The organism is Bradyrhizobium sp. Unk1 (assembly GCF_059512345.1).
In genome coordinates this window covers 1-56,014 of record NZ_JCAMOP010000043.1, presented here as the reverse complement: position 1 = coordinate 56,014, position 56,014 = coordinate 1, and the positions used below count along the sequence as shown (strand labels likewise).

At 64.5% G+C, this 56,014-nt stretch carries 52 protein-coding genes and 3 pseudogenes (1 of these 55 cut by a window edge); 39 read left to right on the top strand and 16 right to left on the bottom strand.

Annotated elements, in window-relative coordinates; all coding sequences use genetic code 11:
* Window positions 1-640: the beginning of an acyl-CoA synthetase gene (locus AC5ZFO_RS38170; RefSeq protein ID WP_282525337.1), read on the bottom strand. The gene continues 905 nt to the left of window position 1, outside the view; the window shows 640 of its 1,545 coding nt (coding positions 1-640); it begins with the start codon at window positions 638-640; its stop codon lies beyond the left edge, outside the window.
* 117 nt (window positions 641-757) lie between these two features.
* A complete protein-coding gene (locus tag AC5ZFO_RS38165) occupies window positions 758-1,930 on the bottom strand; it encodes an acetyl-CoA C-acetyltransferase (protein WP_282525336.1) in 1,173 nt (390 codons plus the stop codon).
* A gap of 237 nt (window positions 1,931-2,167) precedes the next feature.
* Here AC5ZFO_RS38165 and AC5ZFO_RS38160 point away from each other — a divergent pair, with 237 nt between their 5' ends.
* The 8 genes from AC5ZFO_RS38160 to AC5ZFO_RS38125 all read left to right on the top strand — a co-directional run bounded on the left by AC5ZFO_RS38160 (window position 2,168) and on the right by AC5ZFO_RS38125 (window position 11,143).
* On the top strand, window positions 2,168-2,746 hold the full coding sequence (locus AC5ZFO_RS38160; protein WP_282525335.1) for a TetR family transcriptional regulator: 579 nt from the start codon (window positions 2,168-2,170) through the stop codon (window positions 2,744-2,746).
* A gap of 67 nt (window positions 2,747-2,813) precedes the next feature.
* A complete protein-coding gene (locus AC5ZFO_RS38155; protein ID WP_282525334.1) occupies window positions 2,814-3,572 on the top strand; it encodes an SDR family NAD(P)-dependent oxidoreductase in 759 nt (252 codons plus the stop codon).
* A gap of 191 nt (window positions 3,573-3,763) precedes the next feature.
* The gene (locus AC5ZFO_RS38150) at window positions 3,764-4,570 is read left to right on the top strand and encodes an enoyl-CoA hydratase/isomerase family protein (protein WP_282525333.1); all 807 of its coding nucleotides are present in this window, start codon (window positions 3,764-3,766) and stop codon (window positions 4,568-4,570) included.
* 43 nt (window positions 4,571-4,613) lie between these two features.
* A complete protein-coding gene (locus AC5ZFO_RS38145; RefSeq protein WP_282525332.1) occupies window positions 4,614-6,485 on the top strand; it encodes an AMP-binding protein in 1,872 nt (623 codons plus the stop codon).
* Window positions 6,486-6,659: 174 nt separating this feature from the next.
* Window positions 6,660-7,787 carry an acyl-CoA dehydrogenase family protein gene (locus AC5ZFO_RS38140; RefSeq protein WP_282525331.1) on the top strand — a complete coding sequence of 376 codons (1,128 nt, stop codon included), beginning with the start codon at window positions 6,660-6,662 and terminating at the stop codon, window positions 7,785-7,787.
* Between the two features lie 15 nt (window positions 7,788-7,802).
* Window positions 7,803-9,050 carry an acyl-CoA dehydrogenase gene (locus AC5ZFO_RS38135; RefSeq protein WP_496123469.1) on the top strand — a complete coding sequence of 416 codons (1,248 nt, stop codon included), beginning with the start codon at window positions 7,803-7,805 and terminating at the stop codon, window positions 9,048-9,050.
* A 9-nt stretch (window positions 9,051-9,059) separates the two neighbouring features.
* Complete coding sequence (locus tag AC5ZFO_RS38130) at window positions 9,060-10,304, top strand: acyl-CoA dehydrogenase (protein ID WP_282525329.1); 1,245 nt, start codon at window positions 9,060-9,062, stop codon at window positions 10,302-10,304.
* Window positions 10,305-10,441: 137 nt separating this feature from the next.
* The gene (locus AC5ZFO_RS38125; RefSeq protein ID WP_282525328.1) at window positions 10,442-11,143 is read left to right on the top strand and encodes a nitroreductase; all 702 of its coding nucleotides are present in this window, start codon (window positions 10,442-10,444) and stop codon (window positions 11,141-11,143) included.
* A gap of 68 nt (window positions 11,144-11,211) precedes the next feature.
* Here the strand turns inward: AC5ZFO_RS38125 and AC5ZFO_RS38120 are convergent, their stop codons facing one another.
* Together AC5ZFO_RS38120 and AC5ZFO_RS38115 are read right to left on the bottom strand one after the other, a co-directional pair.
* Window positions 11,212-11,760 (bottom strand): sigma-70 family RNA polymerase sigma factor, encoded by a 549-nt coding sequence (locus tag AC5ZFO_RS38120; RefSeq protein WP_014491704.1) that lies wholly within the window; start codon window positions 11,758-11,760, stop codon window positions 11,212-11,214.
* On the bottom strand, window positions 11,760-11,993 hold the full coding sequence (locus tag AC5ZFO_RS38115) for a NepR family anti-sigma factor (protein WP_028148140.1): 234 nt from the start codon (window positions 11,991-11,993) through the stop codon (window positions 11,760-11,762). The genes AC5ZFO_RS38120 and AC5ZFO_RS38115 overlap by 1 nt, the downstream gene beginning before the upstream one ends.
* A 219-nt stretch (window positions 11,994-12,212) precedes the next feature.
* Here AC5ZFO_RS38115 and AC5ZFO_RS38110 point away from each other — a divergent pair, with 219 nt between their 5' ends.
* Window positions 12,213-13,019: a response regulator gene (locus AC5ZFO_RS38110; protein WP_282525327.1), complete on the top strand. Its 807-nt coding sequence runs from the start codon at window positions 12,213-12,215 to the stop codon at window positions 13,017-13,019.
* 68 nt (window positions 13,020-13,087) lie between these two features.
* On the opposite strand, the gene AC5ZFO_RS38105 is transcribed toward AC5ZFO_RS38110, so the two are convergent.
* Complete coding sequence (locus AC5ZFO_RS38105; RefSeq protein WP_282525326.1) at window positions 13,088-13,879, bottom strand: energy transducer TonB family protein; 792 nt, start codon at window positions 13,877-13,879, stop codon at window positions 13,088-13,090.
* Window positions 13,880-14,058: 179 nt separating this feature from the next.
* Between AC5ZFO_RS38105 and AC5ZFO_RS38100 the strand changes: the two genes are divergently transcribed.
* A complete protein-coding gene (locus AC5ZFO_RS38100) occupies window positions 14,059-14,673 on the top strand; it encodes a nuclear transport factor 2 family protein (RefSeq protein ID WP_282525325.1) in 615 nt (204 codons plus the stop codon).
* A gap of 169 nt (window positions 14,674-14,842) precedes the next feature.
* On the opposite strand, the gene AC5ZFO_RS38095 is transcribed toward AC5ZFO_RS38100, so the two are convergent.
* Window positions 14,843-16,573, bottom strand: a complete 1,731-nt coding sequence (locus AC5ZFO_RS38095; protein ID WP_496123468.1) for an adenylate/guanylate cyclase domain-containing protein — start codon at window positions 16,571-16,573, stop codon at window positions 14,843-14,845.
* Window positions 16,574-17,323: 750 nt separating this feature from the next.
* On the opposite strand from AC5ZFO_RS38095, the gene AC5ZFO_RS38090 reads away from it, so the two are divergent.
* From AC5ZFO_RS38090 to AC5ZFO_RS38075, 4 genes are all read left to right on the top strand, one after another.
* A complete protein-coding gene (locus AC5ZFO_RS38090; protein WP_496123467.1) occupies window positions 17,324-17,749 on the top strand; it encodes a hypothetical protein in 426 nt (141 codons plus the stop codon).
* Between the two features lie 136 nt (window positions 17,750-17,885).
* A complete protein-coding gene (gene htpG, locus AC5ZFO_RS38085) occupies window positions 17,886-19,763 on the top strand; it encodes a molecular chaperone HtpG (RefSeq protein WP_496123466.1) in 1,878 nt (625 codons plus the stop codon).
* A gap of 127 nt (window positions 19,764-19,890) precedes the next feature.
* Complete coding sequence (locus tag AC5ZFO_RS38080) at window positions 19,891-20,169, top strand: DUF3551 domain-containing protein (protein ID WP_282525321.1); 279 nt, start codon at window positions 19,891-19,893, stop codon at window positions 20,167-20,169.
* A gap of 33 nt (window positions 20,170-20,202) precedes the next feature.
* On the top strand, window positions 20,203-20,472 hold the full coding sequence (locus AC5ZFO_RS38075) for a DUF3551 domain-containing protein (protein WP_282525320.1): 270 nt from the start codon (window positions 20,203-20,205) through the stop codon (window positions 20,470-20,472).
* Between the two features lie 44 nt (window positions 20,473-20,516).
* On the opposite strand, the gene AC5ZFO_RS38070 is transcribed toward AC5ZFO_RS38075, so the two are convergent.
* The gene (locus tag AC5ZFO_RS38070; protein ID WP_496123465.1) at window positions 20,517-21,221 is read right to left on the bottom strand and encodes an SGNH/GDSL hydrolase family protein; all 705 of its coding nucleotides are present in this window, start codon (window positions 21,219-21,221) and stop codon (window positions 20,517-20,519) included.
* A 285-nt stretch (window positions 21,222-21,506) separates the two neighbouring features.
* Here AC5ZFO_RS38070 and AC5ZFO_RS38065 point away from each other — a divergent pair, with 285 nt between their 5' ends.
* The 5 genes from AC5ZFO_RS38065 to AC5ZFO_RS38045 all read left to right on the top strand — a co-directional run bounded on the left by AC5ZFO_RS38065 (window position 21,507) and on the right by AC5ZFO_RS38045 (window position 26,135).
* A complete protein-coding gene (locus AC5ZFO_RS38065; protein ID WP_282525318.1) occupies window positions 21,507-23,321 on the top strand; it encodes a long-chain-acyl-CoA synthetase in 1,815 nt (604 codons plus the stop codon).
* A 148-nt stretch (window positions 23,322-23,469) separates the two neighbouring features.
* Window positions 23,470-23,715: an acyl carrier protein gene (locus AC5ZFO_RS38060; protein WP_015688794.1), complete on the top strand. Its 246-nt coding sequence runs from the start codon at window positions 23,470-23,472 to the stop codon at window positions 23,713-23,715.
* The gene (locus AC5ZFO_RS38055; RefSeq protein WP_282525316.1) at window positions 23,702-25,084 is read left to right on the top strand and encodes a class I adenylate-forming enzyme family protein; all 1,383 of its coding nucleotides are present in this window, start codon (window positions 23,702-23,704) and stop codon (window positions 25,082-25,084) included. The genes AC5ZFO_RS38060 and AC5ZFO_RS38055 overlap by 14 nt, the downstream gene beginning before the upstream one ends.
* Window positions 25,077-25,799 (top strand): SDR family NAD(P)-dependent oxidoreductase, encoded by a 723-nt coding sequence (locus AC5ZFO_RS38050; RefSeq protein ID WP_282525315.1) that lies wholly within the window; start codon window positions 25,077-25,079, stop codon window positions 25,797-25,799. Before AC5ZFO_RS38055 ends, AC5ZFO_RS38050 begins: the two co-directional genes overlap by 8 nt.
* A gap of 126 nt (window positions 25,800-25,925) precedes the next feature.
* A complete protein-coding gene (locus tag AC5ZFO_RS38045; RefSeq protein ID WP_282525314.1) occupies window positions 25,926-26,135 on the top strand; it encodes a hypothetical protein in 210 nt (69 codons plus the stop codon).
* Between the two features lie 4 nt (window positions 26,136-26,139).
* On the opposite strand, the gene AC5ZFO_RS38040 is transcribed toward AC5ZFO_RS38045, so the two are convergent.
* A complete protein-coding gene (locus AC5ZFO_RS38040) occupies window positions 26,140-26,526 on the bottom strand; it encodes a hypothetical protein (protein ID WP_282525313.1) in 387 nt (128 codons plus the stop codon).
* 225 nt (window positions 26,527-26,751) lie between these two features.
* Between AC5ZFO_RS38040 and AC5ZFO_RS38035 the strand changes: the two genes are divergently transcribed.
* Window positions 26,752-27,897 (top strand): DUF3095 domain-containing protein, encoded by a 1,146-nt coding sequence (locus tag AC5ZFO_RS38035; protein WP_282525312.1) that lies wholly within the window; start codon window positions 26,752-26,754, stop codon window positions 27,895-27,897.
* A gap of 54 nt (window positions 27,898-27,951) precedes the next feature.
* On the opposite strand, the gene AC5ZFO_RS38030 is transcribed toward AC5ZFO_RS38035, so the two are convergent.
* The 3 genes from AC5ZFO_RS38030 to AC5ZFO_RS38020 form a co-directional block, all read right to left on the bottom strand.
* A complete protein-coding gene (locus AC5ZFO_RS38030; RefSeq protein ID WP_282525311.1) occupies window positions 27,952-28,386 on the bottom strand; it encodes a DUF2147 domain-containing protein in 435 nt (144 codons plus the stop codon).
* Window positions 28,387-28,497: 111 nt separating this feature from the next.
* Window positions 28,498-29,889: an MATE family efflux transporter gene (locus AC5ZFO_RS38025; protein ID WP_496123463.1), complete on the bottom strand. Its 1,392-nt coding sequence runs from the start codon at window positions 29,887-29,889 to the stop codon at window positions 28,498-28,500.
* Between the two features lie 82 nt (window positions 29,890-29,971).
* A complete protein-coding gene (locus AC5ZFO_RS38020) occupies window positions 29,972-30,499 on the bottom strand; it encodes a GNAT family N-acetyltransferase (RefSeq protein WP_282525309.1) in 528 nt (175 codons plus the stop codon).
* 232 nt (window positions 30,500-30,731) lie between these two features.
* On the opposite strand from AC5ZFO_RS38020, the gene AC5ZFO_RS38015 reads away from it, so the two are divergent.
* From AC5ZFO_RS38015 to AC5ZFO_RS37940, 16 genes and pseudogenes are all read left to right on the top strand, one after another.
* Entirely contained in the window at window positions 30,732-31,328 is a 597-nt protein-coding gene (locus tag AC5ZFO_RS38015; RefSeq protein ID WP_028148125.1) for a superoxide dismutase, read from the top strand.
* Window positions 31,329-31,596: 268 nt separating this feature from the next.
* Complete coding sequence (locus AC5ZFO_RS38010) at window positions 31,597-32,208, top strand: permease (protein ID WP_247315803.1); 612 nt, start codon at window positions 31,597-31,599, stop codon at window positions 32,206-32,208.
* Window positions 32,205-32,705 (top strand): hypothetical protein, encoded by a 501-nt coding sequence (locus AC5ZFO_RS38005; RefSeq protein ID WP_496123462.1) that lies wholly within the window; start codon window positions 32,205-32,207, stop codon window positions 32,703-32,705. Before AC5ZFO_RS38010 ends, AC5ZFO_RS38005 begins: the two co-directional genes overlap by 4 nt.
* 44 nt (window positions 32,706-32,749) lie before the next feature.
* Complete coding sequence (locus AC5ZFO_RS38000; protein ID WP_496123461.1) at window positions 32,750-32,986, top strand: hypothetical protein; 237 nt, start codon at window positions 32,750-32,752, stop codon at window positions 32,984-32,986.
* 2 nt (window positions 32,987-32,988) lie between these two features.
* Complete coding sequence (locus AC5ZFO_RS37995) at window positions 32,989-33,744, top strand: metal ABC transporter ATP-binding protein (RefSeq protein WP_282525306.1); 756 nt, start codon at window positions 32,989-32,991, stop codon at window positions 33,742-33,744.
* A gap of 6 nt (window positions 33,745-33,750) precedes the next feature.
* Window positions 33,751-34,620, top strand: coding sequence for a metal ABC transporter permease (locus AC5ZFO_RS37990; RefSeq protein ID WP_282525305.1), 870 nt, complete (start codon window positions 33,751-33,753; stop codon window positions 34,618-34,620).
* Between the two features lie 2 nt (window positions 34,621-34,622).
* Window positions 34,623-35,486 carry a metal ABC transporter solute-binding protein, Zn/Mn family gene (locus AC5ZFO_RS37985; protein ID WP_282525304.1) on the top strand — a complete coding sequence of 288 codons (864 nt, stop codon included), beginning with the start codon at window positions 34,623-34,625 and terminating at the stop codon, window positions 35,484-35,486.
* Between the two features lie 54 nt (window positions 35,487-35,540).
* The gene (locus AC5ZFO_RS37980; RefSeq protein WP_014491771.1) at window positions 35,541-36,584 is read left to right on the top strand and encodes a CobW family GTP-binding protein; all 1,044 of its coding nucleotides are present in this window, start codon (window positions 35,541-35,543) and stop codon (window positions 36,582-36,584) included.
* Entirely contained in the window at window positions 36,584-37,603 is a 1,020-nt protein-coding gene (locus AC5ZFO_RS37975) for a WD40 repeat domain-containing protein (protein ID WP_496123460.1), read from the top strand. Before AC5ZFO_RS37980 ends, AC5ZFO_RS37975 begins: the two co-directional genes overlap by 1 nt.
* 211 nt (window positions 37,604-37,814) lie before the next feature.
* The gene (locus AC5ZFO_RS37970; RefSeq protein WP_496123459.1) at window positions 37,815-41,357 is read left to right on the top strand and encodes a beta strand repeat-containing protein; all 3,543 of its coding nucleotides are present in this window, start codon (window positions 37,815-37,817) and stop codon (window positions 41,355-41,357) included.
* A gap of 368 nt (window positions 41,358-41,725) precedes the next feature.
* A pseudogene (locus AC5ZFO_RS37965) lies at window positions 41,726-43,387 on the top strand (FG-GAP repeat domain-containing protein); the annotation flags it as partial.
* Window positions 43,388-43,806: 419 nt separating this feature from the next.
* Window positions 43,807-43,890, top strand: a pseudogene (locus AC5ZFO_RS37960) (hypothetical protein); the annotation flags it as partial.
* 30 nt (window positions 43,891-43,920) lie between these two features.
* Window positions 43,921-44,856, top strand: a complete 936-nt coding sequence (locus tag AC5ZFO_RS37955; protein WP_496123471.1) for an AIDA repeat-containing protein — start codon at window positions 43,921-43,923, stop codon at window positions 44,854-44,856.
* 108 nt (window positions 44,857-44,964) lie between these two features.
* The gene (locus AC5ZFO_RS37950; RefSeq protein ID WP_496123458.1) at window positions 44,965-45,681 is read left to right on the top strand and encodes an MgtC/SapB family protein; all 717 of its coding nucleotides are present in this window, start codon (window positions 44,965-44,967) and stop codon (window positions 45,679-45,681) included.
* A 101-nt stretch (window positions 45,682-45,782) separates the two neighbouring features.
* Window positions 45,783-46,115, top strand: coding sequence for a hypothetical protein (locus tag AC5ZFO_RS37945; protein ID WP_282525298.1), 333 nt, complete (start codon window positions 45,783-45,785; stop codon window positions 46,113-46,115).
* Window positions 46,116-46,209: 94 nt separating this feature from the next.
* Entirely contained in the window at window positions 46,210-46,950 is a 741-nt protein-coding gene (locus tag AC5ZFO_RS37940; RefSeq protein ID WP_028148116.1) for an acetoacetate decarboxylase, read from the top strand.
* Between the two features lie 63 nt (window positions 46,951-47,013).
* Here AC5ZFO_RS37940 and AC5ZFO_RS37935 read toward each other — a convergent pair whose 3' ends face one another.
* The 5 genes and pseudogenes from AC5ZFO_RS37935 to AC5ZFO_RS37915 form a co-directional block, all read right to left on the bottom strand.
* Complete coding sequence (locus tag AC5ZFO_RS37935) at window positions 47,014-48,456, bottom strand: homospermidine synthase (protein ID WP_496123457.1); 1,443 nt, start codon at window positions 48,454-48,456, stop codon at window positions 47,014-47,016.
* Between the two features lie 68 nt (window positions 48,457-48,524).
* On the bottom strand, window positions 48,525-48,914 hold the full coding sequence (locus AC5ZFO_RS37930) for a RidA family protein (protein WP_282525296.1): 390 nt from the start codon (window positions 48,912-48,914) through the stop codon (window positions 48,525-48,527).
* Between the two features lie 135 nt (window positions 48,915-49,049).
* Window positions 49,050-49,588: pseudogene (locus AC5ZFO_RS37925) on the bottom strand (GNAT family N-acetyltransferase).
* A gap of 145 nt (window positions 49,589-49,733) precedes the next feature.
* Window positions 49,734-50,876, bottom strand: coding sequence for a type III PLP-dependent enzyme (locus AC5ZFO_RS37920; protein WP_282525295.1), 1,143 nt, complete (start codon window positions 50,874-50,876; stop codon window positions 49,734-49,736).
* Window positions 50,877-51,552: 676 nt separating this feature from the next.
* Window positions 51,553-51,807, bottom strand: coding sequence for a hypothetical protein (locus AC5ZFO_RS37915; RefSeq protein WP_028157810.1), 255 nt, complete (start codon window positions 51,805-51,807; stop codon window positions 51,553-51,555).
* A gap of 137 nt (window positions 51,808-51,944) precedes the next feature.
* Here AC5ZFO_RS37915 and AC5ZFO_RS37910 point away from each other — a divergent pair, with 137 nt between their 5' ends.
* Genes AC5ZFO_RS37910 through AC5ZFO_RS37900 form a run of 3 tightly spaced genes read left to right on the top strand, consistent with a single transcriptional unit; the run spans window position 51,945 to window position 55,800 of the window.
* A complete protein-coding gene (locus tag AC5ZFO_RS37910; RefSeq protein ID WP_282525294.1) occupies window positions 51,945-54,026 on the top strand; it encodes a M3 family metallopeptidase in 2,082 nt (693 codons plus the stop codon).
* Window positions 54,026-54,664: a DUF1007 family protein gene (locus AC5ZFO_RS37905; RefSeq protein ID WP_282525293.1), complete on the top strand. Its 639-nt coding sequence runs from the start codon at window positions 54,026-54,028 to the stop codon at window positions 54,662-54,664. Before AC5ZFO_RS37910 ends, AC5ZFO_RS37905 begins: the two co-directional genes overlap by 1 nt.
* Complete coding sequence (locus AC5ZFO_RS37900) at window positions 54,655-55,800, top strand: nickel/cobalt transporter (RefSeq protein WP_496123456.1); 1,146 nt, start codon at window positions 54,655-54,657, stop codon at window positions 55,798-55,800. The genes AC5ZFO_RS37905 and AC5ZFO_RS37900 overlap by 10 nt, the downstream gene beginning before the upstream one ends.
* Window positions 55,801-56,014 lie beyond the last annotated feature (214 nt).

The window sequence follows — 56,014 nt, the reverse complement described above, 5'->3', positions numbered from 1 at the left end:
GGGCCGCGTGATAGAGCGGCGCCGGCGAGAGGTAGGTGCTCTCCGCATTCATGCCGCACATGTCGGCGCAAAGCACGCGCAGGAAGGCGTTCGGCAAGTCGATCTTGTTGCCCTCGAACGCCTTCTTGATGCCCTTGGGCCGGCCGGTGGTGCCCGACGAATACAGCATGTCGTAGCCGGCGACCTCGTCCGGGACAGGCGTCGCCGGCTGTGCGGACGCTTCCTTGTCGTAAGAGCGGAAGCCGGCTTGCGGCTCGTCGACCATGTAGAAGATCGGCTCGCCGGGCGCGCCCTTGATCAGGGCCTTGATCTGGTCGGCGCATTTCGGCGTGGTGATCACGACCTTGGCGCCGCAATCGCCGATGATGTAGTCGATCTCGTCCTGCTTCAGATAACGGCTGATCGCGGTGTAATAGAGCCCGCTGCGTTGCGCCGCCCAGCAGATCTCCATGAACGCGAGACGGTTTTCCATCAAGAGCGCGATGTGGTCGCCGGCCTTCAGGCCGAGCGAGCGGAACAGGTTTGCGCCCTGGTTCGAGAGCTCGTCGAGCTCGCGATAGGTGATCGCCTTGCCGGTCCCGGCCATCTGGTAGGCGATCTTGTCGGGCGTGGTCTTCGCGTAGACGGACGGATGGGTCATGGCGTTTCCTCAAAACGCGAATGGCGAGTGGCGAATGGCAAATAGGGAAGAAGGCAAACCGCTCTTCGCCTACTCACCATTCGCTACTCGCCACCCACTATTCGTTTTTGTCTTTTCTTACAGCCGTTCGACGATCGTCACGTTGGCCATGCCGCCGCCTTCGCACATGGTCTGCAGGCCGTAGCGCTTGCCGCGCTGGTGCAGGGCGTGGACCAGCGTGGTCATCAGCTTGGTGCCGGAGCCGCCGAGCGGATGGCCGAGTGCGATGGCGCCGCCATTGACGTTCAGGCGGGACGGATCGGCGCCGGTGGTCTTGAGCCAGCCGGTCGGCACCGAGGCGAAGGCCTCGTTGACCTCGAACAGGTCGATGTCGTCGACCTTCATGCCGGCCTTCTCCAGTGCGCGCTTGGTGGCGTGCAACGGTGCGTCCAGCATGATGACGGGATCGCCGCCGGTCATGGTCATGTGGTGGATGCGCGCCAGCGGCGTGAGGCCGAGCTGCTTCAGGCCGCGCTCGTTCACGACCATCACGCCGGAAGCGCCGTCGCAGATCTGGCTGGCGCTGGCCGCCGTGAGCTTGCCGTTCTCGGCGATCAGCTTGACGCCCTTGATGCCGTCGAGCGTGGCATCGAAGCGGATGCCCTCGTCGATGTGGTGGGTGTCCTTGCTGCCGTCGGAGCGGGTGATCTCGAGCGGCACGATCTCCTTCTTGAAGTGGCCGGCTTGCGTCGCCGCGATCGCGCGCTGATGGCTGTTGTAGGAATATTCGTCGAGATCGTCCTTCGACAGGCCGTACTTCTCGGCCATCATCTCGGCGCCGGTGAACTGGCTGAACACGATGTTCGGATATTTGTGCTCGATGCCCGGGCTCTTGTAATTGCCAAAGCCGTTCTTGGCCGGAAGCTGCGAGGACAGGCCCATCGGTACGCGCGTCATCGATTCCACGCCGGCGGCGATCACCACGTCCATCGTGCCGGACATCGCAGCCTGCGCGGCGAAGTGCAGCGCCTGCTGCGACGAGCCGCACTGGCGGTCGATCGAAGTGCCCGGAACGCTCTCCGGCAGCTTCGAGGCCATGATCGCGTTGCGGGCGACGTTGTTGGACTGCTCACCGACCTGCATGACGCAGCCCATGATCACGTCCTCGACCAGGGCGGGATCGACCTTGGTGCGATCGACCAGCTCGTCCAGCACCTTGGCGGCGAGATCGGCCGGATGCCAGCCGGCGAGGCGGCCCCCCTTGCGCCCGCCCGCGGTACGCGCAGCGGCGACGATATAAGCCTCGGCCATGTCGGTCTCTCCCTGGATTGTTTTTTATCGAGTTGGATTGTCGGCGCGGATTTAATGGGCGCGACATCGTTTAGTCAATCGATCAATTAACTCTTGTGATGAGGCGCTGGTTCGGCTTATCTCCGGCCGCTTCAAGCGGCGAGAACAGGGAACTCCGTGACTACCAGCGTACCGAACAGGCTCCCGAGCGGAAAGAATTCCACGGCAGAGAAATTGCTCGTGGCCGCGAGCGAGCTGATGATCGAACGCTCGTCGATCGAGATCTCGCTCTCCGACATCGCCCAGAAGTCGGGCGCCAATGCCGCGCTGGTCAAATATCATTTCGGCAACAAGGATGGCCTCTTGCTGGCGCTGCTCGCGCGCGATGCCGCGACCGAGATGTCAAATCTCGAATATCTGCTGGCGCAACCGATCACATCGACGGCGAAGCTGAAGCTGCACATCGCCGGCATTATCCGGGCCTATTACCGGTTCCCCTACATGAACCGGCTGATCCACTATCTGCTGCATGAGAGCGTTGCCGGCTCTGCCGACGAAGTCTCAAAGTTCTTCGTGGCGCCGCTGCTGGACTTCCACCGGCGCCTGCTCACTGAGGGCGTCAGCCGCGGCGAGTTCCGCGCGACCGATCCGGTGCTGTTCTACACCAGCCTGATCGGCGCCTGCGATCACCTGTTCTTTGGCCGGCACGCGATGTCTCGCGCGACCGGCGTCGGCCCGGTCACCGACGACGTCTGCCGGCAATACATCAAGCACATGGAAACGCTGATCTGCGGCGGCATCCTCACGCAAGCCGGGGAAGCTGTCGCGGCCGGATAATCTCGCCATCACGCTCAAGTCTAGAGAAGAAACGCCCAAGGAAAAGGCAGAGGAAAGGTAGCTTACGATGGAGTTGAAAGACGTAGCCGTTCTCATCACCGGCGGTGGTTCGGGCCTCGGTGAGGCCACCGCCCGCGCCATGGCGGCCAAGGGCGCCAGGATCGGTGTGATCGACCAGAACAAGGACAACGCCGAGAAGGTCGCCGCCGAGGTGAAAGGCGTCGCGCTCCATGCCGACGTCACCAGCGAAGAGCAGATCAAGGCTGCGATCGCGAAGGCGGAAGCCGCGCACGGCGTCGCGCGCGTGCTGATGAACTGCGCCGGCATCGGCGGCTCGCAGCGCATCGTCGGCCGCGACGGCGTCTATCCGCTGGAAAAATTCGCGCGCATCATCAACGTCAATCTGATCGGCACCTTCAACTGCCTGCGTCTGTTCGCCGAGCGCCTCGTCACGATCGAGCCGGTCGGCGAAGAGCGCGGCGTCATCATCAACACGGCTTCGGTCGCTGCTTACGAAGGCCAGATCGGCCAGATCGCGTACTCGGCCTCGAAGGGCGGCGTTGTCGGCCTGACGCTGCCGGCTGCGCGCGACCTCGCCAGCCAGAAGATCCGCGTCAACACCATCGCGCCCGGCCTGTTCTTCACGCCGTTGCTGATGGGTCTGAACGAAGAGGCACGCAAGAGCTTAGGGGCCCAGGTGCCGCATCCCTCGCGCCTCGGCGATGCCAAGGAATACGGCTCGCTCGCGGTGCACATCGTCGAGAACGCGATGCTCAACGGCGAGACCATCCGTCTCGACGGCGCTATCCGCATGGCGCCGCGGTAGGCGCTGCGTACTTACCCTCCCCTGGAGGGGGAGGGTCGGCGCGAAGCGCCGGGGTGGGGTGATCTCTCCACACGGGCAGCGTTCAGGGCGGAAAGACCGTCACCCCACCCCGCTCGCGCTGCGCGCGATCGACCCTCCCCCTCCAGGGGAGGGTGAAAGACCGGCGCCTGACTCGCATGGAGGACGCTCCCATGTCCCAACCGCTGCTGATCGAGCACAACGACGGCGTCGACACGGTGACGCTCAATCGGCCTGAAAACCTCAACGCGCTCGATCCCGCGCTGATCGATGCGCTCAACGTTTACTTCCAAGGCCTTCAGCGCAACCGCGACACGCGCGTCGTCGTGCTGCGCGGCGCCGGCAAGAACTTTTGCGCCGGCCTCGACCTCAAGGCGGCGATGGCCCGCCGCGCCGGGCAGCAGGAGCCGCCCGGCGTCACCGAATCGCTCGACTCGCAGCGCCGCATCGCCGACATCGTGATGTTGATGCGACGTTGTCCGCAGCCGATCATCGCTCTGGTGCAGGGCGCGGCGGCCGGCGGCGGGTTTGCGCTGGCGCTTGCCTCCGACATCCGCATCGCGACGAAGTCGGCGCGCATGAACTGTGCTTTCATCAAGCTCGGCCTTGGCGGCTGCGATATCGGCACCAGCTACTTTCTGCCGCGGCTCGTCGGCGTCTCCGTCGCATCCGAGCTGATCCTGACCGGGCGTTTCATCGGCGCCGAGCGTGCGCTCGCGGTTGGGCTAGTGTCCGAGGTCGTCGATGAAGACAATCTCGATGCTGCTGCTGCGCCCTATGTCGATGCGATGATGACGGCCTCGCCGGTGGGACTGCGCCTGTCAAAAGAATGTCTCAACATGAGCGTTGATGCGGGATCGCTGGAAACCGTGATCGCGATAGAGGACCGCAACCAGGTCCTGTGCAGCCGCTCCGAGGAATTTTCGGAAGGCATCAGGGCCTTCCTTGAGAAGCGAAAGCCTGTCTATATCAGGCGCTGAACGAGAACGATCCGCAAAGGACGATAATTCCGGGAGACGCAAAATGAGTGGAAGTGCGGCGGCAGTGATGACGAAGCCCGCCTTTCGCAAGGTCGAGTGGCTCGCGCGCGACATCGACGTCGAGCGCCGTGGCGACGGCACGGTGGTGCTGAAGTCGCGCATTCCGCTGCAAGCCTACGAGACGCATCTGCCGGCCTCGCTGGCGAAATGGGCGCGGCAAGCGCCCGAGCGCGTCTGGCTCGCGCAGCGCGGCGGAGCGAACCGCGAATGGCGCAAGGTCTCCTATGGCGAAGCCAAGCGTACCGTGGATGCGCTGACGCAGGCGCTGCTCAATCTCAATCTCGACGGGCGTCCGGTGACCATTCTCTCCGGCAACTCGATCGAGCACGCGCTGATGACGCAGGCCGCGATGCAGGCGCGCTCGCCGGCGGCTCCGGTGTCGCCGGCCTACTCCTTGATGAGCCATGATCACGTCAAGCTGAAATATCTGTTCGACCTGATCAAGCCGGCCGCGGTGATGGTGCAGGACGGCCCGACCTTCGAGAAGGCGCTGAACGCTCTCGACCTCACCGGCGTCACCGTCGTTCACGTCGCGCGTCCCTGCGACGGCATCACGAGCGTCAGTTTTGCCGAGCTCGCGGCAACGTCCGTGACCGCCGACGTCGACGCTTCGATCGCGAAGATCACGCCGCAGACCGTCGGCAAGCTGTTGTTCACCTCCGGCTCGACCGGCATGCCCAAGGCGGTCATCAACACGCAAGAGATGATGTGCGCCAATGCGGCGATGATGATGCAGGTGCGGCCGCGCGATCCCGGCGGTCCGATCTCGACCATGCTGGACTGGATGCCATGGAACCACACCATGGGCGGTAATGCGGCGTTTCACCCCGTGCTGGTCGACGGCGGCACGCTCTATATCGATGACGGCCGGCCGATGCCGGGCCAGTTCGAGGAGACGCTGCGGAATCTGCGCGAGATCTCGCCGACCTATTACGCCAACGTGCCGGCCGGCTATGCCGCGCTCGCCGCCGCCATGGAGAAGGACGACGCGCTGTGCCGCTCGTTCTTCAAGAACCTGTCGATCATGGCCTATGGCGGCGCGCGGCTGCCTGACGATCTCTACGAGCGCATGCAGGCCCTCGCCGTGAAGACGACCGGCGAGCGCATCGTGTTCTACACCGGCTGGGGCTCGACCGAGACGGCGCCGACCTCGACCGGCACCTATTGGGACACCGAGCGCGTCGGCCTGATCGGCCTGCCGTTCCCCGGCGTCGAATTGAAGATGGTGCCGTGCGGCGCGAAATACGAGCTGCGCCTGCGCGGCGTCAACGTCACGCCCGGCTATTTCGGCCAGCCGGACCTGACCAAGAAGATGTTCGACGAGGAAGGTTTTTACTGCATCGGCGATGCCGGCATCTTCGTCGACGATGCCGATCCGGTGAAGGGCATCATCTTTGCCGGGCGAGTCGTCGAGGATTTCAAGCTCACCACCGGGACCTTCGTGCATGTCGGCTCGCTGCGTACCGATGCGATCGCGGCGGCGACGCCGGTGGTGCATGACGCGCTGGTTGCGGGACAGGATCAATGCTCGATCGGTCTGCTGGCGTGGCCCAATCTGCATGCGTGTCGCCAGCTGGTCGGCAATCCCGAGCTGAGCTTCGAGGATGCCGTGAAGCATCCTGAGGTGATCGCCTGCTTCAAACGCGGACTGGAAACACACAACACGGAATGTGGCGGCGCCAGCAGCCGCGCCATCGCGCGCGCGATGCTGATGGCCGAGCCGCCCTCCATTGATGGCAATGAGCTCACCGACAAGGGCTACATCAACCAGCGCGCCGGCTTAGAGCGCCGTGCGGCGCTGGTCGAGCGGCTCTACGCGGATAAGCCGGATCAGGATGTGATCGTGCTGCGATGAATGCGCAACTCTCTCGTCATTCCGGGATGGCCCGAAGGGCCAGGCCCGGAATCCATAACCCCGGCTGGTGGATATGGATTCTCAGATGCGCAATTGCGCATCGTAGCTCGCGCTCCGCGCGTCCCGGAATGACGGCTCAAATAAATGACAACGAATAAACAAAGGTAGCCCGCCATGAACTTCGATTTCTCCGACGACCAGAAACAGCTCCGCGACCAGGCGCGCAAATTCCTCACCGAAAAATGCTCGCCCAAGGCAGTGCGCGTCGTGCTCGACGGCAAGGCGCCCTACGACAAGGAGCTCTGGAAAGGCCTCGCCGAGATGGGCTTCCTGGGCGTTGCAATCCCCGAGGATTTCGGTGGTGCGGGCGCGGGACATCTCGAGCTTTGCGTGATCGCGGAGGAGATGGGCCGGGCCAACGCGCCGGTGCCGTTCTCCTCGACCGTGTATCTTGCCGCTGAAGCGCTGTTGATCGCGGGCAGCGATGCCCAGAAGAAGAAATGGCTGCCGGCGATTGCCTCGGGCGAGGCGATCGGCACGCTGGCGCTGTTCGAGGGCAAGGGCAATCCGTCGCCGAAGAACGTCAAGCTGACCGCCGCGAATGGCGTGCTCAACGGCGTCAAGAAGCCGGTCGCCGATGGTGCGATCGCCGATTTCGCTGTCGTCGCCGCGCGCACGGGATCGAGCGGCCGCGACGGTGACGTCTCGCTGTTCCTGGTCGACCTCAAGGCCGGCGGCGCCGAGGTGAAGAGCTTGACCAATCTCGATCCGACCCGCGGGCAGGCCGAAATCACGTTCAGGGATTGCAAGGCGGAGCCGCTCGGCGCCACCGGCGAAGGCTGGAGCATTTTGACCCAGGTGCTCGACCGCGCCGCGGTGCTGTGCGCGTTCGAGCAGGTCGGTGGCTCCGACCGCGCGCTGGAGATGGGCCGCGACTACGCGCTCGACCGCATCGCCTTCGGCCGCCAGATCGGCTCGTTCCAGGCGGTCAAGCACATGCTCGCGGACATGTATGTGTCGGCGACGCTGGCGCGCTCCAACAGCTATTACGGCGCCTGGGCGCTTTCGACCAACGCGGGCGAGCTGCCGGAAGCCGCAGCCGCCGCGCGCATCAGCGCGACGCAGGCGTTCCAGCACTGCGCCAAGAACAACATCCAGGTTCACGGCGGCATGGGATTCACCTGGGAGTTCGACTGTCACATGTACTACCGCCGTGCCAACGCCATGGCGCTCGGGCTCGGCAGTCTCACTTATTGGGAAGACCAGTTGATCGACCGCATGCGCAAGAAGAACGCGGCATAAGCGAAGGATCACGTCATGAACTTCGACGACACCCCGCAGGAAGCCGAATTCCGCGCCACCGCCCGCGCCTGGATCGGCGCGAATGCGCCCAAACAATACGAGGAAGAGCTGCGCAAGTCCTCGCTGGGCCGCACCCAGCTCAAGAACGCCAACATCCTCGAAGTGGCAAAAGCCTGGCAGAAGAAGAAGGCCGATGCCGGTTGGGCCTGCCTGCACTGGCCGAAGGAGTATGGCGGCCGCGGCTCGTCGCCGATCGAGCGCGTGATCTGGCAGCAGGAAGAAGGGCCGTTCGGCCAGCTGTCCCGCATGTTCATCATCGGCCACGGCATGTGCGGGCCGACCATGATGGCGTTCGCGCGCGAGGAGCATAAACGCACGTACCTCCCGCCGCTCGCCTCCGGCGAAAAGGTCTGGTGCCAGCTGTTCTCCGAGCCGGCCGGCGGCTCCGACGTCGCGGGCCTGCGCACGCGCGCAGAGAAGGAAGGCGACGACTGGGTGATCAACGGCCAGAAGATCTGGACCTCGGGCGCGCACTATTCCGACTATGGCATCCTGCTGACCCGCACCGATCCGACCGTGCCCAAGCACAAGGGCCTCACCATGTTCTTCCTGGACATGAAGAGCCCGGGCGTCGAGGTGCGGCCGATCAAGCAGGCGAGCGGCGCCTCCGACTTCAACGAAGTCTATTTCACCAATGTCCGCATTCCCGACCATCAGCGCCTCGGCGAGGTCGGTGACGGCTGGAACGTCTCGCTGACCACGCTGATGAACGAGCGCAGCGCGATCGGCGCGGCCGTCTCGACCGGTTTCCCGGAGCTGTTCGAATATTGCTCCAGCCTGATGCTTGATGACGGCCCGGCGATCGAGGATCGTGCGGTGCGCTCGAAGCTCGCGAACTGGGCGGTGAAGGCGAGCGGGCTGAAATACACCAGCATGCGCGCGATCTCGGCGCTGTCGAGGGGTGAGCGACCGGGGCCGGAGAATTCGATCGGCAAGCTGGTCGCGGGCTCGATGATCCAGGACGTCGCGACCTACGCGCTGGATCTGCAGGGCGCGAGCGGCGTGGTCAGCGGTTCGGAGGATGCCGAACTCGCCGGCCGTTTCCAGGCGATGCTGCTGCGCGCGCCGGGTACCCGCGTCGAAGGCGGCACCGACGAGATCATGCGCAACATCATCGCCGAGCGGGTGCTGGGCCTGCCCGGCGATATCCGTGTCGACAAGGACGTGCCGTTCAACAAGATCCCGACGAAGGGAAGAGGGTAGAGGTCCGCCATGAATTTCGACGACACCCCGCAGGAAGCCGCATTCCGCGAGACCGCGCGCAAATGGGTCGCCGCCAACGCGCCGAAAGAGTTCGAGCAGGAGCTGTCAAAATCCTCGCTCGGCCGCATCCGGCTTGCCCATCATGACATCGTCGATGTCGGCAAGGCCTGGCAGAAGAAGAAGTTCGAGGGCAATTGGGCCTGCCTGCACTGGCCGAAGGAATATGGCGGGCGCGGCGCCACGCCGATCGAGCGCGTGATCTGGCAGCAGGAAGAGGGCGTCTACGGCAAGCTGACGCAGCCGTTCCAGATCGGCGAGGGCATGTGCGGCCCGACCGTGATGGCTTTTGGCAGCGAGGACGCCAAGCGCCGCCATCTGCCGAAGCTCGCCTCCGGCGAGGAGATCTGGTGCCAGCTGTTCTCCGAACCGTCCGCCGGCTCCGACGTCGCGGGGCTGCGGACGCGCGCGGAGAAGAAGGGCGACAATTGGGTCGTCAACGGCCAGAAGATCTGGACCTCGGGTGCGCATTATTCCGACTATGGTTTGTTGATCGCGCGCACCGATCCGAATGTGCCCAAGCACAAGGGCCTCACCATGTTCTTCCTGGACATGAAGAGCCCCGGCGTCGAGGTTCGGCCGATCAAGCAGGCCAACGGCATGCAGGAGTTCAACGAGGTCTATTTCACCGATGTGGTGATATCAGACAGCCAGCGGCTCGGCGCCGTCGGCGAGGGCTGGAGCGTGTCGCTGACGACGCTGATGAACGAGCGGATGTCGATCGGCTCGCGGCTTGCGACCGGCGTCCCCGAAATGTTCGAGTTCTGCTCCAATCTGATGCTGGAGGACGGGCTCGCCATCGACGATCCCGCCGTGCGCTCGAAGCTCGCGAGCTGGGCAGTGAAGTCGAGCGGGCTGAAATACACCAGCTACCGCGCGATCTCGGCGCTGTCGAAGGGCGATCGGCCGGGGCCGGAGAATTCGATCGGCAAGCTCGTCTCGGGCATGATGCTGCAGGACATCGCGACCTACGCCATGGACCTCCAGGGCGCGGCCGGTGTTCTCACCGGCGCGGACGAGGAGACGGTGCAGGGCCAGTTCCAGCAGATGCTGCTGTCTTCGCCCTCGATGCGCATCGCCGGCGGCACCGACGAGATCTTGCGCAACATCATCGCCGAGCGCGTGCTGGGATTGCCGGGCGACATTCGCGTCGACAAGGACGTGCCGTATAACAAGATCCCGACCAAGGGGCGGTGATCCAACCTCTCGCTGTATCTCGTAGGGTGGGCCAAACGAAGCGTGCCCACCATATGCAGATGCGCCGGGGTAAGTTGTCGGTGGGCACGGCGCTATCGCGCCTTTGCCCACCCTAGGAGAAGAGCGCGAGCCAATTCATGGATGCAAAAGTGAGCCAGACCCAGGACCGTATCGGCGTGCTCGAGGAGCTCCTCAACGAGCGCTACTCCGTCCGCGCCTTCTTGGCCAAGGAGGTCGACCGCGCGACCATCGAGCATGTGCTGGCCACCGCGCAGCGCACCGCGTCCTGGTGCAACAGCCAGCCCTGGCAGGTCATCATCGCCAGCGGTGCGGCCAAGGAGCGCTTCCGCCAGGCGATCTACCGGGAAGCATCGGGCGGATTGGGTGACGATTACGACTTCACCCCGCCGCGCGAATATGTCGGCGTCTATCTCGAGCGCCGCCGCGAGAGCGGTTTTCAGCTCTACAACACGCTCGGCATCGTGCGCGGCGACAGAGGCGCCTACGCAAAACAGGCGCTGGAGAACTACAATTTCTTCGGCGCGCCGCATGTCGCGATCATTCACACCAACGAGCCGCTCGGCATCTACGGTGCGATCGATTGCGGCGCCTATGTCTCGAATTTCATGCTGGCCGCGCAGGCGCTCGGGCTCGGCACCATCCCGCAGGCGGCGCTCGCGCGCCATTCCGGGCTGATCCGCCGCCACTTCAATCTGCCCGACGACCGCCGTGTGGTCTGCGGCATCTCGTTCGGCTATGCCGACGACGCCCACAAGGTCAACAGCTACCGGACCTCGCGCGCGAGTGTTGCCGACACGGTGACGTTCGTCGAAGAGTAATTAGACGCGCAAAGGCGGCCGCAGAAACGGCCGCCTTCACATTCGTCTCGGTCCGGTTGACGGGGCCGTTATCCGCCGCTGCCGCCGATCACGGCGCGCACGGTCTCGTCGGGCCCGAAGTCCTCGGCGCCATCGACATAAAGTAGCGCAGCAAGCTTCGAGCGCGCGCGATTGACGCGGCTCTTGATCGTGCCGACGGCACAGCCGCAGATCGAAGCTGCGTCCTCATATGAGAAGCCGGAGGCGCCGACCAGGATCAGCGCCTCGCGCTGGTCCTGCGGAAGCTTCTCGAGCGCGCCGCGGAACTCCTCGAACTCGAGATGCGCGTTCTGCGACGGCTGCGTCTTCAGCGTCTTGGCATAGTTGCCCTCGGCATCCTCCACCTCCCGCCGCCGCTTGCGATAGTCGGAGCGGAACAGGTTGCGCAGGATCGTGAACAGCCACGCCGGCAGGTTCGAGCCGGGCTGGAACGAGTCGATGTTGGCGAGCGCACGCAGAAGCGTTTCCTGCACCAGATCGTCGGCGCGATCCGCATTGCCGCTCAGCGAGATCGCGAACGCGCGCAGACTGGGCACGGCCGCGAGGATGTCGTCACGTAGGGAGTCCGTGAGAGGCATTAATCCCTCCCATTGTTGTTGTCGTTGGAGCCCCTGTCAGGTTCCACTTGGGGTGCGCCTCCCGGCGCATCAAGCTTCTTGATCAGTTCCGCGAACCGGTCCGGAACCCCCTGCCGCACCACGTCGTCGTACATGGCGCGCAGCTGGTGGCCGATCCGGGACTGGATTTCCGGAGTGAGGCCTCCCTTGCCGGGGGTCGTGCTTTTGCTGGCTTGAGACTTGAGATCTTTCATGACCTGTTCCACGTTTCCCCGAGTTAAGTAACTGTAAAATCGAGAAGTTCTCTCAACCGGGAGCCGTTCCCTGGATAGGCACAATTCGAGGTTCGACAAAAAGTTCCCAGATAAGCGGAACTTTTGTTGGCGTGAGGCGTAGTCAGCCCAGCAGGGAACCCGGGCCTCCCCGCTTGTTGCGTGGTTCGTCAAGGTCGCCCGAAGATGAATGGAGTGGGGATGTCCCGTTCGCAGCTTGTTGCTGAACACTTGCCGTTGTTGCGCCGGTACGCGCGCGCCCTGACGGGCAGCCAGGCCTCCGGTGACGCCTATGTCGCAGCCATGTTGGAAGCGATGCTCGGAGATCCGTCCGTGCTCGACGAGAGCCATGGTCCGCGCGCCGGCCTGTTCCGGCTGTTCACCCAGATCTGGAATTCGGTCTCCGTCAACGACGATGCCGAGGTGACGACCTTGCCGATGCCGCCGGAGCGGCGGCTGTCGAACATCACGCCGCTGCCGCGGCAGGCGTTCCTGCTGCTCTCGCTCGAAGGATTCTCGGAAGAGGAAGTCGGCTACATCCTCGGCACCGACGTCGCCGAGACGCGGCGGCTTGCCGATGCCGCGGGACGCGAGATGGCGGCCGAGATCGCGACCGACGTGCTGATCATCGAGGACGAGACCTTCATCGCCATGGACCTCGAGAGCCTGGTGAAGAATCTCGGTCACAATGTCGTCGGCGTCGCGCGCACCCATGCCGATGCGGTGGCGCTGGCCAAGAACAAGCGGCCGGGCCTGATCCTCGCCGACATCCAGCTCGCCGACGGCTCGTCGGGTCTGGACGCCGTCAATGAGCTGCTCCGCACCTTCGAGGTGCCGGTGGTGTTCATCACCGCCTATCCGGAGCGCTTCCTGACCGGCGAGCGCCCCGAGCCGGCTTTCCTGATCTCAAAGCCGTTCCAGCCCGCGATGGTGTCGGCGGTGGCGAGCCAGGCGCTGTTCTTCCAGCGCAACTCGCGCAACCGCACGCCGAAGGCGCCGGCGGCGTAACGAGACTTCCTCGAACCAGAAGACGGCGCGTCGCAAGGCGCGCCGTTTTTGATTGCCGGCGTCCGGCGTTAGCAACCGCGGCAGATACTGTTGAGCTTGGCCTTTACCTTGGTCTCGTCCTCCCATGGCCCGAGCCCGCCGTTGCGTGGCGTTCCGTCGAGCGTCATGAACACGGTAACCCTTTGGAGGTCCTCCTTCGCGTCGGAAGGCGGATTCGGAAATGGCTCGCTTCGCTCCACCATCTTGAGAGCTGCTGCATCGAGAAGCGGAGATCCTGTACTTTCCACCAGAGCGCTCGAGATCAATTTGCCCGAGCGGTTCACTACAAATGTGACTCCGGCATCGCCGCGCTGGCCGATTGCCCCCGGAGGAAACGTCCCGTTGCGCCATACACGCTCGGTAACCTCCTTGCGCCAGACGGCCATGGCATCGGGTGGGCCCGAGGCGGGATCCGGCTTGCTCAGCTCTAAACCAGGAGATGGCACCTCGAATTGACGGCCATTGAAGGCAATCGGCACGGTCAAGGTGAGCGAGGTCTCCTTCAACTCCGGAGGCGGCACCGGAAACGGCTGGACGCGGGCGATGATATCCAGCGCAGCAACATCGAGCGGCCGGGAGCCGGCGCTCATAGCCAGTGCCCGCCAGATCAACTTGCCAAACCGGTCAATGCCGAATGCGACCTTGGCCTCACCGGTTTGTCCCCGCCCTTCAGGCGGCAAGTCCCTGTTGCGGACAATGTGGGCCGTCAGTTTCGCCTTCCAGGCTTTGACGGTCTCGCTCTGCGGTTCAGTCTGCGCATGTGCGGGGAACGCCGCCAACCATCCGAGAAGTGCGGCCACCAAGGGGAATTTCATCTGCATCGGTGCGGATACTAATCGCGGTCAGGTTGATTGCAAGGCTCGCTACCCGTATCGCGTTCACGCGGCTGTGGGCAATTCGAAGGGCCGGGAAGCCCGCTTGACGGCGGCCAAATTGCCTCGTTCATACGTCGGGTCGATGACATCAGTCGCAACCTCGAGCCGCCAGGGGATTTTTCATCATGGACCAGCAACTCCTCGATCGCCTCGCCATCCGCGACCTCGTCGAGAATTGGGCGGTGTGGCGCGACGCCGGCGACTGGGAGCGCTTTGCCACGGTCTGGCATGAAGAGGGATGGATGTCCGCCACCTGGTTTCAGGGGCCGGCGCGGGATTTCATGCGGGTCAGCCAGGAGGGGTTTGCCAAGGGGGTGCGCATTCTGCATTTCCTCGGCGGCACCAGCATCGATCTCGCAGGCGCGCGCGCCATTGCGCAGACCAAGATGACGATCTCGCAGCGTGCCCCGGTACATGACGTGCTCTGCGACGTCGTCTGCACCGGGCGCTTCTACGATTTCCTGGAGAAGCGGCATGACCAATCAGGTATTGGCAAATGGGGCATCGTCCGCCGCCAGCCGATCTACGAGAAGGACCGGATCGACCCGGTCGATCCCGCCGCAACGCTTCAACTCGACCAAAAAGCGCTCGCCGCACTGCCCGAAGGCTACCGTCACCTCGCCTACATGCAGGAGCTGATCGGCTACAAGGTCAAGCGCGACATGCCGGGCCTGACCGGGCCTGAGGTCGAGAAGCTCTATGGCGAGGGGCGGGACTGGCTCGCGGGGAAAGCGAAGTGAGGCTCAGACAAAAGTAAGGCGCGACTGGCGTCACCACAGTCGCGGGATAACCCCGCTGCTGTTCGTTGAAGACCGTTAGCAGGCGCAGAGAGATTGGCCTTGGTCCAGCCAAGGCACGGGCAAGGACGGCTTGTCGGCTATGGAGGCCCGCCTCAAGGCCGCCGATGCGCTACCCCTCCGGTACGCCAGCGATCCGCATCCCCTCACAAATGCGCTCGCGCCCCGCAAGATAAGTCGGATTGTCGCTGAATTTGGCGGAGCGTAGGCGGCGGATAGTGAAGTCAGGAACAAAGGCCAGTGCCGCTCTCGCGTCATCAACCGCGCCAAGCAAGCCCAGTGCGCCCCCAAGTACGAAGTAGGTATTTGGAGAATTCCGGTTCACCTCGATGCTTCGCCTAAGCCAATCGACTGCTTCGACATCCGCGCCAAGTTGTAACTTGGCAAGGCCAGCAAAATGCATCCAGCGATAGCTCTGGGCGTCCCGCGGGGATAAACGAAAAGCCTCGCGTATGTGATTTTCACTCTCGGCGGCGCGGCCCATGTAGTATTTCGCCAAGCTGATGGCAGCGTGTGCATTGGCAAAATTCCGATCAAGGTTCAATGCCATTTCACATTCGGAAATTCCTTTATCTGCGCGGTTTGTGCAAATGTAGACAGAGCCCAAGACAAAGCGGGCTACCGCGTAATCCGGGGATAATGAAACGGCCTTGATCGCATTCGCTTCGGCTGTCGAAAGGAGAGGGGTTCGATCCTCCATAAAATGATCGGCACCTATTGTCAGATCAACGCCTGCCAGGCCCGCCAGCGCACGCACATCGCGAGGATCGAGTACCAAAGCACGTTCGAAAAAGTTGCGCGCTGTAATTAATCCCTCGGGAGAAGCCGCTTCGTTCGCCCGAGAGCGGCCTTGAAAGTAGAGGTCCGTCGCATCTGGATGAGGCAAATTCTCCGCCCGCCGGGCCTCGGCCGCAACAAGTTGAGTGTCCAGTGTACGAGCGACCCGCGACACGATTTCGTCTTGCATTTCGAATAGATCAGCGATGGGCTTATCGAAGCGATCAGCCCAGAGGTGATTGCCGCTCTCAGCATCAACAAGTTGGACGTTGACCCGAAGGCGATTGTCGCCGCGCTGTACAGAGCCTTCCAGCGCATAGCGCACGTTTAGCTCGCGGCCAATCCGCCTGAGATCGACCGCTTTGCCTCTGTAAGTGAATGCGGTGTGGCGGCCGATCACGAACGAGCCTCTGATGCGGGATAAGTCCGTGGTCAGGCTCTCAGTCACGCCGTCCACGAAGTAATCCTGCGCGGGATCGCCGCTGAGGTTGGCGAAAGGCAGCACCACGATAGAAAGGCGAGGTGGCGAAGGTAGGCTTTCCTTCGCGCGCTCACCGGGTGCAATCAGGCTATGCTCTTCCCAAGCCGCGGCATAGGTTCGGATCGGGCGATCAATATTCTTGAGGTTTTGCTCTCCGAGATCGACAAACTCAATGCCGACCTTGCCTCGGACATGGTCGTAAGCTGAATAAGAAATGCAGATGCCCCCGGGCTCAGCGATGCTCTCCAGCCGTGCTGCAATATTTACACCGTCGCCGAAGACGTCATGCGGCTCGACAATCACATCGCCGACGTTGATGCCGACACGAAAGACGGCTCGTCGGTCTTCGGCGATGGTGGTCGAGAACTCTCGAATATGAGTTTGAAACTGAACGGCGGCGCGAACCGCTTCGACGGCACTTGGAAACTCCGCCAAGAACCCGTCGCCGGTGTTCTTGACAACCCGGCCACCATGTTCTGCGATGGCACGCGTGATACCCTCCGCAAAGAGGGTTGTCATTAGGGCATGGGTTGCTTCTTCGTCATGGTGCATCAGCCGCGAATATCCCGCCACGTCAGCGGCCATTATCGCTGCTAGTCTACGTTCAAGCCGAACCGGCCGCTCCATGGCAATATTCCAATCCACGGTTACTGGTGGGCGGATCAGAGAAGTGCCGAACGCGCTGTTCGCGTTGTCATCATGCTCACGCGAAGGTCGGCGGTCAAAAGATAGGGGGTCCAAGTCGTATTTTTCAGTCGCTACGGCTAATCCAGCGGGCGTTTCCGCAACAGAGCATTCTTTCTACCCGATCTTTCCTTCCCCCCTTAGGACCAAGTCTTGCGCGCACTTGCGGTCGCAATCCCTTCGAGTTGCCGCTCGCGGCGAGGTTCTCGAATTTAGCAAACACGCCGAGCATATTGAGGAGGTACCGTCGGAAATCGCAGTGATCTCAGGACGATGACTGTGGTGGAAGAATTCGGCCGCCCGCAGTGGAATTCAGGGGCAGGCAAATTCGGCTTGGGGGACCGGGCTTAAGCCGCAGGCCATCGGTGGGGCGGGGATGGAAAGGTGCCATCAAACAAAAGTAAGGCGCGACTGGCATCACCACAGTCGCGCCCTACGTCGCCGGCTTATGGGGCAGGGGGGAATAGCCGGCTGTTGAGACGACTCTCGGGCCTGAGAGTCGTTCCAAGCGGGTGAAAATTTTTTTGTGCGGCCTTTTTATGCGGCCTGCGGTGAATTTCGCACACGGTTAAGTGATCTTAACGGCTGAGAACTGCCGGTCCTCCCATCGCGTTGTTCCCCTGATCGCCATGGGGCGTGGGATTGTCAGCCATGTTACAGATTCAAAAGGTATTTTTGGGTGCTGTCGCGATTGCCGCGACGCTTGGTGCCGTCCAGGTTGGTGCCGTGCAGCTGGCCTCTGGCCATGATTTGGCCGCCCGCTGGCAGGCGGTCGCCGACAGACCCACGCAAGATGTGGGTCACAACGTCAACCGTTACGGCAAGGCCGACCGGTTCGCCGACCTCAAGCAGGCTCCGGTTCCCACCCGCACCGTGTCGATGCGGCTGAACGATCTGGCCGAGACCTCGGTGCTGCTGCGGGTCCCCGCGGTGATCGAGACCGGCAGCGCCAAGCCGCCGGTGCTGCTCCAGAACCGGAAGCAGGGCCCCAAGCGGCCGACGATTGCCTGCGAGCCGATGGTCAGCTCCCTGACCGAGGTCGCAAAACTGCTCCAGCCCGGCCGCTGTGTGACCTGATCCTTCTTCGCCGCCCCTGGCCACCACGGGCAAATCGCCTTCCCGCCGGGAGGGCGATATTTCACGTCCACTTGATCCCCTATCCCATCGCGTTATATGCCGGGTTTCTTCCCCCTTTGATTGACCGGGTAAACGCATGACGACGTCAGATACGGCCGCGCATACGCAGCCTTTCCAGGCCGAGGTTTCCGAGCTTCTGCACCTGATGGTGCACTCCGTCTATTCCGAGACCGACATCTTCCTGCGCGAGCTCGTCTCCAACGCATCGGACGCCTGCGACAAGCTGCGCTATGAAGCCATCGCCAGCCCGGCGCTGCTGGGCGAGGGCGACGCGCTCAAGATCCGGATCATGCCGAACAAGACGGCCGGAACGCTCACGATCGCCGACAACGGCATCGGCATGGAGCGCCAGGAGCTGATCGACCATCTCGGCACCATCGCCCGCTCCGGCACCAAGGCGTTCGTCTCGAAGCTGAAGGAGGCCAAGGACGGCCTCGGCCTGATCGGCCAGTTCGGCGTCGGCTTCTATTCCGCCTTCATGGTCGCCGAGAAGATCGTCGTCGTCAGCCGGCGTGCCGGCGAGAGCGACGTGTGGAGCTGGACGTCCTCCGGCGGCTCCGGCTTCGAGATCGCGCGCGCCAGGGATGAGGAAGCGGCGCGCGTCGCACGCGGCACCGAGATCGTCCTGCACCTGAAGGACGACGCCAAGAAGTATCTCGAGACCTACGAGATCGAGCGCGTCGTCAGTGCCTATTCCGACAACATCCTGTTCCCTATCGAGCTGGTGCCGGAAGAGGGCGAGCCGCGCCAGATCAACTCGGCGAGCGCGCTGTGGCAGCGCTCCAAGTCCGAGCTGACGGCCGAGGACTACAAGAAGGCCTATCAGCAGATTGCATCGGCCTTCGACGATCCCGCGATGACGCTGCACTACCGCGCCGAGGGCCGCTATTCCTACGCCGTGCTGCTGTTCGCGCCGTCGACGAAGCCGTTCGACCTGTTCGAGCCGAACCGCAAGGGCCGGGTGAAGCTTTACGTCCGCCGCGTCTTCATCACCGACGATGCCGATCTGTTGCCGGGCTATCTCCGCTTCATCCGGGGCGTGGTCGACAGCGAAGATCTCCCGCTCAACATCTCGCGCGAGATGCTCCAGAACAATCCGCAGCTCGCGCAGATCCGCAAGGCCGTGGCGACCAGGGTCGTGTCCGAGCTCGAAAGCCTTGCCGACAAGGACCCGGAGAATTTTGCCATGATCTGGGACGCCTTCGGCGCAGTGCTGAAGGAAGGCATCTACGAGGATTTCGAGCGGCGCGAAAAGCTGCTGTCCCTGTCCCGATTCACCACCACCTCGGGCGAGAAGCGGTCGCTGAAGGACGTCATCGCCGGTTTCAAGCCGAACCAGACCGAGATCTATTATCTCGTCGGCGACAGCATCGAGCGGCTGAAGTCCAATCCGCGGCTGGAAGCCGCGACCGCGCGCGGCATCGAGGTGCTGCTGCTGTCGGATCCGGTCGATGCCTTCTGGACCTCGATGCCATCGGAGTTTGACGGCAAGCCGCTGAAATCGCTGAGCCAGGGCGATCTCAATCTCGACCTGATCCCGCGCACCGACGAGGCCGACGAGGCGAAGAAGGACGAGCCGCAAGCCGACGAGGCCGCCACCATCGCGGTGATCAAGGCCGCGCTCGGCGAGCGCGTCAGCGACGTCAAGGTCTCGACGCGCCTCACCAGTTCTGCCTCCTGTCTCGTCGCCGACAGCCAGGGCCCGAGCCGCGAGCTCGAGCGCATTCTGTCGCAGCAGAACCGCGGCATGCGCACCAAGCCGATCCTCGAGATCAATCTGCGCCATCCGCTGGTGACGGCGATCACCAGGGCGCAGGCCGGCTCCAGGGCGGTCGACGATCTCAGCCTGCTCCTGTTCGAACAGGCGCAGATCCTGGACGGCGAATTGCCCGAAGACCCCGCCGCGTTTGCGGCAAGGCTGAACCGGCTGGTGTTGCAAGGGCTGGGCGGGTAGCGCGCGCAGCGCACCCCGCTCACCTTGCCGTCATCCGCCGGAGGAACAGTCGCCTCCGGCGTGGTGTTATGCCATAGGAGGACGTCGGCACGAGATTCGACGCCGCCATCGATTCGAGGACGTCTCCATGCGCCTGCCTCTCCTGACCCTCACCGCGATTGCCGCGCTGTTCGTGGCGGCAGATGCCGGCGCCCAGACCTATGACCCGCGCTATCCGGTGTGCATGCACGTCTATACTGCGGGCGGCCGGGGCGGTGGCGGCGACTATTACGACTGCTCCTTCACCTCGATCCCGCAGTGCCGGGCCACGGCGTCGGGCCGCGCGGCGAGCTGTGACGTCAATCCCTATTACGCCTACAACGAGCCGCCGCCGCCCCCGCGCAAGCGTCACAAGAAGGTGCAGTAGTTGTTGGCTATGCGGCGCGCAGCAACATCCCTCATGCGTTTCTCTTCCGCGCTGATCATCACCGTCGGCGCGCTGACCGCGGCTGCGCCGTCGCATGCGCAGACCTTTGATCCCAGCTATCCCGTCTGCATGCACGTCTATTCCGGCGCGAACGGTGGCGGCGGAGAGTGGTACGATTGCTCCTTCACGTCGCTGCCGCAGTGCCGCGCCACGGCGTCGGGCCGCGCCGCGACCTGCGATCTCAATCCGTATTATCCGGTGAACGTTGCGCCGCTGCGCCCACGCTACAGGCGAGGCGGCTAGCGCCCACCACCCGTTCAGCTGCGAATCCGGCGGAGCATGCAGAACTAGGTGCCGTGAGGCGCCTTGTTGGCAGCCGCGAAGATCGCGTCGGTCAATTGCCAGGTCATCTTGTCCGTGGTCCAGTCGCTGGCGTGCAGCCTGGTGTCATCGCCCGGGTCGACCAAACGGTCGAACGAAATCCTTGCGACCTCGTGCCAGCTCTTCATCAGCGCGAAGCGGCGGAAGACGTTGATCCGTTTCTTGTGCGCGATCCGGCTGATCGCCTCCACCATGGCGTTCGCCTTTTTGCGCTTGGCCGGTGTCAGCACCGCAGGCACATATTGAAGGTCCATCAGGATCACGTCGATCCGCTTCGCGCCGAGCAGTTGGTCGACACCTTTACGGATGGCCTTCGTGGTGTCCGCGAACGAGGGACCTCCGGCTTGCCACACTGAATTGGTGCCGACCTGCCAGATGACGAGATCGGGATTCAGATCGAAGACGTCATGGGCGAACCGCTTCAGCTCCAAGGGAGCGTCTTCGCCGCCGACGCCCCGGTTGATCACCTCGATTCCGACATTTGGAAACTTGATCCGAAGATCCGCCAGCAGCCGTTGCGGATAGGGAGCGATGCCTCCTTCGCCCGCCGTGGTCGACGAGCCGATCGCAACCACTCTGGCCTGCCCACCCTTCGCGCGGCCGGCGAAATTCTTCAGGGGCTGCTCGAACGGGGCGGCCTGGACCGGAAACTCTGACGGATCGAGAGCCACGGGACGCCTCCCTTTCGTAGCCATGACAACGCAGGGTAGAAAAGCATAGCCCGTTTACCAGGAAGCGCCTAGCCTCGGCGAGGCCGGATCGCTACCCCGTGCTGATCCCCGACAAACTCGACCACCTTGCGCCAGCGCTCAGTCTCCGTCGTCTGCATGCCGCCGAACTCGCCCGCGTCGGATGGCTAGAGTTAATCACGTACTAACCTGACTTTACCTTGTCTCTTAACACCTGGGCAGGGCGGGCGAGCTAAGCTCGGGAAGCAGCAGATACGTTCCGAAAGAATGGACGGCATGACCACCGGCGTCATCGAGCAACCGAAAGTCGCGCGCGCACCTTCGGCTTCAAAGATCTGGCTGAAGGCGATCGAGCTCACCGCGCGCATCGAGACGCTGCCGGGCCGACTGTTCGCCGACGTCGTCGACGATTGGGCGCAGCGTCAGCCCGCTCGCACCGCGCTGGTCGCAGATGAGACGACGATCGACTACGCAGGCCTCGCGAAGCGCATCAACCGCTATGCGCGCTGGGCGCGCTCGATCGGCGTGGCCAAGGGGGATACCGTCGCGCTGATCATGCCGAACGGCATCGACTATGTTGCCGCATGGCTCGGCATCAGCCGGGTCGGCGGTGTGGTCGCGCTGATCAACACCAAACTCGTCGGCCCGTCGCTGGCGCATTGCGTCGATGTCGCCAGGCCGTCGCACGTCATCGTCGCGCACGAGCTCATGGGAGCCTTGGACGGCGCGTCGCCGCACCTGAAGACAGAAGCAAAAGTCTGGACCCATGGCGATGCCCGCAGCGAGCGCGCGATCGACGTCGCACTTGCCGCGCTTGAGGACGGGCCGCTCTCGCCGGACGAGCATGGCGACGTGACGATCAACGACCGGGCCCTGCTGATCTACACCTCCGGGACCACCGGCCTGCCGAAGGCAGCGAGCATCAGCCACCGCCGCATCCTCAACTGGGGCTTCTGGTTCGCCGGCCTCACCGGCGCCACGCCGCAGGACCGGCTCTATGACTGCCTGCCACTGTTCCACTCGGTCGGCGGCATTGTCGCCCCGTGCAGCATGCTCGCCGCCGGCGGCTCGGTGGTGATCGCGGAAAAATTCTCGGCCTCGAATTTCTGGCCCGACATCGTGCGGCACGATTGCACGCTGTTCCAGTACATCGGCGAGCTCTGCCGCTACCTTCTGAAGGCGGCGCCGTCCGAATACGAGAACCGTCACCGCCTGCGGCTCGTCTGCGGCAACGGCCTGCGCGGCGACATCTGGGAGGATTTCCAGAACCGCTTCGGCATTCCGCGCATCCTCGAATTCTATGCGGCGACGGAAGGCAATTTCTCACTGTTCAACGTCGAGGGCCAGCCGGGCGCGATCGGCCGCGTTCCGCCGCTGCTCGCGCATCGCTTTCCGGCGGGGCTCGTCAAGCTCGACCCTGATAGCGGTGCGCCGCTGCGCAACGAAGAGGGATTTTGCATTGCCTGCGCCAGGGGCGAGGCCGGCGAAGCCATCGGCCGCATCGGCACCGCCGATGAAGGCGGCGGCCGCTTCGAGGGCTATACCGACGCCGGCGAGACCGAGAAGAAGATTCTGCGCGACGTCTTCGCCAAGGGCGATGCCTGGTTCCGCACCGGCGATCTGATGCGGCTCGACGACAAGGGCTTCTTCCATTTCGTCGACCGCATCGGCGACACCTTTCGCTGGAAGGGCGAGAACGTCGCGACATCGGAGGTCAACGACGCCGTGCGCGATTTCACCGGCGTGATCGATGCCACCACCTGCGGCGTCAGCATCCCCGGCGCCGATGGCCGCGCCGGCATGAGTGCCATCGTCGTGAACGAGGGGTTTTATATCGAAGCGCTGCCTGCGCATCTGGCGCAGCGCTTGCCGGTTTACGCCCGCCCAGTCTTCGTCCGTATCTCGCGCGAGCTCGATGCGACCGAGACGTTCAAGCAGAAGAAGGGCGAGCTGGCCCGGGAGGGCTTTGATCCGGGGCTGATAAGCGATCCGCTGTTCATGCTCGACCCGAAATCCGGCGCCTATGTTGCGTTGGACACGGACGTGTACGCAGGGATCATCGATGGCGCGATCAGGCTCTAGCCGCAGCAAAATCCGCCAGATAGGTCCAATTTTATCTGAATTGTCCAAGAAGCCATTTACTTCTGTCGGGTAAACAACACGGGCCATGGGGAGGCGGTCATCAAGAGCCGCCGTAACACGAACCATCAATAACAAGAGCGAGCCAGCCATGTCGGTAAGGTCTAAGGTCATCGAAGCGATCCAGCAGATCGCCAAGGAGCAGCACGTCACGCTTCCCGCACTCTCGGACGATCTTTCGCTGCACGAGACGGGTTTCGATTCCCTCGCCTTCGCAATTCTGGTGGCGCGCCTCGAGGACGAGACCGGCGTCGATCCCTTCACCATTTCCGAGGACGCTGCGTTCCCCGCCACCGTGGGCGATTTCGTGCGGGCCTACGAAAATGTCCCCGCGTGAGATTTTTGCGCTCCGCGACTATCTGAGCCCGGAGCTCGAGGGCCGCACGATCTCCGACGCCCATCATGTGGTGTCGCTGACGGACGTGCTGGGGCATACGGTTCTGGGCGGCCGCCTGCGTGAGCTGGCGGGCCGCTCGGTCCTGCTGAAGTTGTCGGACCAGCTCAAATCGGGCCTCGCCATGATCGAGCTCGACGGTGTTGTGCGGCGCATGCTGCTGTGCCCGCCCGATCTCAATCCCGACCATCTCGACGCGCTGATCGCGGATGCCGAGATCGATGCCGTCGTCAGCGACGAGCCCGCTCAATGGGCCGCAAAGGCGGTCGCGCTCGTCGTCGCCGCGCAATTGCCGCTTCAGGCCACAGCGTCGGCCAAGACCGAACGCGCCACGGAATGGCTGATGCTGACGTCCGGCACGTCGGGCGTACCAAAAATCGCCGGCCATACGCTGGAAGCACTGACGGGCGCCATCGTCGCCGAAGGTCCCGCGCGCGGACCCGCGCCGGTCTGGGCGACATTCTACGACATTCGCCGCTATGGCGGCCTGCAGATCTTCCTGCGCGCGGTTCTCTCCGGCGGCTCGATGGTGCTGTCCGATCCGCATGAAGCGCTCGGCGACCACGTCGCGCGGCTGAACGCGCGCGGCGTCACCCATATCTCCGGCACGCCATCGCATTGGCGCAAGCTCTTGATGAGCGGCTCGGCTGCACAGTTCGCGCCGGGATACGTCCGTCTGTCCGGCGAGATCGCCGACCAGGCGGTGCTCGACGGCCTGAAAGTCGCGTTCCCCAATTCCTCCGTCGGTCACGCCTACGCCTCGACCGAGGCCGGTGTCGGCTTTGCCGTCAATGACGGGCTGGAGGGCTTTCCGGCAAATTATCTTGGTAACCGCAACGGCGTCGAGATGAAGGTCGTGGACGGCTCGCTGCGCATCCGTTCGACGCGCACGGCGCGTGCTTACATCGGCCGCAATGCGGCCGCGCTCACCGATGACGACGGGTTCGTCGACAGCGGCGACATCGTCGAGTTGCGCGGTGACCGCTATTATTTCGTCGGCCGCCGCGGCGGCATCATCAATATCGGCGGGCTGAAGGTTCACCCCGAGGAGATCGAGGCGGTCATCAACCGCCATGCCAACGTGCGGATGTCGCGGGCGAAATCGCGCCGCAGCCCGATCACCGGCGGCATCGTCGTCGCCGACGTGATCCTCGCCGACGGCACCGATCAGGCGCGGGCAAAGGAGATCCGCGACCAGATCCTGGATCAGTGCCGCGCGCAGCTTGCTTCTCACAAAGTGCCGGCGGTGATCCGCTTCGTCGAGGCGCTCGACGTCACCCCGGCCGGAAAACTGGCGCGCACCGATGCATAATGTCCTCGTCACCGGCGGCAGCCGCGGCATCGGCCTTGCGATCGGCAGGCGGCTGGCTGATGCCGGCTATAACGTGATTGCGGCGGCACGGCGCGAGAGCGACGAGCTCAGGGCGGCGATCGGCCTCTCCGAAGGGCGCCTGCATTTCCGCGCCTGCGACCTCGCCGTGATCGACGCGATCCCGGCGTTCGCGAAGCTTATCCGCGACGAGTTCGGCCCGATCTACGGCCTCGTCAACAATGCCGGCCTCGGCACCGAAGGCCTGCTCGCCACCATGCACAATTCCGAGATCGAGGCGCTGGTGCAGCTCAACGTGCTGTCGCCGATCATCCTCACGAAGTATGTCGCGCGCCAGATGATGGCGGACGGCGCCGGCCGCATCATCAATATCTCCTCGATCATTGCGACCACGGGCTACAACGGCCTGTCCGTCTACGGCGCGACCAAGGCCGCCGCCACCGGCTTCACCCGCTCGCTCGCGCGCGAGGTCGGCAAGCTCGGCATCACCGTGAACGCGATCGCGCCCGGTTTCATCGACACCGAGTTGACGAACAATCTCTCCGACGAAGGGCGCAAGCGCATCGCCGGCCGCAGCGCGCTGCGTCGCCTGCCGGAGACCGACGATGTCGCGCGCATGGTCGAATATCTGCTGGGCGAGGGCGGCCGCAACGTCACCGGCACCGTGTTCACGATCGACGCGGGGAATACGGCGTAAGCGGAACTCCGCCGCCACAATTGAGTTGATCCGGCACAATGACATCGAGCCGGATTTGGTCGTAAGATGCCCCGCAATCGATTGGGTTACGTCAATCGATCTGCCCTAATCGAAGGGGAGCAGTCGATGGCCGCGCAAAGCATGACCGCTTCAAATCAGAGTCGGACCGAGCAGCCTCTTGCGAAGCCGGACGACATCCATTGCACGCCGATGACAAATCAGAATTCGGGCAGTCACGGCTATCAGATGTATCCGCAGCAATTCGTGCGCCTCGTCGGCTGCCACGACGCCTCGCTCGAGGCCTTGCGCAAGCGCGAGGACGAAAAGCTGCACTAGGCGTTCACGTCGCTTGCTTCGGCAGATCAATCCGGTCGTGTGAAAATTCCGGCGGCCCTTCGGTCAGGCGGCGGATGCGGCGTTCGCGTTCGTCCGTGGGCAATGCGGGGTCGAGCAGCCGCTCGATCTCGTGCACGGCCAGCGCCTCGATCCTGGTGGCGTCGGATACGACTGGCGGATCCGACGTGAATGCCGGGGGCGCAACCTTCAGGCCCAGCTCGACCAGCTTGCAGATCGCAGCCGAACGCGACAGGTGATGAGCTTCAGCCCAGGCATCGACGGTCGCGGTCAGTCGCTCCGGCATCTTCACCGCGCTGACCGGATCGAGCCCCGTGCGCCGGCGCACCGGAACGTTCGAGTCCTTGTTGCCGAAGTCGGGCACTTCGATCATCCCATGTAATCTCTGGAGATGCCCCGACCATAGCCGCTCTTCCGGCCGGCTGTTTGACGCCGATCAATGACGGACTGCGGCATTTGCGGCGCGCCGCGATCTTGTTGTCCGGGTGCATTTCGGCCAATGATCGGGAATCGAAAGAGGGCGCCGGCCGGCGAACCCGGATCGATCCTGCCTCGTATCTTTCCTCGGACGCGCTTCCCAACCATCCGGCATCACCCGATGACATCAGGCGAATCCTTCTACGGCGGCATTCCCGTCTTCCGCGGCTTCACCAGCCTGATGGACCCCGCGCTCTATGCGCCGCTTCCGGATGATTGGAGCATCGGCGTCGCCGACATCGTCGATTCCACCAAAGCGATTGCGGCGCAGCGCTACAAGGCGGTCAACATGGCCGGTGCCGCCGTGATCGCAGCGGTGACCAACGCGCTCGAGGGGCGCGAATTCCCCTTCGTGTTCGGCGGCGACGGCGCGAGCTTTGCGGTTGCGCCTTCCGATGTCGAACACGCCCGCGACGCGCTGGCCGCGACCGCGACCTGGGTGCGGGAAGATCTCGATCTGAAGATGCGCGTCGCGCTGGTGCCGGTGAGTGCGATCCGCGCGCAAGGGCTCGACGTCCGCGTCGCTCGCTTCGGTCCGTCGGCCAATCTGTCCTATGCGATGTTTTCCGGCGGCGGGCTCGCCTGGGCCGACGCCGCCATGAAGCGCGGCGAGTTCGCGGTCGCCGAAGCGCCGGCGGGCACGCAGCCCGATCTTTCCGGCCTGTCGTGCCGCTTCGAGGTGATGCCGGCCGCGCGCGGCCTGATCCTGTCGGTGCTGGTGATGCCGGCGCGCGGTGCCGATCCGGACGCCTTCCGCAAGGTGATCGAGGACATCATCCATCTCGTGGAGCGCAGCCCGGATGGCGGCCGCCCGGTGCCGCCGCAGGGGCCGCCGCTGAAATGGCCGCCGCAGGGGCTGGAATTCGAAGCCCGCACCAGGCGTGGCGGCCCGCTGATTGCGCGTCGCGCCAGCGTCCTGGCCTACACGCTGTTCGTCTATCTGATCATGCGTTTCGACCTCAACGTCGGCGGCTTCGTGCCAAACATCTACAAGCGCCAGGTGGTCGAGAATTCAGACTTCCGCAAATACGACGATGGCCTGCGCATGATCCTCGACTGCACCCCGCAGCTCGAACGCGCGTTGAGCGACTGTCTCGCGGCTGCGGCGCGCGACGGCATCGTGCGCTACGGCCTCTACCAGCAGGACGCCGCGATGATGACCTGTTTCACGCCGTCGGCCCTGCGCAGCGACCACGTCCATTTCATCGACGGCGCGCGCGGCGGCTACGCGTCGGCGGCAACGGCGTTGAAGGCGATGGTGGGGTAAGGGGATTCTCGTGTCCCGGACGCGCTGCGTCCGGGGCACGAGAGTTCGTAGATCTCAGCGTCCCGCGCGCGTCCAGGTCTCGCCGCCGCAGAGCGCGCCGACGCAGCCTTCGACCCGCAGCGAATCCGCACCAGTCACGGAGACGTTGCTCGCATAGGTGCTGCCGTCATCGGCATTGTAGATCTGGCCCGACCATTTGTTCGGCCCTGAGGGCTCCATGCCGCTGAACAGCGGCAGGCCGATCATCGCGCGTTTGGCGAGCGCAGGATTGGGATTCTTGCTGTCGGTCGCAGGCTGGCCGGTCGCGGTGTCATAGGGCTCGCGCAGCCAGACGATATGGCCGCAGATGCCGCCGCCGCATTTGCTGATCTTGACGCGCGCATCGCCGGCCTGCGTCAGCCAGGTCCCATCGGCGCTCTGCGCGTGGGCGGCAGGCGCGCCAAACATTGCAGCCAGGATGACGGAAAGGATGGCGAATCTGCCGAACATGGAAAGGGCCCCCAAAAATTGAGGCGCCTCCATAGCAGTCCGGCAGGATAGTGCAACGCTGGATGGAATCACATTCCCGCGTTTATCCCGCCCACGTTCATTTGCCTGCGCTCATTTGCCCCAGCGGGCGAAGGCGACCGAGGCCGCGGTCGAAAGCCCGAACACGACCATGGCGCCGCCGACCAGCGCGAACAAGGTCCAGGCCGGCGCCTGCGCCTGCGCCGTCATGAGACCGACGCCGCCGATCGCGACGATCAGCAGCCGCGCCGTGGAGGCGAGCACCGGACCGCCGACGCGCGCCGCACCTTGCGAGGAAAAATACAGCGACACGCCCATGCCGAAGAACATGAAGGCCGGCCCCGCCCAGTGGAAATAGCTGTGCGCCGCCGCGGTGACGCCGGGATCCGCAGTGAAGAGCGATACCCACAACGCCGGATCAAGCGCGACGACGAGGCCAATCACGCCGACGGTCAATCCCGAAGCCGCGGCCGCGGTCCAGGCGACACGTCGGGCGCGTTTCACATGTCCGGCGCCCATGGCCATGCCGACCATCGGCACCGAGGCGATGCCGAAGGCGAAGGTGATCGGGATCAGCAGGAATTCCAGCCGCGAGCCGATGCCGTAGCCGGCCAGCATCTCGGTGCCGAAGGTCGCGAGGATCTTTGTGAAGATCAGAATCGTGAGCACGGTCTGGAGCGGCGACAGGCAGGCGACCGCGCCGACCTTGAGGATGTCCAGGAACATCGCGCGTTCGAAATGGAAGGCGCGGACCTTCAGCGGCAGCCGGCTGCGGCCCGACAGGAGATACCAGACGAAGAAGATCGCCGCGCAGGTGAAGGCGATCAACTGGCCGGCGGCGACACCGGGCATGCCGAATTGCTTCGCGCCGAACAGGCCGAGCCCCAGCGCGCCGCCGAGCGCGATCTGGAGCGCGCTCGCCCCGATCAGAATCATCGAAGGCAGGCGCATGTCGCCGGTGCCGCGGATCACCGAGGCCAGCGTGTTGACGAGCCAGATCGCGACCGCGCCGGAGAACAGCATTTGCGAATAGCCGCTGGCTTCCTCGAGCACGCGCTCGCGTCCGCCGAGCAGCGTGAAGAAGCTGCGGCCGAAAGCGAGCATCATCGCCGTGAAGAACAGCCCGCCGCAGAGGCCGATGATGGCGGCGTGCAGCGCCAGCGCCGCGGCGCGGTCACGATCGCCTGCGCCGAGCGCGCGGCTGATCGCGGACGAAACGCCGCCGCCCATCGCGCCCGCGCTCATCATCTGCGTCAGCATCGCAAACGGAAACACCAGCGCGATCGCCGCCAGCGGAATGGTGCCGAGCCGGCCGATATAGGAGGTCTCGGCAATCGCAACCAGCGTGCTTCCGACCATCGCGATCATGTTGGGGATCGCGAGCCGCAGCAGCGTCGGCAGGATCGGCGCCGTCAGCAGGCCCGCAATGGGGGAAGCGACCGGTGCACGTGGCGGCGCGGCGTCTGCGGAGGCGTCGATCGTCATGTCCACCGGGCGGAATATTGGATGACGATCGACATTTTATAGGGCGCAGCGCCTTCGCGCCAGTCCTCCCCTCACGCAGGGCTCACCAGGGCAGGCCGCATAGGTCGATGGTGCCCAGCGTCGGCGCGCGGACGATGTTGAAGACGTAGGGCGCCATGTAGTCGAAGCGGATCCGACCCTCCGGCTGCTCGCAATAGACCTCGCCCTTGAAGGGCAGCCAGCTGCGGGCTTGGTAGAACGCAAAATTGTCCGGTTCGGAGAACAGCAGCCCGAAACGGACCGCCTCGTTGGCGCGCATGGTGTGGATGGCTGCGTCGATCGCCATGGTCGCGTAGCCGCGACCGCGCCGGTCCTCGCGCGTGCAGACCCCGCCGATGCCGCCGATGTGAACCTTCTGTCCATTCCAGGTGACGGTACGGAAGTAGATGCCGACGTGGCAGACGAGGCCGTCCTCGGGCGTCTCGATCAGCACGCGCAGATCGGCATTGGCCCATTTGACGTGGGCCCAGGGCTTATCCGCGACCATGTGCGGACCCCAGACCGCCTGATGCAGCGGCTCCGCGATCCGCCACGAGGCGTCGCCGTTCAAAATGTCGATCTCGATGCTCATCGCTTTCTCTTTCGCATCCTCGCGCCGTGGTGCGTTCGTTCTGCCATAAGCGCCTCAAAGGCAATGATATTTTACGGCCTGTCGAAGCGCGCCCCACGATGCGTCGATTTTATGCAATCCGGCCAATCGGCCGCATCACCCATTTTCGCAAATTGGCGGTATTTAACGGCGGTGGAACCTTCTATAAGACTCCCCGTTAAGCCAGTTCCCCATCAGTCGCGGACAACAACCCATGACCTTTACGCTGCCCCCACTCCCTTACGCCTATGACGCCCTCGGCCAGTTCATGTCGAAGGAGACGCTGGAATTCCACCACGACAAGCATCATCAGGCCTACGTCACCAACGGCAACAACGCGCTTAAGGGCACCGAATGGGAAGGCAAGTCCCTTGAGGAGATCGTCAAGGGCTCGTTCGGCAAGAACCCGGCCGTGTTCAACAATGCCGGCCAGCACTACAACCACATCCACTTCTGGAGCTGGATGAAGCCCAATGGCGGCGGCACCAAGCTGCCGGGCAAGCTCGAGAAGAAGATCAACGAGGACCTCGGCGGCTTCGAGAAGTTCAAGACGGACTTCCAGGCGGCCGGCGTCGGCCAGTTCGGCTCCGGGTGGGCCTGGCTGCAGGTCAAGAACGGCAAGCTCGAAATCTCCAAGACCCCGAACGGCGAGAATCCGCTGGTGCACGGCGCCACCCCGATCCTCGGCGTGGACGTCTGGGAGCACTCCTACTACATCGACTATCGCAATCGCCGTCCGGACTATCTGAAGGCGTTCGTCGAGAACCTCGTGAACTGGGAATACGTCGAGTCCCTGTACGACAAGGCGTAAGGCTTCTTGGTCATTCCGGGGCGGCGCGTCAGCGCCGATCCCGGACTCCATCGGGCGTCAGTCCGCGTGGACAAATGGATTCCGGGCTCGCGCCCCGCGCGCCCCGGAATGACGAAAAGGCGGTCGCATGCGCGGCCGCCTTTTTGCTGTGCGGAATTCGCCGAACTAGTCCTGCGCAGTGCGCGCATCGGCCTGTGATCGTATCGTTTGCATCGCGTGGACGCCGCCCTTAATCAGAATGGGCATCACCCTCGATCCGACCGAGCCGTTGTCAGAACCTTCCCCGAACAATCCGGCGCCTGCCGAGGACGCGGAGTCCGAGCCGCGGCCGGGGCGTGTGCGCAAGCCGATCGGCTGGTCGACCATCATCATCGCGGTGCTGGTGGCGGTGAGCGCGGGCCTGGTCTGGCGGCGTGATGGCACAGACGGTGTCCTGGAGATTCTCACGCACGACCTCTCGCTGTTCGGCGGCATCCTGCCGCGCGTGCTGGCGGGCTGCCTGCTCGGGGCCTTCATCTCCGAAATCCTGCCGCACGAAAAAGTCTCGCGCTCGCTCGGGCCGAAATCCGGGCTGATGGGCCTTTTGATCGGCACCGCCTTCGGCGCGATCCTGCCGGGCGGACCCTTCACCGCCTATCCCGTGGCGAGCGCGCTGCTCGCCGTCGGCGCCGATTTCGGCGCCACCATCGCCATGGTCGTGAGCTGGACCCTGATCGGCTACGGCCGCGCGGTGGCCTGGGAAATCCCGATCATGGGCACCGACTTCACGCTGTGGCGGATCCTGATCTCGCTGCCGCTGCCGGTGCTCGCCGGCGCGCTGGGCCGCTTCGTCTATGTCCGGATCTATCCGCAGCCGGCCGCGAAGGACGACGAGAATTGAGCGCGGCGCTTCTGATCGACATCCTGCTGTGGGGCTCGGTTTTCGGCGTCGGCCTGATCGCCTTCCGCCGCGGCCCACCGGTGTTCAAGGCCTCGCTCCGCGAAGGCTCCATGGACTTCATCAACATCGTGCCGCGCATCGCCCTCGGGGTGATCGGCTCCGGCTACATCGCCGCCATCATCCCGCAGGAGGTGATCACCGGCTGGCTCGGGCCGGACAGCGGCTGGCTCGGGGTTGCGACCGCCGTGGTCGCCGGCGCCGCCACCCCCGGCGGACCCGGGATCGGCTTTTCCATCGGCACGGTGGCGCTGAAGTCGGGCGGCGGGGTGCCGCAGGTGGTCGCCTATGTCGTCGCCTGGGCCCTGTTCGCCTTCCAGCGGGTGATTCTGTGGGAAATCCCGTTCATGCCGGCCCGGTTCGTCTGGTTCCGCTGCGTCGTCTCGGTGCCGTTCCCGTTCGCCGCCGCCGCCATCGCGATGGTGATCGGCAAGCCCTGAGCCGGCCGTGGACAGGGGTAATGTTATAATATAACGTCTTAGACATGGTTCCCGCCGCGTCCCACGCCCATCAGCACGACCACGTTCATGACCATTCTCATGACCACGGGCATTCGCATGGCCACGACCATACCCACGCCCATGTCCATGATGCGGCCTCGCCCCATCCGGCCCAGGACGCGCCCTGGTCGATCCTGCGCATGACCTTGGCCGGCCGGCTCGCGGCCGCGCTTGTCGTCTGTGCCGTGCTCTGGGGCGTGGTCTTCCTGGCGATGAGGTGACCATGGCGGCGGCACTGCACTTTCACAACGTCACGCTCGGCTATGACCGTCACCCGGCCGTGCATCATCTCAACGGCGAGGTCGCAGCTGGCGCGCTGGTCGCCGTGATCGGCCCGAACGGCGCCGGCAAGTCGACGCTGTTGCGCGGCATCGTCGGCATCCTCCGGCCGCTCGACGGCAGCATCCATCTCGGCGGACTCGATTCCCGTGATATCGCCTATCTGCCGCAGAGCGCGGAGATCGACCGCAGCTTCCCGATCTCGGTGTTCGACTTCGTCGGCACCGGGCTGTGGCGCGACGCGGGCCTGTTCGGTGGCATCGGCAAGGCTGCGCGCGAGAAGATCCTGCGCGCGATCGCCTCCGTCGGCCTCAACGGCTTCGAGAACCGCCCCATCGGCACGCTCTCGGGCGGGCAGATGCAGCGCATCTTGTTCGCGCGCGTGCTGCTCCAGGACGCGCGCCTGATCGTGCTCGACGAGCCCTTCAACGCCATCGACAGCAAGACCACGGCCGATCTGCTTGCGCTGGTGAAGCACTGGCACGGCGAAGGCCGCACCGTGCTCGCCGCGTTGCACGACATGGAAATGGTGCGCAACCATTTCACCGAAACGCTGGTGCTGGCGCGCGGGCCCGTGGCCTGGGGACCGACGGCGGAGGTGCTGACGCCGGAAAACCTGCTGGTCGCGATGCGGATGTGCGAGGCTTTTGACGACAGTGCCACGGCTTGCGCCGAGGACGGACGTTCGCGGGCGGCGTGATCACAGATGATCTATGACGCGCTGATCGGCCCGTTCACCGAATTCGAGTTCATGCGGCGCGCGCTTGCCGCCGTGATCGCGCTGTCGCTGGCGGGCGCGCCGATCGGCGTGTTCCTGATGCTGCGGCGGATGAGCCTCGTCGGCGACGCCATGGCGCATGCGATCCTGCCCGGTGCGGCCGTCGGCTTCCTGCTCTCCGGCCTCAATCTGTTCGCGATGACCGCCGGCGGCCTGGTCGCAGGCTTTGCGGTTGCGATCCTCGCCGGCGTGGTCGCGCGTTCGACCGGGCTGAAGGAGGACGCCTCGCTTGCGACCTTCTATCTGGCCTCGCTGGCGCTGGGCGTCACCATCGTCTCGATCAAGGGCACCAATATCGACCTCTTGCACGTGCTGTTCGGCAACATCCTCGCGATGGACGACCAGACCCTGCTGGTGGTCGCCTTCAACGCCACGGTGACGCTGCTGGTGCTCGCGGTGATCTATCGCCCGCTGGTGATCGAGAGTGTCGATCCCCTGTTCCTGCGCACCGTCAGCCGCGCCGGCGGCCCCGCGCATCTCGCCTTCCTCGCGCTCGTCGTGATCAACCTCGTCAACGGCTTTCAGGCGCTCGGCACGCTGCTCGCGGTGGGCCTGATGATCCTGCCGGCCGGCATTGCCCGGTTCTGGTCGCGCGATCTCACCGTCATGATCTGCATCGCCGTCGTCGCTGCCGCGGTCTCGGGCTATGCGGGCCTTGTGCTGTCGTTTCAGACCCGCGTGCCGTCGGGCCCTGCGATCATTCTGGTGGCGACGGTGCTCTACATCGTCTCCGTCCTGTTCGGCCGCGTCGGCGGTATCGTCCGGCAGCTGTTTCCCGGCCGGCATCTGGAAGCGTGACGATGCGGCGTCTCCTGCTTTATGTGCTCCTGCTGATCGCCTCGCCGCTGCATGCGGCCGAGCGGCTCAATGTCGTCGCGAGCTTCTCGATCCTCGGCGATTTCGTCCGGAACGTTGGCGGCGATCGAGTCAACGTCACGACGCTGGTCGGCCCCGACAGCGACGTCCACGTCTACACGCCCGCGCCAAGCGATGCGAAGCGGATTGCGGACGCAAAGCTCGTGATCGTCAACGGGCTCGGCCTCGAAGGCTGGCTGCCGCGTCTGGTGCAGTCCGCCGGAAGCAAGGCGCAGGTGGTCACCGCGAGCGCCGGCATCGCACCGCTGAAGCTCGGCTCGGCCGCGGATCCGCATGCCTGGCAGTCCGTCCCGAACGCCAAGATCTACGTGAGCGACATCGCCAATGCGCTGGCCGCGGCCGACCCTGACGACGCCGAGTTCTTTCGCGCCCGGGCAAAGGCCTATCTGGATACGCTCGAAGCGCTCGACCGCGAGGTGCGGGAGGCCGTGGCGAAAATCCCACTGGGCCGGCGCAGGGTGATCTCCACCCATGACGCCTTCGGCTATTTCGCCGCCGAATATGGTGTCCAGTTCGTGGCCCCCTTGGGGGTCTCCACGGAGACCGAGCCCAGCGCGCGGGACATCGCCGCCATCATCGGCCAGATCAAGGCCCAAAAAATCCCGGCCGTGTTCCTGGAAAACATCAGTGATGACCGCCTGATCCGGCGGATCGCGGCCGAGACCGGGGCCAAGGTCGGCGGGACCCTGATTTCGGACGGTTTGACCGGCGAAAAGGGGCTCGCACCCACTTACATTGATATGGTCAGGCACAATATAAAGGCCCTGACCAGCGCGCTTGACCACTAGGGCAGGGGGCCACCCCGCCGTGCGTCGCGCGGAAAAGCCCGACCCGGAGTTGTTATGTCTGAAGCGTCCCAGAAAATTCCCGTGACCGTGCTGACCGGCTATCTCGGCGCCGGCAAGACCACGCTGTTGAACCGCATCCTGTCGGAAAACCACGGCAAGAAATACGCCGTCATCGTCAACGAATTCGGCGAGATCGGCATCGACAACGACCTCATCATCGGCGCCGATGAGGAAGTGTTCGAGATGAACAACGGGTGCATCTGCTGCACCGTGCGCGGCGACCTCGTGCGCATCATGGACGGCCTGATGAAGCGCAAGGGCAAGTTCGACGCCATTATCGTCGAGACCACCGGCCTTGCCGATCCGGCGCCGGTCGCCCAGACCTTCTTCGTCGACGAGGACGTGCAGAAGAACGCGCGGCTCGATGCCGTCGTCACGGTCGCCGACGCCAAATGGCTGTCCGACCGGCTCAAGGACGCGCCCGAGGCCAAGAACCAGATCGCGTTCGCCGACGTCATCGTGCTGAACAAGACCGATCTCGTCACCAAGCCGGAGCTTGCCGAGGTCGAGGCCCGCATCCGCGCCATCAACCCCTATGCCAAGCTGCATCGCACCGAGCGCTGCTCGGTGGCCCTGGCGGACGTGCTCGACCGCGGCGCCTTCGACCTCGACCGCATCCTCGACATCGAGCCGGATTTCCTGGAGGCCGACGATCATGACCACGACCATGATCATCACCATCACGGCCACGACCATCACCACCATGATCACGGCCACGGCCTGAAGCACTATCACGACGAGGACATGCAATCGCTGTCGCTCAAGACCGACAAGCCGCTCGATCCGAACGTGTTCATGCCCTGGCTCCAGAACCTGGTGCAGGTGGAGGGCGGCAAGATCCTGCGCTCCAAGGGCATCCTCGCCTTCCACGACGATGATGACCGCTATGTCTTCCAGGGCGTCCACATGATGCTGGAGGGCAACCACCAGCGGAAGTGGAAGGACGGCGAGCCGCGCGAGAGCCGCCTCGTCTTCATCGGCCGCGAATTGCCGGAAAAGGCCATTCGCGAGGGTTTTGAGAGCTGCATCGTCTCGTGATGAAAGAGTTTACGCCGGCCCCCGATTCCGCCTCGATCGTCTCCGTCACCGACCGCGTCAAGCCGGTTACGCTCGGCATGGGCGTGACCTCTGTGTATTTCCTTGGGCCCCGCGCCGCCTTCGTCGGCGGCGAGGAGAATGTCGCGCTCGTCGACGCCAAGGGCGAGATCACGACGGTCGCTGTCCATAGCGGCGGCATTCTGTCGACCGCCTCCGACGGCAAGCGCCTCATCATGGGCGGCGACGACGGTAAGGTTGTGTCGCTCGACGCCAAGGGTGAGGTGACGCTGCTCGCCACCGACCCCAAGCGGCGCTGGATCGACGCGGTGGCGCTCCATCCCGACGGTGCCTATGCCTGGTCGGCCGGCAAGAAGGCGACCGTCAAGAGCGGCAAGGCCGAGGAGAAGTCGCTTGAGGTGCCCTCGACCGTCGGCGGTCTCGCCTTCGCGCCGAAGGGCCTGCGGCTCGCGATCGCCCATTACAACGGCGCCACGCTGTGGTTTCCGAACATGGAAGGCTCAGCCGAATTCCTGCCCTGGGCCGGCTCGCATCTCGGCGTCACCTTCAGCCCCGACAACAAGTTCCTGGTCACCACGATGCACGAGGCGGCGCTGCACGGCTGGCGGCTTGCCGACAACAGGCACATGCGCATGACCGGCTATCCCGGCCGCGTCCGCTCGATGTCCTGGAGCGCGGGCGGCAAAGGGTTGGCGACTTCGGGTGCCGACACAGTCATCATCTGGCCGTTCGGCAGCAAGGACGGCCCGATGGGCAAGGAGCCCGCGATGCTCGCGCCGCTGCAGGCGCGCGTGTCGGTGGTCGCGTGTCATCCCAAGAACGACATACTCGCCGCCGGTTACAGCGACGGCACCGTGCTGATGGTGCGGCTCGAGGACGGCGCCGAGATCCTGGTCCGGCGCAACGGCACGCCTCCGGTCGCGGCGATTGCCTGGAACGCCAAGGGCACGCTGCTGGCCTTCGCCGACGAGAACGGCGACGGCGGATTGCTGGAGCTGTGAGACCGACTATCCACAGCCTCTCCCCGCTATGTTAATTTTGTTATCGTGTAACATAACCGACAAGCAGCCCCTGTAGGGTCGCGGATGCAGAGCGTGCGACGTGCAATTTCGAATTGCCGTCGTGCGGTCAATTGCGCACAGCGCCGGTCTCTCCGGAGTTTGCGTGCAATTCGATTTCTCGCATCAACACGCGCCACCGCAGGGAATTCAGATGCCCGTCATCCCCGATCTTCCGACTATCACCAGCATCACAGCGACCGATCCGACCCAGACCGACGCCGGAACGGTGCACTACACCGTCACCTTCTCGAAGCCTGTTCTTGGCGTCACGATCGATCAGTTCAGCCTTGCAACGAGTGGCAGCATCGGCGGCGCGGGCATCACCGACGTGACGCCGGTCGCCGGCAGCAACCTTTCGAGCTATACGGTCACGGTGAATACCGGATTCGGCTCCGGCTCGGTGGCGCTCCAGTTCACGGGAAGCAACGTCCACGATACCAATGGTTACTATGTCGGACCGTACCAATCCGAATCGAAGCTGACCGTAAACAGCCCGACGTCCTTCGCGATCGGCGACGTCAACGGAGACGGGAAGCTGGACGTCGTGATGGGGACAAACTTTTTCGTCAACCCGAGCTACGTCAGCGTGGCGCTGAACGACGGCACCGGTCACTTCTCCTCAGCCTCGAACACCTCGAGCCCAGGCCTATTGCCCTTGCTGGCGCTTGCCGATCTGAATGGCGACGGCAAGCTGGACATCGAACAGGTCACCCTCGACGGTACCGTGACTGTTCGTCTCGGCAACGGTAACGGCACGTTCGGGGCCAACACGAGCTATTCCGTCGGCAGCGGCGTCTATCAAACACCTAAAGTGATCGACGTGACCGGCGATGGCGTGCTCGACATCGTCGTCGGCAGCACGGTCCTGCCAGGAAATGGCAACGGTACGTTTGGGACTGCCATCACCACGAATCTCGGCGTCGGCTCCATCGCCTATGGCGACTTCAATGGAGACGGCAAGCTCGACCTCGTGACGAGGAATTCGACCAATCTGGCAATAGCGCTGAGCTTCGGCAATGGTGACGGCACGTTCCAGGCTCCGTCGTCCCCGGTCGGGACGGCGACATCTGTCCTCACCGGCGATTTCAACGGTGACGGCAAGCTCGACATGGCGGCCGTCAGCAGCGCCACAATCTCGATCCTGCTCGGCAACGGCGACGGTACTTTCACCTCGTCCGGGACGACTCTTCAGGCGGCGGGTACGATCGGATCCGGCGCGGTCGCCGACATCAACGGCGATGGCGTGGCTGATCTCGTGGTCGTCGGAACCAACAACACGCTCTCGACCTTCTTCGGTCACGGCGACGGCACGTTCGGGCAAGTGAGGATCTCGCCGCTCGACAAGACCGCCGGGCAGATCGGCGTCGGTGACCTGAACGGCGACGGCAAGGCCGACGTTCTGGTCGGATATCAATTCGGCACCAATCCTTTCACTCAAAGTTCGGGCACCGATATCCTGCTGACCGGTTCATCCAGCGAGACGGGACCGGCGTACACGATCGTGCGGACGTCGCCGGCGCTGACCATCACCGACGGGGACGTCACCCTCGGCGCCGACGGCAACAATTACATCAACGCGGCGCATTTCCATGGTGGGGCGACGACGTTGGCCGGCACCGGCAATGCCGGCGACACCATCTCGGTCACCGACGCCATGACTCACGCAGTCGTCGGCACGGCCACGGTCGGCCAGAACGGCACGTGGAGCCTCGGCGTGTCCGGCCTGCAGGACGGCACCACTTACAGCTATGTCGCGGCTGCGACCGACTCCCACGGCAACAGCAGCGTCGGCCCGGCGTTCACCTTCACGGTCGATGCGACCGCATCGCTCGGGATCACGGGCATCAATTTGTCGGCCGACTCGTCGGTGTCAAACCCGAAGGTCACCCTGCAGGGGACGACCGACGTGGCGGCGCAGGTGACCGTCACGGTCGGAGGGACCGACGTGATCGTCTCCAGCGCAACCGGATCGTGGCAGTTCAACAGCCAGGTGGTGCCGTTCGGATTGACGACGATCGCGGCTAGATTCTCGGATGCCGCAGGCAATGTCGGCGCCTCGCCGACCTATACGCTCATCAGGGGCGGCTATACGCTTGTCTCCAGCACGCAGATCACCAACGCGGTGGTTGTGAACAGTTTCTTCACCGTGGATTCCAACGCCGCGGAAACCGGTGCGATCGTGCTCTCCGGCGCGGGCGAAATCGTCCGCGGGACCTCGACCGGGGCAACGATATACAATGGTGGGAGCCAAGGGCTCGAATACGGCACGGCGACCGGGACCCTGGTGCAGGCTGGCGCCACTCAGCTCGTGAGCTTCCAGGGGACCGCCAAGGACACGGTGCTTTATGGCACGCAAACGGTCGGCAACACGGCGATCCACACCACGATCAAGTCGGGCGGACTCCAGAACGTCTACGTCAACGGCAGCACCTACGGCACCGTCATCGAGGCTCTTGGCACCCAAAGCACGGCCGGCGCCGACCACGATGCGATCGTCTTCGGCACGCAATATGTGACGGGCAGCAGCGCGAATGCCACGATCGGCTCGGGCGGCAATCAATACGATTACGGCACAGCGACCGGTGCAATGGTCCAGAGCGGCGGCTCCCAACACGTCTATCAAGGCGGCAGTGCCAGCGGCACCACCGTTGCTGCGGGCGGCTATCAGGACGTCTACCAGGGGATGGCCACCAACACCGTGCTCGCCGGCAATCAGCAGGTGCTTGCCGGTGGCCAGGCTGCCGGCACCGTCATCAATGCCGGTGGGCGGCAATATGTCGGCTCCGGTGGCGCGACCACCAATACGACCATCGCGACCGGCGGCTTCCAGTATGTCGACGCCGGTGCCACCGACAGCGGTGCGACCATCGCTGGTGGCCGGCAGTACATCGTCGGATCGGCGACGAGCACGACCGTTGGCGCGGGCGGCGTTCAGTACGACTACGGGACGGCAACCGGTGCGCTGGTCCAGAGCGGCGGCATCCAGCATGTCTATCAGGGCGGCAGTGCCGATGGCACGACCGTTGCCGCGGGCGGCTATCAGGACGTTTCCCAGGGGACTGTCACCAACACCGTGCTCGACGGTGAGCAGCAGGTGCTCACGGACGGCCATGCCACCGGCACCACCATCAATGCCGGCGGGCGGCAATATGTCGGTTCGGGCGGTGCAACCACCACCACGACCATCGAGACCGGCGGCTTCCAGTATGTGGACTCCGGCGCCACCGACGGCAGTGCCGCGATCAGCGGCGGCTACCAGTTCGTGGCGGGCACGGCGACCGGCGCCACCGTCAGCGGCGGCGGCGAGCAGGATGTCGGCGCAACCGGCACGGCTGCGAATACGCATCTCGACGGCGGCAGCGAGCATGTCTACGCCGGGGGCCTGCTCCAGAACGTCGATTTCGGCGGCTCGAACGGCGCAACGCTGGTGCTCGACGCGCCGACGGGCCTGTCTGGCGCGATCGCCAATTTCGGCGCTGACGACACCATCGACTTCCGCAACACGGTGGTCAGCAGTGTCGATGTCGACAGCGCGAACAATTTGACGGTCACGACCGACGGCGGCCAGAGCTACTCCTGGGCGCTGCTGGCGCAGTACGCAGCTTCGTCCTTCGTGCTCGCCACCGACGGCTACGGCGGAACGATGCTGAGCTACGTGCCGCCCCAGCAGACGCAACTCGCGGCCGCTCACTGAGGGGGCACCAGGCAAGACAACCAAGACGGACGGGCATCGGCTTTCACGGCCGGTGCCCGTTCAAATTGAACTTGGCGCCCCTCTCGCATAGATCGTCTGTCCATTGTGCGAGGGCCTATGCGGTTTCTGACGAGCTTCCAGCTCGCAGACTTTCTCGACACGCTGGTCGCCACGGTTTCGCTCGTTATGTTATTTTTTGTTAATATGTAACATAACCGACAAGCAGCCCCTGTAGGGTCGCAGATGTAGAGAGCACGGCATGCAATTTCGAATTGCTGCCGCGCGATCAGTTGCGCCTGACGCCGGCCTGTCCGGCGACGGTGTGCAATTCGAATCCTCGCATCAAGGCGCCACGCCAGGGAATCCCCATGCCACTCATCCCCGTTCTTCCGACGCTCGTCAGCATCACGGGCACCGATCCGTCGTCGACCGACGCGTCCGTCGTGCACTACACCGTCACCTTTTCGAAGCCGGTGTCCGGCGTCACGGTCGATCAGTTCACCCTCGCCGCGACGGGGAGCATCAACGGCGCTGGCATCACGGACATCACGCCGGTGACCGGCAGCAACGGCGCGAGCTACACGGTCACGGTCAACACCGGCTCGGGCAGCGGTTCGCTGGGGCTGCAACTGACCGGCACCAATGTGCACGATTCCAGCGGCTATTATGTCGGGCCGTTCCAGTCCGAAACGCAGATGAGCGGCCCGCGCTTCAGCATCATCAACACGGCGGCGGTCGGTGACGTCAACGGCGATGGCAAGCAGGATATGGTCTATGTCCGAACCGTCAGCGCTTCCGCATACTTTCTCGATGTCAGGACCAATGACGGCACGGGCCAGTTCACGCAAACCTCGCTGACCGGAGCTTCGGAGCTGGAATCGTCGATTCGACTCGGCGACGTCAACGGCGACGGCAAGCTGGACGTCCTGATGGGCAACATCTTCACCGGGACCCTGGACGTCAGGCTGGGCAATGGCAACGGCACGTTCGCGGCGGCGACGAAGTATGCGACGGGTGGCAGCACTGGCGGCAATATCAGGGCGTTTGCCGACTTCAATGGCGACGGCAAGGCCGACGTGATCATGTCGAACAACATTGGCACGTCGCTACTGCTCGGCAACGGCGACGGCTCTTTCGGATCGCCCGTGGCCACCGATGCCTCTGGTGTTCTTTCGAGCGGAGATTTCAACGGCGATGGCAAGACCGATCTGCTCGTGCAGAACTCAGGCTCGCCGGTTGCCGTGCGTCTTGGCAACGGGGACGGCACATTCCAATCCCCGATCGCGGCCGGCGCCTCATCGAGAACGATCAGCGGCGACTTCAACGGCGACGGCAAGCTCGATCTTGCGCTCGGAACCAACAATTCGATTGCGATCCTGCTCGGCAACGGCGACGGCACTTTTGCATCGCCACAGACCTTCCTGACACCGGCGCCCATCTGGAACTTGGCGGCCGCGGACTTCAATGGCGACGGCAAAACGGACCTCGCCGTGGTCGCGACCAGCAACAACACGCTTTCGACCTTCTACAGTCGCGGTGACGGCACGTTCGGTCCGGCGGTGACGTTGCCGCTCGCTTCGGGCGCCAACGGAATCACCGTCGGTGACCTCAATGGAGACGGAAAAGCCGACGTCGTGGTGGAGTGGTCAACGAGCAACTCCTCGACCGGCGAGGATGTCCTCCTCACCGCGCCGAATTCGACCACCACGCAATATACGATCAATCGCACGCCGCCGGCTCTGACCATTGTCGACGCGGACGTGACGCCGGGGGCCGACGGCAGCTACTACATCAACGCGGCGCATTTCCACGGCGGGACGACGACCCTGTCCGGCAGGGGCAATGCGGGAGACACTGTCACGGTCACGAATGCCGGCGACAATTCCGTCGTTGGCGTCACCACGGTTGGCCGCGACGGCAGCTGGAGCCTCGGCGTGTCCGGCCTCCAGGACGGTTCGACCTACAGCCATGCTGCGACGGCCACGGATGCCCTGGGCAACCACAGCAATCCCGGGCCAGTGTTCACCTTCAAGGTTGATACGACCGCCCCCGTCCTCGCGATCACAAGCATCGAAAATTCCGCTGCAACGCCTTTTTCGATCACCGTCCGGGGTACGCTCGACGTAGCCGATGCGGCCTCCGCGATCACCTTGTCGTTTGGTCCGACGGATTACGCGGTCACCAGCGCTGCCGATGGCACCTGGCGGCTCGACAATCTGTTTCCGGCAACCGGACTTTCCTACGTGACGGCCCGTCTGCGCGACGCAGCCGGCAATGACGGTGTGTCGCAATCGATCCCTCTCGCCTTTGGCTACACGATCGCGAGCGGCGCTTCACTGCAGGGCACCATCGTCGCGGCGTCCACCTCGTCCTTCAACCCGAGCCTTGTCGTCCGCGGCACGTCGGTCGCAACGGAATCGAAGAAGATTACGGCATCTCGACCGGATCGGTGGTCAAGAACGGCGGCCAGCAGCATATTTTTGGCACCGGCACGACCGGCGCGACGATCGAAGCCGGCGGCTATCAGGACATCCGCGCCGGCGGGCGTGCGACAGATACCCTGTTGTACGGTTTCGGGCAGGTCTACGCCAACGGCACCTCGGCCCACACCACGATCAAGGCTGGCGGACAGCAGTCCGTTGCCGCCGGCGGCCGCGACGTCAACTCGACGATCGACGGCGGAACGCAATATCTGAGCGGAACGGCGACGGGCACGACGGTGGGCGCCGGCGGCAATCAATACGACTACGGCACGGCGAACGGCGTCCTCGTCGCGAGTGGCGGCTCCCAGCACGTCTATCAGGGCGGTAGCGCCGCCGGAACGACGGTCGCGGCGGGCGGCTATCAGGACGTCTACCAAGGGACCGTCACCGACACCGTGCTCGACGGCAATCAGCAGGTGCTCGGCAATGGCCACGCGGCCGGCACCGTCATCAATGCCGGCGGGCGGCAATATGTCGGCTCCGGTGGCGCGACAACGGGCACGACGATCGCAACCGGCGGCTTCCAATATGTGGACGCCGGCGCGACCGACGGCAGCGCGACGATCAACGGCGGCTATCAGTTCGTCGCAGGTGCTGCGACCGGCGCAACCGTCAGCGGTGGTGGCGAGCAGGAAGTGGGGGCGGGCGGCCTCGCCTCGAACTCGCATCTCGACGGCGGCAGCGAGCATGTCTATGCGGGCGGCCTCGCCCAGAACGTCGATTTCGGCGGCTCCGGCGGCGCAACGCTGGTGCTGGACGCGCCGACAGGCCTGACCGGCTCGATCGCCAATTTTGGCGCCGATGACACCATCGACTTCCGCAACACCGTGATCTCCAGCCTCGATGTCGACGGCGCGAACAATCTGACGGTCACGACCGACGGCGGCCAGAGCTACTCCTGGGCTCTGCTCGCGCAATACTCGGCCTCGTCCTTCGCGCTCTCGGCCGACGGCAATGGCGGCACAGTGCTGAGCTATACGCCGCCCCAGCAGGCGTTGCTCGCGGCCGCTCACTAAGGCAGAGAAAACAAGACGACCGGGCATCGGCTTCCACAGCCGGTGCCCGTTCAAATTGACCTCGTCGGCACTCTCGCATAGATCGTTTGCCAACCCGTGCGAGGGACCATGCGGTTTTTGACGACATTCCAGATTGCTGACTTCGCGGATACGCTGGTCAGCCTGTTCACGGCCTTCGTGCTGGGCACGCTGATCGGCGCCGAGCGGCAGTACCGCCAGCGCACCGCCGGTCTGCGCACCAACGTGCTGGTCGCGGTCGGTGCCGCCGCCTTCGTCGATCTCGCGATGCATCTGACCGGCGCCGACGGCGCGGTCCGCGTGATCTCCTATGTCGTATCAGGCATCGGCTTCCTCGGCGCCGGTGTCATCATGAAGCAGGGCATGGACGTCCGCGGGCTCAACACCGCGGCGACGCTGTGGGCCTCCGCCGCCGTCGGCTCCTGTGCCGGCGCCGACATGGTCGCGCAGGCGGCTGCGCTGACCGTGTTCGTCATCGCCGGCAACACCATGCTGCGCCCGCTGGTCAACGCCATCAACCGCATTCCGCTGAACGAGAAGACCTCGGAGGCGACCTACTTTTTCAAGCTCGCCGTCGCGGCCGACGCCCTGCCCGACATGCGCGACCGTCTCGTCGACAAGCTGGAGGCCGCGAAATATCCGGTGGCCGATATCGACGTGGTTGAGACTGGGGATGACCTGATCGAGATTGTCGCAAAGCTGGTTGCGACCGCAGTCGATCCGAACGAGCTGAACGCGGTGGCGACCGATCTGCAGCACCTGCCGGGCGTGCGCCACGCCACCTGGGAAGTCAGCACCTCGGACTGAGCGCGGCGTTTTAGCACGCGACGGCACGGTTCCCGCCTCGTCCACCACGGAACCGCAGTCGGGCAAGTTCGTTGATCCCGCGGACAAAGGCGGTGATCGACATGCCCGGCCCAAATGACAAGCGCAGACTGAAGCTCGACCTGGTGATCGCCTGCTCGCTGTTCGCGGCAGGTGTCGTGGTCTCAGGCCTATCGCTGGCGGAAATCCGCGCCGAGAGCCGGATGCAGACGGCGCAGGCGACGCAACCGCTCCAAGGCACGCCGTCCAACGATCAGGACAAGACGCCCGCGCAAGCCAAGCCCGGCGGCGACCGTCCGACCACGCCGGCCCCCGAGCCCGCGCGCCCCGACCCGCAGACGCAGGGTGCGGCGACCAAGCCGGCACTGCCGGCAGCGCCCGCGGAGAAGATCGCGCCGCCGATCAAGGAGAAGTAGCCCGGCGGTCGGCGTATTGTGACGCGCATTTGATCTCGCCTCGGCAGCCGGCCCGTTCCATAATCTGTCACGCCAACGACAGATGGGGCCTCCCATGAAGATCGAAGACGTCCGCCGCACCGCCTATTCGATGCCGCTCACCAACCCGTCATTCCCGCCGGGGCCATATCGCTTCTTCGACCGCGAGTATTTCGTCATCACCTACAGGACCGATCCCGAAGCCCTCGCCGCCATCGTGCCCGAGCCGCTCGAGGTGGCGGAGCCGGTGGTGAAATACGAATTCATCCGCATGCCCGACTCGACCGGATTCGGCGACTACACCGAAACCGGGCAGGTGATCCCGGTCCGCCTCAAGGGCGAGGAGGGGGCCTACACCCACGCGATGTATCTGGACGACGAGGGACCGATCGCCGGCGGTCGCGAGTTGTGGGGCTTTCCGAAGAAGCTGGCGCGGCCGAAGATCGAGGTCGAGAGCGACGTGCTGGTCGGCTCGCTGCATTACGGCTCGGTGCTCTGCGCCTCCGCGACGATGGGCTACAAGCACCGCAAGGTCGACCTTGACGTGGTGCTGCAGTCGATGAAGGCGCCGAACTTCATCCTGAAGATCATCCCGCATGTCGACGGTTCCCCTCGGATCTGCGAGCTGGTGCGCTTCCATCTCGAGGACATCACGCTGAAGGAAGCCTGGACCGGTCCCGCCGCGCTCGGCCTGTTTCCTCACGCGCTCTGCGACGTCGCCCGTCTGCCGGTGCGCGAGGTGGTCTCGGCGCTGCATTTCAAAGCGGATTTGACGCTGGGGCTCGGCAGCGTCGCGTTCGACTATCTGGCGAAATAGGTCGCGAAACGACAATGCCCGGCACGAAGCCGGGCATTTTGATCGTTCGAGTCCGTTGAGCGATCAGCGCACCAGGACATTCCGGAACTGCCAGGGATCGCTGGTGTCGATATCTTCGGGGAACAGTCCCGGACGATCCGTCAGCGGCGTCCAGTCGGTGTAGAAACCTTTCACCGGGCCGAGATACGGCAGCTGGATTTCCAGCAGACGATCGAAATCCATCTCGTCGGCTTCGACGATGCCTTCGTTCGGGTTTTCCAGCGCCCACACCATGCCGCCGAGCACGGCGGAGGTCACCTGCAGGCCGGTGGCGTTCTGGTAGGGCGCGAGCTTGCGGGTCTCTTCGATGGAGAGCTGCGAACCGTACCAATAGGCATTGTTGTCATGGCCGAACAGCAGCACGCCGAGTTCGTCGATGCCGTCGACGATTTCGTTCTCATCGAGGATATGGTGCTTCTCCTGCATCTTCGCGGCGCGGCCGAACATTTCATGCAGCGACAGCACGGCATCGTCGGCCGGATGATAGGCATAGTGGCAAGTCGGCCGATAGACCGCCGTGCCCGATGCGTCGCGCACCGTGAAGTAATCGGAGATCGAGATCGACTCGTTGTGGGTGACGAGGAAGCCATACTGTGCGCCGCGGGTCGGGCACCAGGTGCGCACGCGCGTGTTGGCGCCGGGCTGCATCAGATAGATGGCCGCGCCGCAGCCGGCTTCGTGGGTATGCGCATTCTCGGGCATCCACCTTTCATGGGTGCCCCAACCGAGTTCGGACGGCTGCACGCCTTCGGACAGGAAGCCTTCCACCGACCAGGTGTTGACGAAGACGTCAGGCTCTTTCGGCGTCTTGGAGCGCTGGGTGTCGCGTTCGGCGATGTGGATGCCCTTGATACCGGCCTGCCGCATCAAGTCGGCCCATTCGGCCTTGGTCTTCGGCTTGGGGGCATTGAGCTTCAGATCGGCGGCGACATTGAGCAGCGCCTGCTTGACGAAAAAGGAGACCATGCCGGGATTGGCGCCGCAGCAGGAGACGGCCGTCGTCGAGCCCGCCGGGCGCGCCTTCTTGGCGGCCAGCGTCACTTCGCGAAGCGCGTAGTTGGAGCGCGCTTCCGGGCCCTTCGACGCGTCGAAATAGAAGCCGAGCCAGGGCTCGTTGACGGTATCGATGTAGAGCGCGCCGAGCTCGTTGCAGAGCTCCATGATGTCGGTGGAGCCGGTGTCGACCGAGAGATTGACGCAAAAGCCCTGGCCGCCGCCTTCGGTGAGCAGCGGGGTCAGCAACTCGCGGTAATTGTCCCGGGTCACGGCCTTCTGGATGAAGCGGACGTTCTGCTTCTCGCAATGCGCCTTGCGGCCCTCGTCCTTGGGATCGATCACGGTGACGCGCGACTTGTCGTAATCGAGATGCCGCTCGATCATCGGCAGCGTGCCCTTGCCGATGGAGCCGAAGCCGACCATGACGATGGGACCAGTGATCTTCGCGTAGATCTGCGAGGGGTGGCTCATGGGATGGTTTCTCCGGAACGTGCTGGCAAACTAAAGGGTGAGGGGTGGATCAGGCGCTGCGGCGCTTGTCAGACGCTGCGGCGCTTGGCGGTGACTTCGATCTCGACCTTCATCTCGGGCTTGGCGAGGGCGCTGACGACCAGCAGCGTCGCAGCAGGTCTGATGTCACCGAGAACCTCGCCGCAGACGGCGAAGTGGGCGTCGATGTAGCTGGCGTCGGTGACGTAGTAGGTCGCACGGACGATATCGGCCATCTCGAATCCGCCCTCCTTCAGGGCGGCTTCGATGGTCTTGAAGCAGTTGCGTGACTGGCTCGTGACATCGGCCGGCATCGTCATCGTCGCGTAGTCATAGCCGGTGGTTCCGGCGACGAAGGCGAACTCACCGTCGATCACGGCGCGGCTGTAGCCGACGGTCTTCTCGAGGGGAGAGCCGGTGGAGATCAGGCGACGGGACATGGTCGTGGGCCTCGACTGAAGGGGGGGGTTGGCGGGTTAAAGGGCGTTTCTCAGGCCCGCGCAACCCTAAAGGAACGGGCACGCGCAGGCATCGCCGCGGAGCGCGGCTTAAGTCGTCGCCATCATGGCGATCCCTTAGGCCGCGTGCGCCTGGAGGGCGCGAACTACCCTCCGTTTGGGCAGGGCCGCGCCGGTCGGGACGATCATCCCCTCAACGCCATCCAGCGCACCGGGTAGGAATTCGATCGCCAGGCGGGCGAGAAGCCGAAGCGGGCGTAATAGGGGGCATCGCCGAGCAGGATCACGGCGGCATGCCCGCGCGCCCGGGCGGCGGCCAGCGCTTGTTGCATCAGCGCGGCGCCGATCCCGAGCTCGCGGAAGGCAGGGTCCACCGCCAGCGGTCCGAGGACCAGGGCGGGCCTGCCTCCGGCGCTGACGTGCCACAGCCGCACGGTTCCCACGAGTGTCCCCTCGCGCACAGCCGACAGGGCAAGGCCTGCGGCAGGTGCACGTCCGTCGCGCAGGCGCTGGCAGGTGCGGTCATGGCGGTTCTCGCCAAAGCAGGCATCCAGCAGCGCTTCACGGGCGGCGACGTCGGCAGCACGTTCCGCACGGATCGCGAACGGAGCGGCTTTCGAAGTGAGGGCGACTTGTGGCTTCCGAAAAGCAGTCATGGCGCGTCAGTCCCCGCTTGAACCCGCGTGCGAGAAGCACGCCGGCTCAAGACGTCGTCAGAATGGCAATGTCAGGAAAGGAGCCGGCGGACCGGCTCCCGGGTTCGTCAGGCCTCAGAACGAGAGGCGGATCAGATGTGGCAAATCAGATGTGGTACGTCTTCAGCGGCGGGATGCCGTTGAACGCCACCGCCGAGTAGGTCGACGTATACGCCCCGGTGCCTTCGATCAGCAGCTTGTCGCCGATCTCGAGCGTGACGGGGAGCGGATACGGGCTCTTCTCGTACAGCACGTCGGCGCTGTCGCAGGTCGGGCCCGCGAGCACGCACGGCGTCATGTCCGCGCCGTCATGCGGGGTGCGGATGGCGTAGCGGATCGACTCGTCCATCGTCTCGGCGAGACCGCCGAACTTGCCGATGTCGAGATAGACCCAGCGCACCTCGTCCTCGTCGCTCTTCTTCGAGATGAGCACGACCTCGGATTCGATGATGCCGGCGTTACCCACCATGCCGCGGCCCGGCTCGATGATGGTCTCCGGAATCTGGTTGCCGAAGTGCTTGCGCAGCGCGCGGAAGATCGAGCGGCCGTAGGTCACGACCGGCGGCACGTCCTTCAGGTACTTGGTCGGGAAGCCGCCGCCCATGTTGACCATGGTCAGGTTGATGCCGCGCTCGGCGCAGTCGCGGAACACCTGCGAGGCCATCGCCAGCGCACGGTCCCACGCCTTCACCTTGCGCTGCTGCGAGCCGACATGGAAGGAGATGCCGCACGGCTCCAGGCCCAGGCGCTTGGCGACGTCGAGCACGTCGACGGCCATTTCCGGGTCGCAGCCGAACTTGCGCGACAGCGGCCATTCGGCGCCGGCACAGTCATAGAGGATGCGGCAGAACACCTTTGCACCGGGAGCGGCACGGGAGACCTTCTCGACCTCGGCGGCGCAGTCGACTGCGAACAGCCGGATGCCGAGCGCGAAGGCGCGCGCGATGTCGCGCTCCTTCTTGATCGTGTTGCCGAAGGAGATGCGGTCGGGCGTCGCACCTGCGGCCAGCGCCATCTCGATCTCGGCGACGGTTGCGGTGTCGAAGCAGGAGCCCATGGAGGCCAGCAGCGCCAGCACTTCCGGCGCCGGGTTCGCCTTGACGGCGTAGAACACGCGGCTGTCGGGCAGCGCCTTGGCGAAGGTCTGGTAATTGTCGCGCACGACTTCGAGATCGACCACGAGGCAAGGCTCGGTGTCCCGGCCCTCGCTGCGGCGGTTGCGCAGGAATTCCTGAATACGTTCGGTCATAGCACTCTCCCAAACGGCCCAGCGACGGGGATCCGTTCAAAAAATGTCGTCGGATAAGAGCGCTCCGGCCAGATCACGCGATGGAGGCGTGACGAGCCAAAGACTCACATCAGACTGTGCTGCCGTGGATTGGTTGGGAGTTTTCCCGCCCGCACACCTGGCAATGAAGGACAAGCCTTTTCAGTAGCCCGCGCCGGCGTTGGAATGCCGGTAGAGACCAAAAAAGCCCGATCCGTCGTTGCTTTAAGTCGCGTCCCCCGTTGAGAGCGGGGTGCGCCGGTTCGCCTCCGGCTGCCAGTCACGGTTGCAAAAAGTGAAGTCACCTTCGACATGGCATCTCTTTGAGAGAGATGCTGGACGCTCCGGGTTTGCTTCCTCGTCCGACCTTTCGGTCTTTCGACTTCCGCACTTCCGAAGAGCCCCTCGGCTTCTTCACCCCTTGGCGGCTGTCCGGCCTCTTGTCCGGATACCTACCGACTGACACACGACCACAGGCACGTGCGAAATTGGGCAAGTCCGCACATAAGCGTTTTGACTCTGGTTCGCAAGAATTTTTTTTAGGCTGCGGACAGAATTGCCTAACATCTGCTTGCGCGGTGTTGCGCGAGCGACGCGGAAGATGAACGCGCGTTAAGTTTTCTGCGTCGTGCGCGCGTCTCGCGCGCGCGAGGAAGCGTCAGCGGCGCTTCGTGAACGGCTCGACGCGCTGAGCCGCGCGGATGAACGCGGTCATCACGAGCACGCCGAGCGCGAACAGCACGGCCTGGAGGATGTGCGTGCCCTGATCGCCGAGCCCGAACAGGATCGCGAGCGCCCAGCCACCGGCGAACGCGGCGCCGAACACCTCGGCGCCGATCAGGATGGCGGCGCTGATGACAGTGATGACGCTCGGCCAGACGATCTGACGGGAAGAGGAGGCAGGCGCGTTCATGAGCTTTGGGGTCCGTGGCTTCGAGGGCCGCAATCTCCCCGAAAAGGCGCCCGGGAGCAAGGGCAAATGGCCCAAAAAAGCCCCATCGCGTGCTATACCTGACCCCAACAATCGAGCCACAAAAACCGGGACTTGCGATGTCAGACCCCCGCCAAACCACGGACCCCGAGACCAACCCGCTGCTGAAGGCCTGGGTGACGCCGTTTGCGACACCGCCCTTCGACGAGCTCAAGCCTGAGCACTTCCTCCCGGGCTTCGAGCAGGCCTTCGCCGATCACTCCGCCGAGATCGCGGCGATCACCAACGATCCCGCGGCCGCCGACTTCGCCAACACCATCACGGCGCTGGAGCGCTCCGGCAAGCTCCTCACCAAGGTCGCCGCGGTCTTCTACGACCTCGTCTCGGCGCATTCCAACCCGGCCATCCTGGAGATCGACAAGGAGGTCTCCTTGCGGATGGCGCGGCACTGGAATCCGATCATGATGAACGCCGTGCTGTTTGGTCGCATCGCCCATCTGCACGAGAACCGCGCCAGTCTTGGTCTTTCGCCCGAGCAGCTCCGGCTGCTGGAGCGCACCTACACCCGCTTCCACCGTTCCGGTGCCGGCCTCTCCGAAGAGGCCAAGGCGCGGATGGCGGAGATCAACGAGAAGCTCGCCCAACTCGGCACCAGCTTCAGCCACCACCTGCTCGGCGACGAGCAGGAGTGGTTCATGGAGCTGGGGGAGGCCGACCGCCAGGGCCTGCCGGAGAGCTTCGTCGCCGCCGCCAAGGCTGCGGCGGAAGAGCGCGGCATGGACGGCAAGGCCATCGTGACGCTGTCGCGCTCCTCGACCGAGCCGTTCCTGAAGAGCTCGGCCCGCCGTGACCTGCGCGAGAAGGTCTACAAGGCCTTCACGGCGCGTGGCGACAACGGCAATACCAACGACAACAACGACACCATCGTCGAGATCCTGAAGCTGCGCGAGGAGAGCGCCAAGCTCCTGGGCTATCCGACCTTCGCCGCCTACCGGCTCGAGGATTCCATGGCCAAGACGCCGGATGCGGTGCGCGGCCTGCTGGAGCGGGTCTGGAAGCCGGCGCGGGCGCGCGCGCTCGCCGACCGCGACGAGATGCAGGCGCTGATCACGGAAGAGGGCGCCAATTTCAAGCTCGCGCCCTGGGACTGGCGTTTCTATGCCGAAAAACTCCGCCTCCAGCGCGCCAATTTCGACGACGCCGCGATCAAGCCATATCTCACGCTCGATCACATGATCGCCGCCGCCTTCGACTGTGCCACGCGCCTGTTCGGCATCACCTTCGAGGAGCGCAAGGACGTACCGGCCTGGCACCCTGATGTCCGGGTCTGGGAGGTGAAGGGGCCGGACGGCAAGCACAAGGCGCTGTTCTACGGCGACTACTACGCCCGGCCGTCGAAGCGCTCCGGCGCCTGGATGACCTCGCTGCGCGACCAGCAGAAGCTCGACGGCGAGATCGCGCCGCTCGTCATCAATGTCTGCAACTTCGCCAAGGGCGCGAACGGCGAGCCCTCGCTGCTCTCGCCCGACGATGCCCGTACCCTGTTCCACGAGTTCGGCCACGGCCTGCACGGCATGCTCTCCAATGTGACCTATCCGTCACTCTCGGGCACCGCGGTGTTCACCGACTTCGTCGAGCTGCCGTCCCAGCTCTACGAGCACTGGCAGGAGCGGCCCGAGGTGCTGCAGCAGTTCGCCCGCCACTACCAGACCGGCGAGCCGCTGCCGGACGATCTGCTCCAGCGCTTCCTCGCCGCGCGAAAGTTCAACCAGGGCTTTGCCACGGTCGAGTTCGTCTCCTCGGCGCTGGTCGATCTGGAATTCCACACCCAGCCGGCTTCTGCCGCGCAGGATGTCCGCGCCTTCGAGAAGAGGGAACTGGAGAAGATCGGCATGCCCGAGGAGATCTCGCTACGCCACCGGCCGACCCAGTTCGGCCACATCTTCTCCGGCGACCACTATGCATCCGGTTACTACAGCTACATGTGGTCGGAGGTGATGGACGCCGACGCCTTCGGCGCCTTCGAGGAGGCCGGCGACATCTTCGACCCGGCGGTGGCAAAACGCCTGCACGACGACATCTACTCCTCGGGCGGATCGGTCGATCCCGAAGCCGCCTATGAAGCCTTCCGCGGCCGTCCGCCGGAGCCCGACGCGCTGCTGCGCCGGCGCGGCCTGCTCGATGGCGCGAAGGCGGCCTGATGGGCATGCGTGCCCTGTTCGGCCTGTTGCTCGCCGCTGCGATGACGTTCGCAGCGGGCGCGGCAAGCGCGCATCCACATGTCTGGATCACCGCGACCAGCGAGCTGCTCTACGCCGCCGACGGCAGCATTACCGGTGTCCGCCACGCCTGGACCTTCGATGACATGTTCTCGGCCTATGCGCTGCAGGGGCTCGAGAGCAAGACCAAGGGCGCCTACACCCGTGAAGAGCTGGGGCCGCTGGCGCAGACCAATGTCGAGTCGCTGAAGGAATACGCCTACTTCACCTTCGCGCGAGCCGACGGCAAGAAGGAGCGTTTTAACGAGCCGGTCGACTACTTCCTCGACTACAAGGATACCGTGCTGACCCTGCACTTCACGCTGCCGCTGAAGAACCCGGTCAAGCCCAAGCAGCTGGTGCTCGAAGTGTTCGACCGCTCCTATTTCATCGACTTCCAGATGGCCAAGGACAACCCGGTCAAGCTGGTCGGCGCGCCCGCCGGCTGCCAGATGAAGCTCGATCGGCCCAGCGACGGCTCCGCCACCGCGCAGAAGCTCAACGAGCAGACCTTCCTGAACGGTGAGAACTCGAATTTCGGCATGATGTTCGCCAACAAGATCACGGTGGATTGCCCTTGATCGGTCGTCTTCGTTCCCCGCTTGTGCGCGGGCTTCTGGCCTGTGCGGCCGTGCTCGTTGTTGTGAGCGTGGCGGACGCCGCGCTTCACGATCTCCTCGCGCAAAATCCGTTCGGCGCACCACGGCCGGCGCAGGCGGCCGAGCCCGAGGCCAGCGGCGTCATCGGCTGGCTGTTGGCCAAGCAGTCGGAATTCTATCGCCAGATGTCGGCGACCATCCGCGCCGCCAAGTCCGACGGCTCGGCGGTGTGGACGCTGCTCTTCATCTCCTTTGCCTACGGCATCTTCCACGCCGCCGGCCCCGGCCACGGCAAGGCGGTGATCGCCTCTTATCTCGTCGCCAACCGCGAGACCGCGCGGCGCGGTATCGCGCTGTCGTTTGCCTCGGCGCTGATGCAGTCGCTGGTGGCGATCCTGATCGTCGGCATCTCGGCCTGGGTGCTGAACGCCACCGCCAAGACCATGTGCAAGGCGGAAGGCGCGATCGAGATCGCAAGCTACGGCCTGATCGCGCTGTTCGGCCTGCGCCTGGTCTGGGTCAAGGGCCGCACCTTCATCCGCGCGCTCCAGGCGGTCCAGCCGGTGCCGGCCATCGCCGGCGTGCCGCATGAGCATCATGATCACGGCCATCACCATCATCATGACGCCCATGATCATCACGACCACGATCACGGTCATGATCACCATCATCACGACCATGGTCACGCCCACGCCCATCACCACCATGGGCACGACCACGTCCATGACGAGCATTGCGGCCATTCCCACGGCCCCACGCCGAGTGAGCTCGCCGGTCCCGGCGGCTGGCGGCGCGGGTTTGCTGCGATCCTGACCGTCGGCATCCGGCCCTGCTCGGGTGCGATCCTGGTGCTGGTGTTCGCGCTTGCGCAGGGCCTGTTCTGGGCCGGCATCGCCGCGACCTTGCTGATGGGGCTCGGCACCGCCATTACGGTCGCGGCCATCGCCGTCGTCGCCGTCTCCGCCAAGGACATCGCCGCCCGCCTCAGCGCGGGGCGCGACGGCGGCGGCGCGCTGTTCATGCGCGGCATCGAATTCGGCGCCGCAGCCCTCGTGCTGCTGTTCGGCGCGGGCCTGTTGTTCGGCTACATCGCCGCCGAACGGACGACGTGTTTCTAAGGTTGCTCTTTCCCTCCCCCCTTGTGGGGGAGGGGGGCTCGCCGCGTAGCGGCGAGACGGGTGAGGGGTATCTCTCCGCGAGCAAACCTCTCACGATTGAATCGTGCGGAGAGATACCCCTCATCCGTCGCGCTGCGCGCGCCACCTTCTCCCACAAGGGGCCTGTTGCGTTATCGGCTCTTGAGGCTGAAGACGTCAGGAGAGAAGGCCTTGG

Coding starts and splice junctions, on each gene's coding strand:
- AC5ZFO_RS38150 (WP_282525333.1), top strand. CDS start 3,764: ATGTCCCAACCGCTGCTGATCGAGCACAACGACGGCGTCGACACGGTG.
- AC5ZFO_RS38030 (WP_282525311.1), bottom strand. CDS start 28,386: ATGTTCGGCAGATTCGCCATCCTTTCCGTCATCCTGGCTGCAATGTTT.
- AC5ZFO_RS37945 (WP_282525298.1), top strand. CDS start 45,783: ATGCCCGGCCCAAATGACAAGCGCAGACTGAAGCTCGACCTGGTGATC.
- AC5ZFO_RS37905 (WP_282525293.1), top strand. CDS start 54,026: ATGGGCATGCGTGCCCTGTTCGGCCTGTTGCTCGCCGCTGCGATGACG.
- AC5ZFO_RS38140 (WP_282525331.1), top strand. CDS start 6,660: ATGAACTTCGATTTCTCCGACGACCAGAAACAGCTCCGCGACCAGGCG.
- AC5ZFO_RS38110 (WP_282525327.1), top strand. CDS start 12,213: ATGTCCCGTTCGCAGCTTGTTGCTGAACACTTGCCGTTGTTGCGCCGG.
- AC5ZFO_RS37980 (WP_014491771.1), top strand. CDS start 35,541: ATGTCTGAAGCGTCCCAGAAAATTCCCGTGACCGTGCTGACCGGCTAT.
- AC5ZFO_RS38160 (WP_282525335.1), top strand. CDS start 2,168: ATGATCGAACGCTCGTCGATCGAGATCTCGCTCTCCGACATCGCCCAG.
- AC5ZFO_RS38015 (WP_028148125.1), top strand. CDS start 30,732: ATGACCTTTACGCTGCCCCCACTCCCTTACGCCTATGACGCCCTCGGC.
- AC5ZFO_RS38055 (WP_282525316.1), top strand. CDS start 23,702: ATGTCCCCGCGTGAGATTTTTGCGCTCCGCGACTATCTGAGCCCGGAG.
- AC5ZFO_RS38060 (WP_015688794.1), top strand. CDS start 23,470: ATGTCGGTAAGGTCTAAGGTCATCGAAGCGATCCAGCAGATCGCCAAG.
- AC5ZFO_RS37930 (WP_282525296.1), bottom strand. CDS start 48,914: ATGTCCCGTCGCCTGATCTCCACCGGCTCTCCCCTCGAGAAGACCGTC.
- AC5ZFO_RS38120 (WP_014491704.1), bottom strand. CDS start 11,760: ATGCCTCTCACGGACTCCCTACGTGACGACATCCTCGCGGCCGTGCCC.
- AC5ZFO_RS38020 (WP_282525309.1), bottom strand. CDS start 30,499: ATGAGCATCGAGATCGACATTTTGAACGGCGACGCCTCGTGGCGGATC.
- AC5ZFO_RS38135 (WP_496123469.1), top strand. CDS start 7,803: ATGAACTTCGACGACACCCCGCAGGAAGCCGAATTCCGCGCCACCGCC.
- AC5ZFO_RS37920 (WP_282525295.1), bottom strand. CDS start 50,876: ATGACCGAACGTATTCAGGAATTCCTGCGCAACCGCCGCAGCGAGGGC.
- AC5ZFO_RS37935 (WP_496123457.1), bottom strand. CDS start 48,456: ATGAGCCACCCCTCGCAGATCTACGCGAAGATCACTGGTCCCATCGTC.
- AC5ZFO_RS37970 (WP_496123459.1), top strand. CDS start 37,815: ATGCCCGTCATCCCCGATCTTCCGACTATCACCAGCATCACAGCGACC.
- AC5ZFO_RS38130 (WP_282525329.1), top strand. CDS start 9,060: ATGAATTTCGACGACACCCCGCAGGAAGCCGCATTCCGCGAGACCGCG.
- AC5ZFO_RS38035 (WP_282525312.1), top strand. CDS start 26,752: ATGACATCAGGCGAATCCTTCTACGGCGGCATTCCCGTCTTCCGCGGC.
- AC5ZFO_RS38100 (WP_282525325.1), top strand. CDS start 14,059: ATGGACCAGCAACTCCTCGATCGCCTCGCCATCCGCGACCTCGTCGAG.
- AC5ZFO_RS37975 (WP_496123460.1), top strand. CDS start 36,584: ATGAAAGAGTTTACGCCGGCCCCCGATTCCGCCTCGATCGTCTCCGTC.
- AC5ZFO_RS38115 (WP_028148140.1), bottom strand. CDS start 11,993: ATGAAAGATCTCAAGTCTCAAGCCAGCAAAAGCACGACCCCCGGCAAG.
- AC5ZFO_RS37915 (WP_028157810.1), bottom strand. CDS start 51,807: ATGAACGCGCCTGCCTCCTCTTCCCGTCAGATCGTCTGGCCGAGCGTC.
- AC5ZFO_RS37950 (WP_496123458.1), top strand. CDS start 44,965: ATGCGGTTTTTGACGACATTCCAGATTGCTGACTTCGCGGATACGCTG.
- AC5ZFO_RS38145 (WP_282525332.1), top strand. CDS start 4,614: ATGAGTGGAAGTGCGGCGGCAGTGATGACGAAGCCCGCCTTTCGCAAG.
- AC5ZFO_RS38080 (WP_282525321.1), top strand. CDS start 19,891: ATGCGCCTGCCTCTCCTGACCCTCACCGCGATTGCCGCGCTGTTCGTG.
- AC5ZFO_RS38040 (WP_282525313.1), bottom strand. CDS start 26,526: ATGATCGAAGTGCCCGACTTCGGCAACAAGGACTCGAACGTTCCGGTG.
- AC5ZFO_RS38125 (WP_282525328.1), top strand. CDS start 10,442: ATGGATGCAAAAGTGAGCCAGACCCAGGACCGTATCGGCGTGCTCGAG.
- AC5ZFO_RS38155 (WP_282525334.1), top strand. CDS start 2,814: ATGGAGTTGAAAGACGTAGCCGTTCTCATCACCGGCGGTGGTTCGGGC.
- AC5ZFO_RS38045 (WP_282525314.1), top strand. CDS start 25,926: ATGGCCGCGCAAAGCATGACCGCTTCAAATCAGAGTCGGACCGAGCAG.
- AC5ZFO_RS38095 (WP_496123468.1), bottom strand. CDS start 16,573: ATGGCCGCTGACGTGGCGGGATATTCGCGGCTGATGCACCATGACGAA.
- AC5ZFO_RS38090 (WP_496123467.1), top strand. CDS start 17,324: ATGTTACAGATTCAAAAGGTATTTTTGGGTGCTGTCGCGATTGCCGCG.
- AC5ZFO_RS38065 (WP_282525318.1), top strand. CDS start 21,507: ATGGACGGCATGACCACCGGCGTCATCGAGCAACCGAAAGTCGCGCGC.
- AC5ZFO_RS38165 (WP_282525336.1), bottom strand. CDS start 1,930: ATGGCCGAGGCTTATATCGTCGCCGCTGCGCGTACCGCGGGCGGGCGC.
- AC5ZFO_RS37910 (WP_282525294.1), top strand. CDS start 51,945: ATGTCAGACCCCCGCCAAACCACGGACCCCGAGACCAACCCGCTGCTG.
- AC5ZFO_RS38105 (WP_282525326.1), bottom strand. CDS start 13,879: ATGCAGATGAAATTCCCCTTGGTGGCCGCACTTCTCGGATGGTTGGCG.
- AC5ZFO_RS37995 (WP_282525306.1), top strand. CDS start 32,989: ATGGCGGCGGCACTGCACTTTCACAACGTCACGCTCGGCTATGACCGT.
- AC5ZFO_RS38000 (WP_496123461.1), top strand. CDS start 32,750: ATGGTTCCCGCCGCGTCCCACGCCCATCAGCACGACCACGTTCATGAC.
- AC5ZFO_RS37940 (WP_028148116.1), top strand. CDS start 46,210: ATGAAGATCGAAGACGTCCGCCGCACCGCCTATTCGATGCCGCTCACC.
- AC5ZFO_RS37990 (WP_282525305.1), top strand. CDS start 33,751: ATGATCTATGACGCGCTGATCGGCCCGTTCACCGAATTCGAGTTCATG.
- AC5ZFO_RS38075 (WP_282525320.1), top strand. CDS start 20,203: ATGCGTTTCTCTTCCGCGCTGATCATCACCGTCGGCGCGCTGACCGCG.
- AC5ZFO_RS38025 (WP_496123463.1), bottom strand. CDS start 29,889: ATGACGATCGACGCCTCCGCAGACGCCGCGCCGCCACGTGCACCGGTC.
- htpG (WP_496123466.1), top strand. CDS start 17,886: ATGACGACGTCAGATACGGCCGCGCATACGCAGCCTTTCCAGGCCGAG.
- AC5ZFO_RS38050 (WP_282525315.1), top strand. CDS start 25,077: ATGCATAATGTCCTCGTCACCGGCGGCAGCCGCGGCATCGGCCTTGCG.
- AC5ZFO_RS37985 (WP_282525304.1), top strand. CDS start 34,623: ATGCGGCGTCTCCTGCTTTATGTGCTCCTGCTGATCGCCTCGCCGCTG.